Consider the following 57,671-nt stretch of genomic DNA (forward strand, 5'->3'; position numbering starts at 1 on the left):
TTCCGTTGGGGGCAAAACTGGGATGCTCGTCTTGGCTACCCGGCGACACCGGCGTGTACTGGTTGGTCGCCCGGTCAAGGATCGCGATACGATACACGTTTCCGCTGCCCTGCACCATTGCAAGCTTGATGCCTTTGGCGTCGACGACGCTCGGGCTCGCGTTGTACTGACCCTCGAAGGTCACCCGCGTCGGCTCGCCGCCGCTCGGCGGGACCTGGTAGATCTGCGGCTTGCCCGAGCGATCCGAGGTGAAATACAGGCTCTGCCCGTCCGGCGCCCAGCGCGCTTCGGTGTCGATCGCGAAGTGCTTGGTGACCTGCGTGAGCTGGCGGCTGCCCAGGTCCATCACGTAGATGTCCGGATTGCCGCCCTTGGACAGGCTGACTGCAAGGCGATTGCCATCCGGCGAGAACGCCGGCGCGCTGTTGATGCCCTTGCTGTTCGAGACGATCTGACGCGAACCGGTGCCGAGGTCCTGCACGTAGATCGACGAATTGCCGCTCTCGAACGAGACGTAGGCCAGCTTCCTTCCATCCGGCGACCACGTCGGCGACATCAGCGACTCGCGCGAGCGCACCACGACCTGCGGGTTGTAGCCGTCTGAATCGGCGACCATCAGCGCGTACTGGTAGTTCGGCGCCGCACCGGTCGCGGTGATGTAGGCGATGCGCGTCCAGAAGGCGCCGCGCACGCCGAGGATCTTCTCGTAAACCGCGTCCGCGATCTGGTGCGCGATGTCGCGCAGGCCGGTGCGCTGGCCGCCAATCGCACCGTTGCCGATCTGCTGCTGCTTGGCGACATCGAACAGTTCCCACTCGACGCGCAGGGCGCCGTCGCCACTCTCGGCCATGCGGCCGACCACGAGATAGTCCTGCTTCAGCAGGCGCCAGGTCGCGAACTTGACCTCGCTCTGGCGCGTCGGGAATTCGACAATGTCCGCCTTCGGCAGCGTGCGGAACTGGCCCGAGCGCGCGAGGTCGGCGCGCACGATCTCGCCGGGATTGGTCTCCGGCGGCACGCTGCTGCCCTCGAAGCCGAACGGCACAACCGCAATCGGCAGCGCGGATGCGCTGCCATTGATGATGTCGATGTCGAGCTTCTGCGCCTGTGCCAAGGCCGCATGGCCGACTAGCAGCCCGGCCAGCAACACCATCACGCGCCTCAAGATTCCTCTATGGATCATCATCGGCCTCATCCGTCGTATCTGAAATTCAATTTAACTGCGCGTTGGAAGACTTTTTCGTAGCCTTGGTACGGTAGAGGAGCAGCTTTCATAACTGCTTGTTCGATGGAATTGCGCGTCGGCTGATCCGCATTGCAGGGTGAACCCACCGTTACCGAAATCACGTCGCCACCCGGGATCTGCACAATGTTTAGGCTGCAGCGCAGCCCCGCCGTCGCGCTATCTGGCCGGTTCCAGTTCTGCGTGACCGCGGCCTGGATCGCCGCCGCATAACGCGCCGCGAGGTCATTGTCCTGGCCACCGGCGCCGGTCTGCACCTGTGGGGCCTCGTGCTCGGCCTCCGGCTGCGCCTGCGCCTCGGCCTTGCGCTGATTACGGTCTTCGAGCTGGGCCAATCGGTCCTTCTCCAGTTTCAGCTTCTTCTCGGCGGCCTCACGCTGCTTGCGGATGTCGGCGAGCTGCTTCTGTTGTTCTTCCTTGAGCTTGCGCTCCTTCTGTTCCTGTTCGAGCAGCACCTGTTGCTGGCGGTGCTTCTCTTCCTGTTCCTTCTTTTCCTGTTCCGCCTTCTGTTCGGCGATCGCGGCGATCTTCTCGCGCTCGATCTGGTCCTGACGCTGCACCTCGGCCGGCGTCTGCTTCTCCGGCTTCGGCGCCGGTGGCTCCGGGCTCGGCGCCGGCTTGGGCGGCTCGGGCTTCGGTGGCTCCGGTGCCGGCTTGGGCGGCGTCGGCGTGGGTTTCGCCGCACCCGAGCGCGCCTTCGGCGGCGCTGCCGTCGGCCCGATCAACGTCGCCTCGATGACCGGCCCCGGCATGCTCACCGGGCGCGTCTCGCTCGTCCACCACAGCCCAGCCAGCAAGGCCAGGATGCAGAGCACGTGCAACCCCACCGCAAGGCCGAACGCGCGCAGCTTGTCGCCAAAGGTCTCGACCCGGTTCACGCGTTCCATCCGGCTAGCGCGCTCCGCTCGCCTGCAAAGGCTGGCTCATCAGGCCGACCTTGGGCACGCCCGCCGACTGCAACAGCACCATCGCCTGGTAGATCTTTCCGTAGTCCGCACGCTGGTCGCCGGCGACCAGCACGGGAACCTGCGGATTCTCGCGGACGAAAGCTGAAACTTTCTTGACCAAGGCTTCGGAGTCGATCGGGTCGCGCTTGGCGGCGCCGAGGGTCAGGAAATACGCGCCTTCCTGGTCGACGCTGATCACGACCGGCTCCTTGTCGTTCTGGATCGACTTCGCGGCCGACTGCGGCAGCTGGATGTCGACACCGAGATTGAGCAGCGGTGCGGTCACCATGAAGATGATCAGCAGCACGAGCATCACGTCGATGTACGGCACGACGTTGATCTCGGCCTTGAGCTTGCGGCGCTTGCGGGTTCTCAGGTTCTGCATGCGGGAAATTCCAACGCGGTCGCAACCGGGGCGGGGTTCAGACGCCTTCTTCCACGTGCGCCTGGCGCGCGAGGATCGAGGAGAACTCCTCGACGAAGGTGTCGTAGCGCAGGCTGATGCGCTCGAGCTTGGTCGAATAGCGGTTGTAGGCCCACACCGCCGGGATCGCCGCGAACAGGCCCATCGCGGTCGCGATCAGCGCTTCGGAAATGCCCGGCGCGACCATCGCGATGGTCGCCTCCTTGACGTTGGCGAGCCCCTGGAACGCGATCATGATGCCCCACACCGTACCGAACAGGCCGACGTAAGGGCTGATCGAGCCGACGTTGGCGAGGAATTCCAGGCTCTGTTCGAGGCGGTCGACCTCGCGTGTCGCGGACACGCGCATCGCGCGCTGTGCGCCTTCCAGCAGCGCGCGCGAATCGACGCCGCGGCGCTGGCGCAGGCGCGCGAATTCGCGGAACCCGGCCTCGAAGATCGCACCGCTACCGGTCACGCGATCACCTGCGCCGGTGATGTCCTTGAACAGGCCGGCGAGATCGGCGCCGGACCAGAAGCGCTCCTCGAACTCGTCCGCGCTCGCGTTCGCGCGGTCGATCAGCGCCTTCTTGCGGAAGATGATGAACCAGGACGCGATCGAGAAGCCGATCAGGATGCCGAGCACCAGCTTGACCGGCAGGCTCGCGTTGAGGATCAGGGCGAGGACGTTGAGTTCTGAGTTCATGATTTCGCAATCTCTTGAAGCAGATGATCCGGAATGGGGCGTGGGCGGAAGCGGTCCGCGTCGAGACAGGCGATGCGCACACGCGCTTCGACCAGCGCTTTCGCCCCGGGTTCGCGACACAGGTTCTGGCGCACGACGAAACTCGCGCTGCGCCGTTCAACGGGCTCGACGGTTGCAGTCAGCAAGTCGTCGAGTCGGGCCGGCGCGTTGAACGCGAGCTCCATGTGGTGCACGACGAACACGATGCCGGCCTGCTCGCGCAACTGCTGCTGGCCGTGGCCGCTGGCGCGCAACCACTCGCTGCGCGCGCGCTCGAGGAAATGCAGATAGCGCGCATGATAGACGACTCCGCCGGCGTCGGTGTCTTCCCAGTAGACGCGGATCGGCCAGGCGAAAATGGGGGCAGAGTGATTTTTCACCGGAACATGGCCCGCCGATGATGTGATGAGAACGGCGGAAAAATCACTCTGACCCCAGTTTACCGGCATCGAACAGGTCATCGGCCACACCGCGCCGCGGCGGCGCCAGCCCGAAATGCCGGAATCCCTTGCCGGTGACCATGCGCCCGCGTGCGGTGCGCACCAGGAAACCCTGCTGGATCAGGAACGGCTCCAGTACGTCCTCGATGGTGCCGCGCTCCTCGCTGAGCGCCGCGGCGAGTGACTCCACGCCGACCGGGCCACCGTCGAAGTTCTCGATGATCGTGGTCAGCAGGCGCCGGTCCAGTGCATCGAAGCCTTCCGCATCGACCTTGAGCATGTCCAGAGCCGCCGCCGCGACCGACGCGGTAATCGTGCCGCCGGCCCTGACCTCCGCGTAGTCGCGCACGCGCCGCAACAGCCGGTTCGCGATGCGCGGTGTGCCGCGCGCGCGCTTGGCGATCTCGACGGCGCCCTCCGCCTCGCAGGCGATGCCGAGGATCTTCGCCGCGCGGCGCACGATCGCAGTGAGTTCGAGCGCGCTGTAGAACTCGAGCCGCTGCACGATGCCGAAGCGGTCGCGCAGCGGCGCGGTCAGCAGCCCTGCGCGCGTGGTCGCGCCGATCAGCGTGAACGGCGGCAGGTCGAGCTTGATCGAGCGCGCGGCCGGCCCCTCGCCGATCATGATGTCGATCTGGAAGTCCTCCAGCGCCGGATACAGCACTTCCTCGACGATCGGCGACAGCCGGTGGATCTCGTCGACGAACAGCACGTCGCGCGGCTGCAGGTTGGTGAGCAGCGCGGCGAGATCGCCGGGACGCTCCAGTACCGGGCCCGAGGTCGAGCGCAGGTTCACGCCGAGCTCATTCGCGATCACGTGCGAGAGCGTGGTCTTGCCCAGCCCGGGCGGCCCGAAGATCAGCACGTGGTCGAGCGCTTCGCCGCGCCGCTTCGCCGCCTCGATGTAGATGCCGAGCTGCTCCTTCACCACCGGCTGGCCGAGGTATTCGGCGAGACGCTGCGGGCGGATCGTCGCCTCGACGAGATCGTCGTCGCGAATCGCGCTGGCGGACGTGAGGCGGTCGGTCATCGAAGAGCCGGGAATGGGGAATGGGGAATGGATGCGGCAAGGATTATCGTCTGCCAGCATCAGGCAGGATAGCGTTCAGCTCGCCAGCGCGCAGGAACCGTTCATCCTCGGTGCGACATCGCTTTGACGATTCCCCATTCCCGATTCTCCATTCCCCGCCCCTCAAATCTCCACCTGCGTCCCCAGTTCGACCAGGCGATTGCCCGGAATCCGGAAGAACGCGGTGGCCGGAATTGCGTTGCGCTGCAGGAATGCAAACAGCTTGTCCCGCCACAGCGCCATGCCGGGCCGATCCGTCGCGACGATGCTCTCGCGGCTGAGGAAGAACGTGGTGTCCATCAGATCGAATGGCAGGCCGCACTGCTTGATCATCGCCAGCGTATCCGGCACGTCCGGATCCTCCGCGAAACCGAAGCGCAGAATCAGCTTGTAGAAACTGCCGCCGAGCGATTCGACCGAGAAACGCTCGGCCGCTTCGGCCATCGGCGTCTCCACAGTCTCGACCGTGAGGATCACGTTGCGCTCGTGCAGCACCTTGTTGTGCTTGAGGTTGTGCAGCAGCGCGTGCGGCACGCCGGCCTGGTTCGCGGTCAGGAAGACCGCGGAGCCCGGCACGCGCAGCGGCGGATGCGCGGCGATCGACGCGATGAACGGCTCCAGCGCGAGGCCACCCTGCTTGACCTCGCGGATGACCAGCTCGCGGCCGCGCCGCCAGGTCGCGAGTATGGTGAACACGACGACGCCGAGGACCAGCGGGAACCAGCCGCCGTGCTCGATCTTGACCGCGTTGGCGGCGAAGAACGACGCGTCGATGGTCAGGAACACGGCCCCCGTCAGGGCGACCGCAAGCCGGCTCCAGCCCCAGATCCGGCGCGCCACGATCAGCGCCAGCGCGGTGGTGATGACCATCGTGCCGGTCACTGCGATACCGTAGGCCGCGCCCAGGTTGTCTGACGAGCGGAAACCGATCACCGCGGCGATCACCAGCACCAGCAGCAGGCGGTTGATCCACGGCAGGAAGATCTGTCCGCTCACCTCGCGCGAGGTGTGGACGATCTTCATGCGCGGCGCATAACCGAGCTGGATCGCCTCGCGCGTCATCGAGAACGCGCCGGAGATCACCGCCTGCGAGGCGATCACCGTGGCCACGGCCGCCAGCACGATCGCCGGATACAGCAGCATGGGCGGTACCAGCAGGTAGAACGGGTTTTCGATCGCCTTCGGATTGGTCAGCAGCAGCGCGCCCTGTCCGAAGTAGTTCAGCACCAGTGCCGGCGAGACGAACCCGAACCAGGCGAGCCGGATCGGTTGCTTGCCGAAATGCCCCATGTCCGCGTACAGCGCTTCCGCGCCGGTCAGCGCGAGCACGACGCCGCCCAGAGCGAGGAACGCATGGATACGGTGTTGCGCGAAGAACTCGAAGCCGTACCACGGATTCAACGCCAGCAGCACCTGCGGCTGCTGCACGATCATGCGCACGCCGAGCAGCGCAATGCAGATGAACCAGATCACCATCACCGGCCCGAACATCGCACCGACCCTGGCCGTGCCATACCGCTGCAACGCAAACAACGCGATGATGATGAGCACTGTCACGGGCACGATGTAGGGCTGCAGTGCCGGCGCGGCGACCTCGATGCCCTCCATTGCCGACAGCACCGAAATCGCCGGCGTGATCACGCCATCGCCATAGAACAGCGACGCGCCGAACAGGCCGAACATCACGATCCACCAGCGCGCACGCGGGCTGGTGCGCGCGCTGCGCTGAGCCAGCGCCATCAGCGCCATCATGCCGCCCTCGCCCTTGTTGTCCGCGCGCATGATGAACACGACGTATTTCAGCGACACGGTCAATACCAGCGCCCAGAAGATCAGCGACAGCATGCCGAAGATGGTTTGCGGGCTGAGCTCCACGCCGGGCGTGTTGAAGACCTCCTTGACCGTGTACAGCGGGCTGGTGCCGATGTCGCCGAACACGACGCCGATCGCGCCCAGCGCCAGCGCGGACAACCGGGTCGAGGTGACGTGCTGCTGGGTATCGTCGTTCATCGCGGATGTCCGTTCTGGGCAACAGGCGGAACCGCGCATTTCATCGCGATCCGCAAACCCGTGGTCGCAATGGAGCCGCGAAGACGCAGCCCTATGCCGTCGCGGCGGTGCAAGCCGGTCTTCGATGGATGGTTCAACGCAATGCTGCCTTCAGTGCCTTGCGGATGATGTCCTCGGCGCCATCGCCCGGCGCGGCCGCGCCGCGCACCAGGCGCGTGACCTCGGCCGGCTTGTAGCCGAGCGTCTGCAGCGCAACGCTCGCCTCGGCGACCGGATCGGCCAGTACCGCACCACCGATCGGTGACGGCAAGCCGCCACCGATGCCGTCGACGCGGTCGCGCAGCTCCACCACCATGCGCTCGGCGGTCTTCTTGCCGATGCCGGGAATCCGTGTCAGCGCGGTGATGTCGCTGGTCTGCACCAGCCGCGCGAACTCGTCGACGCTGACGCCGGACAGCACAGCGAGCGAGATCTTCGCCCCAACGCCGCTGACCTTTTGCAGTGCGCGGAACAGGCTGCGCTCGGACTCGCGCAGGAAGCCGTAAAGGGCCACCGTGTCTTCCTTCGCCGCGTAGTGCGTGCAAAGGTTCACCGTAGCGCCGAGTTCAGGCAAGTCAAAAAACGTGGACATCGGCGCCTCGAGTTCGTAGCCGACCCCGCCGACGTCGACCACGATCCACGGCGGCTGCTTCGCGACGAGGACGCCCTTGAGCCGGCCGATCATCGCCTGCGCCTCCAGGCACTGCGTGGAATGCCGATGCGCTGGATGCTTGCGCGCGTATGCGCATGCGCCAGCGCGATCGCGAGCGCGTCCGCCGCATCGGCCTGCAGGCGCCCGGGGAGATTGAGGAGGATACCGACCATGTGCTGCACCTGAGTCTTGTCGCCGGCCCCGGTGCCGACCACCGCCTGCTTGACCTCGCGCGCCGCGTACTCGGTCACGCCGACGCCGCAGTGCACGACCGCGCAGATCGCGGCGCCACGCGCCTGCCCGAGCTTGAGGGCCGAATCCGGATTGCGCGCCATGAACACGCGCTCGATCGCGGCCTCCTGCGGCGCGTACTCGGCGATGATCGCGCCGAGCCCGTCGAAGATCTGCTTGAGGCGCGCGGCGAAATCGTCGTTGCCAAGTAGGTTCAACGCCGTGTGGAACACGTGCCGCGCCTTGCCGCTTGCATCGACGTCGATGATGCCGACGCCGGTACGCTGGCTGCCGGGATCGATGCCGAGGATGCGAACCGCGGTGGCCGTCGACTGGATTGCGGTAATCGGCACGATTCTGGGTGCTGGCCTGTGTGTGCGCGGCGCGGAGTCTAACGCACGCGTGCAACGTTCAACGCCGCACCGGCGCGAAACGGCCAGCGCGCAGGAAACCAACGGTGAGATCGGCCACCTCGGCGGAGAACAGCAGACCGGTGTGCGAAGCGGCGACCGTGCAATGGTCAGAGATGCCGGGGAGCAGGGTTTCCTCGACCGACACGGTGCCGTCATGCGGCGAAGTCAGCGCACCGATCGCGATGCCGAGCCCGAGCGGCAGGCGACCTGCGATCACGCCGACCTGGCGCGATCCGGTCCACGCATCGAGGCCATCGACCAGCGCACCGGCACTGTGCCCGAGCAACCAGCGCCCGCCGGGAACACTGGCAAGCCCGCGTGCGACCGCACTGCCACGCAGCGGCGGCCCGAGACAGACGGTGCGGCCGCGCGGCAGCTTGCGCACACCGCGCGTCGCTTCCAGAGCGACGACCCCGCCGAGGCTGTGGCCCACCAGGTGCACGACCTCGGCATCGACCGCGCGCATGCGCTCACGCAGGCGGGCGATCGCCGGCTCGATGCCACCAAACACGCTCGCATAATCCAGCGTCTCGACCGTATAGCCGGCCACGCGCAGGCGCCGCGCAAGCGACTGCAGCGTGAACGCTCGCATCCAGATGCCATGCAGGAGAATGACGTGTTCGGTCATGGTGGCTGCGTATCCTTCCGAGCTCGTCATTCCGGTGAAGCCGGGATGACGGACTTGTCGGTACCTGCCGATTCTAGGCCTTGGGATCCCGTTCAACCACGCGCACGTGCAGCTCGGTGAGCTGCGCGACCGGCACCGGCGACGGCGCCGCGGTCATCAGGCACTGTGCGCTGGTCGTCTTCGGGAACGCGATCACGTCACGGATCGACTCGGTGCCGGCGATCAGCGCGGCGATGCGGTCGATGCCGAAGGCGATGCCGCCGTGCGGCGGCGCGCCGAACTTCAAGGCCTCCAGCAGGAAACCGAACTTCGCCTGCGCCTCGTCGGCGCTGATGCCGAGCAGATCGAACACCGCGCTCTGCATCTCCGGGCGATGGATGCGGATCGAACCGCCGCCGATCTCGTTGCCGTTGAGGACCATGTCGTAGCCGCGTGACACCGCGATCTTCGCGTTGGCTTTGAGGTCGGCGACGTCATCGACCTTCGGCGCGGTGAATGGATGATGCAGCGCGACGTAGCGACCGGCTTCCGCATCGTATTCGAACATCGGGAAGTCGACGACCCAGAGAGGCTTCCACGCGTTTTCGACCAGGCCGCGGTCGCGTCCGACCTTGAGGCGCAGCGCGCCCATGAAGTCGGAGACCGTCTTGTACTCGCCGGCACCGAAGAAAACCATGTCGCCGGTCTGCGCCCCGACCTTGTCGAGCAGCGCGGTCAGTGTCGCGTCGTCGAGGAACTTGGCGATCGGCGAATTGAGGCCTTCGCGGCCCTTGGCGCGGTCATCGACGCGGATCCAGGCGAGACCCTTCGCGCCGTGCTTCGCGACATGCGCACCGAGCTCGTCGATCTGCTTGCGGGTGAGATCGGCGCCCCCCGGCAGGCGCAACGCCGCCACACGACCGTCCGGATCGCTGGCGGCCTCGGCGAAGACCTTGAACTCGACCTGCTTCACCTGCTCGGCGACGTCGACGAGTTCGAGCGCGATGCGCAGGTCCGGCTTGTCCGAACCGTAGCGGCGCACCGCCTCCTCGTAGGTCATGCGCGGGAATGCGGCAGCGAGCTCGACGTCCGCGATCTCCTTGAAGATAGCGCGGATCATGTCTTCGACCGCATCCTGCACGTCGCGCTCCTCGACGAACGCGAACTCCATGTCGAGCTGGGTGAATTCGGGCTGGCGGTCCGCGCGCAGGTCCTCGTCGCGGAAGCAGCGCGCGATCTGATAGTAGCGGTCGAAGCCGGCCATCATCAGCAACTGCTTGAACAGCTGCGGCGACTGCGGCAGCGCGTAGAACTCGCCCGCGTGCACGCGGCTTGGCACGAGGTAGTCGCGCGCGCCTTCCGGCGTGGCCTTGGTCAGGATCGGTGTCTCGATGTCCTGGAAGCCGCGTGCGTCGAGATGGCGGCGCAGCGCGGACACGAGCCTGGTGCGCATGCGCATCGCACGCTGCATGTCCGGCCGGCGCAGGTCGAGATAGCGGTACTTGAGCTTGAGATCCTCGTTCGTCGTCTCATGCAGCACGAACGGCAGGTCGCGCGCGGCGTTCAGCACCTCGATGCGCTCGGCGAGCACCTCGACATGGCCGGTCTTCACGCGCTCGTTGGCGCTGACGCGACGGCGCACGGTGCCGGTGACACGCAGGCAGTATTCGTAGCCGACCGCGCTCGCGGTCTTGAACGCAGCTGCATTGTCCGGATCGACGACGACCTGCACGACGCCTTCGTGGTCGCGCAGGTCGATGAAGATCACGCCGCCATGGTCACGGCGCGTGTCGACCCAGCCGCAGAGGGCGACCGGGTGGTCGATCAAGGTCTCGTCGACGAGACCGCAATAATGTGTGCGCATGGATTCGTTCGCATCGCGCCGTGCGGCGCAGGAAGGCGCGAAATCCTACGGAGGAAGTTGCTGCACTGCAATGTCGGCGCGCGCCAAGCCGAGAACTCATCGGTAGCGGGCCCGAAAAAAGACGCCCGCCGAAGGGCGGGCGTCCTTGACGGCATGGACAATCGCGCGGTCAGCGCCAGCGGCGCTCCACGATGAAGATCCCGCCGCAGCCCTGGTCGACCCAGATGCCGGCACGATTCCAGCCCCAATTGCGACCTTCGACGCAGCGCGTGTCCGAGGTCTGCCGCTGCAGGTAGACGCGGCTGCCGCGGCCGGTGTCGACCTGGCACATCGCGTACTTGTATTGCGGGCTGCCGCAGCTCACCGTGATGTCCTGGTCCCAGCCTGCACCTGGCTGCCAGCCGGGTCCCGGACCTGGGCCCGGACCCGTCGCCCAGCGCCGCTGTACGCGGAACACGCCTTCGCAACCCTGGTCGACCCAGATGCCGGCACGGTTCCAGCCCCAGTTGCGGCCTTCGACGCAGCGCGTATTGGAGATCTGGCGCACGATCGCGACGCGACTGCCCTGGCCGGTATCGACCTGGCACATGTTGTAGGCATAACCCCTGCTGCCGCAGCGTACGTCGATGTCGCGATCCCAGCCCGGACCCGGCTGCCAGTCGCCGCCATATTGCGCGGCCGCCGCGGCATCGATCGCCGTGGCCAGCTGGACCGGCGCCTGGGCCGAGGCCACGGCCGCGCAGAAGGACAACACCAAGGTTGCAACCCCGCAAACAGGCTTGAGCATGGCCGTACTCCCCAGTTGTTGTGGACGAATGACGCCGCGCCAGTCTAGACGAAGCGCATGAACGGATCGCGAAGTAGGCGCCGCATCAGGTACCCGCGGCGCTCTCGGTACCCGATTTGGCAGCCGGCGCCGCCGCGGGGGCGCTGTCGGCCTTGGCCTTGGATTCGCTCTTGCCATCCGGCTTCGCGTCCGCCTTCGGCGAGTCGTCCTTGCCGGCAAGATTGCGCTTGGTGTCGCCGTCCTTCTTGAAGTCGGTCTCGTACCAGCCGCTACCGGCGAGCCGGAACGCCGGCGCGCTCAGGCGCCGCTTCACGCGTGACTGTCCGCACTCGGGGCAGTCCGCTGGATCGGGATCCGACAATTTCTGCAGTCGATCGAACACGGCGGCGCAGGCTGTGCATTCGAATTCATAAATCGGCATCGTGAAACTCCTGGGCGGCCAACGTCACGTGATTCCTCAGCGGGCCGCACACAGTGTGGCGCGGCGGCGGTAATTTCAAGCCCGGAACCGCTCGAAACGGCGGTCGCTCCTGTGCTATGGTCCAAAGCGGTGTGAACTTTTCCACTTTGGCATCAGGGGATCCAATGAAACGCATATGGCTTGTCGCACTCGCTCTGGCCATGTCTACAGGCGCGGCCGGTGTCGGCGCAGCGAACCTGCTCGTCAATCCGGATTTCAACACTGATCTCGGCGGATGGGGCACGACCAACGCATCGCAGGGAACAACCACGTTCGACGGCACGGCCGGATCGCCGGCAGCGGGTTCGGTCCTGTTGTCGGGCGTCGCCTGCTGCACGGTCCAAGTGAGTCAGTGCGTGCCGGTAACCGCCGGCCAGAGTTACGACTTCGGCGCCAACCTGATCGAGGGACCGACCGCGCCCGGCCAGTCCGGCGACGGCACCGGCGTCGACTTGCACTGGTATACCGACGCCGCCTGCGCGACTGCGTACATCAGCCAGAATGTCCTGCAACCGGCGATCAGCAGCACATGGGCGCGCTACGGCCAAGGCTCGGTCGTCGCCCCGGCGGGCGCGCAGAGCGTGTGGTTCCGGATCTACCAGTACAATTTCAAGGGCCTCGCCAACTTGACCTCGCACGCGGACCACGCATTCTTCGGCCCGAGCGGCACGGTACCGGTCGAGTTGCAGTCGTTCTCGATCGACTGAACGCTGCGTAGCGGACCTCAGGCCGCCTCGAAACCGACTGTGCTGTGGCTGCCGTCGCAATACGGCTTGTTCTTCGAGTGGCCGCAGCGGCACAACCAGGTCTTCGTGACGCGATTGATGGTGTGACCGGTACCGCTGACGATTTCGAGATTGCCGATGACCTTGAGCGGGCCGTTGTGCTGTGGCTCGATCAGCAGCGCACCGTCGCGCGCCGCGAGCGGCTGCGATTGGGCAATCGCCGGCTCGCCGGTCGCCGTGAATCCAATCTCGGCGTGACTGCCGTCACACCACGGCTTGTTCTTCGAGGCGCCGCAGCGACACAAGGTCGCGCGCAGGCCATCGGCCTTGCCTCGGATCGAGAGCGGTGCGTTGAACGCGAGCGGGCCGTTCTCGCGCACGCGCACCGTGTTGACGACCGGCGGCGCTTCCTGCGCACCGCCATCGTGGCGCTCGCACTGGATCGCGCCGGACGGGCAGTTCTTCGCGATGCGCATGACCTCGTCGGCGCTCGCGGCGTCCGGATGGATCCACTCACCCTCGACGTTCGGTACGAATACGTCGGGATGATCGAGCACGCAGTTGCGCGAGTGCACGCAGCGCTGGCCGTCGAAATGGATCGTAACGGCCTTGCCTTTGACGGTTTCGATGGCCACTGTGCTGTCCTCCACGCTCACTTGCTGACAGATTCGTACTTTGCCGACTGGCGCGCAATCCCGGCGCGCAACGCACAGTTGCTATGGTAGGAGCGGCTTCAGCCGCGATGCTTTGGTGAGTGCAATTCGTGGCGGGAAAGCATCGCGGCTGAAGCCGCTCCTACCAAGAGCCAACCGTCTCAAGCCTTCTGGAACGCAAGCTTGCCGCCCACCGCGTCGACCGCCACCGTGTCGCCCGGCTGGAAGCGGCCCTCGAGGATCTCCCTCGCGAGCGGATTCTCGAGCTGCTGCTGGATCGCGCGCTTCAGCGGCCGCGCACCGTAGACCGGATCGAAACCGATGTTGCCGAGCAGGTCGAGCGCCTTGTCCGAGAGTTCCAGTTTCAGCTGGCGCTCGGCGAGGCGTTTCTCCAGGTAAGCGATCTGGATGCGCGCGATCGCGCGGATCTGCGTCTTGTCGAGCGCCCGGAACACGACGATCTCGTCGAGGCGGTTGATGAACTCGGGCCGGAAGTGCGCCTGCACGACGCCCATCACCGACGCCTTCATCTGCGTGTACTGCTCCTCGCTGTCGCCGCCGCTTTGATCGGACATGTCTTGGATGTATTGCGAACCGAGGTTCGAGGTCATCACGATCACCGTGTTGCGGAAATCGACCGTGCGGCCCTGACCATCGGTCAGGCGGCCATCGTCGAGCACCTGCAGCAGGATGTTGAACACATCGTGATGCGCCTTCTCGACCTCGTCGAGCAGGATCACGCTGTACGGCCTGCGCCGCACCGCTTCGGTCAGGTAGCCACCTTCCTCGTAGCCGACATAGCCCGGCGGCGCGCCGATCAAACGGCTGACCGAGTGCTTCTCCATGAACTCGCTCATGTCGATGCGCACCATCGCATCGGTCGAGTCGAACAGGAAACCGGCCAGCGCCTTGCACAGCTCGGTCTTGCCGACGCCGGTGGGGCCGAGGAACAGGAACGAGCCGTTCGGCCGGTTCGGATCGGACAGGCCGGCGCGCGCGCGCCGGATCGCGTCGCTGACCGCGCGCACTGCCTCGTCCTGGCCGACCACGCGCTTGTGCAGCTCATCTTCCATCCTGAGCAACTTCTCGCGCTCGCCCTCGAGCATCTTGCTGACCGGAATGCCGGTCCAGCGCGCGACGACTTCGGCGATCTCCTCGGCGGTGACCTTGTCCTGCAGCAAGGTGAAGCCTTTCTTCTCGGCTTCCTGAGCCGCTTTCAGCTGCTTCTCCAGCTCCGGGATTTTCCCGTACTGGATCTCGCTCATCTTCGCGTAGTCCTGGCGACGCTGCGCGGCTTCGAGATCGAGACGCGCCGCCTCGATCTGCTCCTTGATCTTCGTCGCGCCCTGCAGGGTCGCCTTCTCGGATTTCCAGACTTCCTCCAGATCCGAATAGTCGCGCTCGAGCACGCCGATTTCCTTTTCGAGGTCGGCCAGGCGCTGCTTCGATTCCTTGTCCTTCTCCTTCTTCAGCGCCTCGCGCTGGATCTTGAGCTGGATCAGGCGACGCTCCTTGCGATCCAATTCCTCGGGCTTGGAGTCAATCTCCATGCGGATGCGCGAGGCGGCCTCGTCCATCAGATCGATCGCCTTGTCCGGCAATTGCCGATCCGGGATATAGCGATTCGACAGGGTCGCCGCCGCGACGATCGCCGGATCGGTGATCTCGACACCGTGGTGCACCGCGTACTTCTCCTTGAGCCCGCGCAGGATCGCGATCGTGTCCTCGACGCTCGGCTCGCCGACGAGCACCTTCTGGAAGCGGCGCTCGAGCGCCGCGTCCTTCTCGATGTACTTGCGGTACTCGTCGAGCGTGGTCGCGCCGATGCAATGCAGCTCGCCGCGTGCGAGCGCGGGCTTCAGCATGTTGCCGGCGTCCATCGCACCTTCCGCTTTTCCTGCGCCGACCATCGTGTGCAGCTCGTCAATGAACAGGATGATCTGGCCTTCCTGCTTGGCGAGGTCGTTGAGCACGCCCTTGAGGCGCTCCTCGAATTCGCCGCGGAACTTCGCGCCGGCGATCAATGCGCCCATGTCCAGCGACAGCACGCGCTTGCCGCGCAGGCCCTCGGGCACCTCGTCGTTGATGATGCGCTGGGCCAGCCCCTCGACGATCGCGGTCTTGCCGACGCCGGGCTCGCCGATCAGCACCGGGTTGTTCTTGGTGCGCCGTTGCAGCACCTGGATCACGCGCCGGATCTCTTCATCGCGGCCGATCACCGGATCCAGCTTGCCCTTCTCCGAACGCGCGGTCAGGTCGATCGTGTATTTCTCCAGTGCCTGGCGCTGCTCTTCGGCACTCTCCGATTGCACCTTCTCGCCGCCGCGCATCTTCTCGATCGCCGCCGCGATGTTCGCCTTCGTCGCACCGGCCGCCTTCAAGGCGCCGCCGACCTCGCCCTTGTCGTCGAGCGCGGCGAGCGCGAACAGCTCCGAAGCGATGAACTGGTCCCCGCGCTGCTGGGCGAGCTTGTCGGCGACATTGAGCAGGCGACTGAGGTCATTGGAGACGTTGATGTTGCCTTCCTGTCCGGCCACCTTGGGCAGACGGTCGAGGATCTGCCCGACGCGCGTGCGCAACGCCGGCACGTTGACCCCGGCCTGCGCCAGCAGCGGCACGGTCGAACCGCCCTGCTGGTCGAGCAGCGCGGCCATCAGGTGCGCCGGCTCCATCATGTTGTTGTCGCGGCCGATCGCGAGCGATTGCGCGTCGGCGAGCGCCTGTTGGAAGCGCGAAGTCAGTTTGTCCATGCGCATGGCGTTCGGTCCCCTGAGGCACGTTAGGATGCGCGGAAAATGCGGCTCTCGACCGGCGATTCAAGCAAAGCGCGCGTTCGCGGCTGCATTGCGGGGGACGGACCTTGTCCGGCGCGCCGCGCCCGCCTGTTTCATGCCTGGCATGGAAGTGTCGGGGAGGTTGACCCTCGGTGGCCGCCCGGATAGGGTTGCAACGGGGATGTAATGAAACGATTGCGGTCGGTGAAACACCGATCTTCGGGACATGGGGTTTCAGGGCTTGCCTGTTCGCCGGTGACTTTCACTGGCTGTCACCCGCGTCGCTTCCGTCTTGGGGAACTTGACGACCGACTCGGTCGCACATCGCGACCACCCAATCCATTGCCTCCCCGGTGACCGGCTGCGGCGGTCGCCACAGCCCGATTTCATCCAGCGTCCGGACGCAGCGGGCGCTCCATCATCTGGGGAAAGCAGACCATGGGTTCTCACTTCGACACGATTGACCGGCGCCTGTTGCGCCGTACCGCGCTGGCCATCGCTTGCGCCTGCGCCGTCGGCCCTGCCATGCCGGCGTTCGCCGCCGAAACGCCGTCGGAATCCAGCGAGGCATAAAAGCTCGAGAGCATCACCGTCGTCGGCAGCCGCATCAAGCGCACGGAACTCGAGACGTCGCAGCCGGTGTTCACCATCGACCGCGCCCAGATCGAGAAGCAAGGCTTCGCGACCGTCGAGGACATCATCAACCACCTGAGCTCCGCCGGCACCGCCAGCGTCAACCGTTCGACCGTGCTGGTCTCCAACACCTACGGCGGCGGCTCGTTCGTGGACATGCGCAATCTCGGCGTGGTGCGCACGCTGGTGCTGGTCGATGGCCGGCGCTGGGGCACCGACGTCAATGGCCGCACCGACCTCGCCACCATTCCGGTCTCGATCATCGAGCGCGTGGAAGTGCTGAAGGATGGCGCCTCGGCGCTGTATGGCTCCGACGCGATCGCAGGCGTGGTCAACATCGTCACCCGCAAGCAGTTCGACGGCTTGCAGGCCAGCGGCTACGTGGGCCAGTACGACCAGGGTGACGGCACCACCCAGAGCTACGACCTGACGCTGGGCAACACCACCGAGAAGTCGATGCTGGTGTTCGACGCCTCCTACCAGAAGGTCGATCCGGTGTGGGCGCGCGATCGCGACTTCAGCAAGTACCCGTTCGGCCCCAACCATATGAACGTCGGAACCAGCCCGGTCGGCCCCGGCGGCGTGCTCGTCAACGGCCCGACCGGCGGCGGCGGCTCGAGCGGACGCCAGTGGAAGCTCAATCCGGGCGCCGATCCGACCAACTTCGCCAACTATCACCCGCTCAGCGAGGGCGACTACTACAACACCAACGTGCAGCAGATGCTGGCGATCGGTTCCGAGCGCAAGGCGATCTTCGCCAAGGGCCGCTACGATTTCCTGCCCGGCCTCGCATTCCGCGCCGACGCGCTGTATGACGAGCGCGTGTCGAACACGCAGGTCGCCGGTTACCCGCTGCAGGGCAACTCGTTCGGCATCGTCATCGACAAGGACAGCTACTACAACCCGCTCGGCAGCCAGCACGGCTACGCGACGCCGCAGAGCCTGCAGTTCACGCGCCGCATCACCGATGTACCGCGCGTCACCGACAACAATCTGAAGACGTACCACTTCGCCACCGGACTCGAGGGCTATTTCGAGCTGATCGGCCATACCTACAACTGGGACGTCAATTACCTCTACAACAAGATCGACGGCGTCAAGCACCTGACCGGCAACCTCAACTTGATCAACGTCAAGCAAGCACTCGGCCCGTTCCTCGACACAGACGGCAAGGTCAAGTGCGGCAAGCCGGGAGCGGTGATCGCCGGCTGCGTGCCGTGGAACGTGCTCGCCGGCCAGGGCCAGTACGGCGCGGACGCGCTGAACTACGTCCTCGCCGACATCCAGGACACCTACAGCGCGACGACCAAGGATTACAGCGCCAACATCACCGGCGACCTGTTCGAACTGCCCGCCGGCGCGCTCGCGTTCGCGGCCGGCTACGAGTCGCGCCATGAATCGGGCTATTTCCGTCCCGATGCGCTGTCCTCCACCGGCAACACCACCAACAACGCCGCCCAGCCGACCAACGGCAAGTACTCGGTCGACGAGTTCTACGTCGAATTGTCGGTGCCGGTGCTGAAGGACCTGCCATTCGCGAAGAGCCTGGACCTCAGCGTCGCCGGCCGCCACTCCGACTACGGCAACTTCGGCACCACCACCAACGGCAAGTTCGGCCTGACCTGGCGTCCGATCGAGGACCTGCTCGCCCGCGGCAGCTACAGCGAAGGCTTCCGCGCGCCGACGATCAACGACCTGTTCGGCGGCACCTCGCAGACCTTCGACCAGTACCTCGACCCCTGCGATGCCAAGTACGGCCTCGCCGCGACCGATGCCGCGACCGCGGCGGCGTGCGGACGAGCCGGTCTCGCCTCCACCTTCCGCCAGACCGATGCCGCCGGCAACCCGATCAAGAGTGGCGGCGGCGCGCAGTCGACGACGGCGTTCCTGTCCGGCTCGAACCGGAACCTCAAGCCGGAAACCTCGACCAGCAAGACGCTGGGCTTGGTCTACAGCCCAAGCTACCTGCCTGGCTTCGACATCAGCCTCGACTGGTACCGCATCCGCATCCAGAACCTGGTCAGCGGCGTCAGTGCCAACACGATTCTGAAGGACTGCTACCAGGGCGGCGATGCATCCGCGTGCTCTCGCTTCCAGCGCAACCCGACCACCGGCCAGGTCATCAACCTGAACCGCTCGCTCGGCAACACCGGCTGGGAAGAGACGGATGGCTACGACCTGGCGATGAACTACCGCCTGCCGGAAACAGTGTTCGGCCTGTTCAAGCTGTCGATGGACGCCAACTACATCTCCAGCTTCAGCCACCAGACCAACCCGTCCGCCAAGGTGATCCAGGACAATGGCTGGTACCCGGTCTGGCGCATCCGCGCCAACACCGGCGTCGACTGGACGTACGGCGACTGGGGCGCGACCTGGGGCCTGCGCTACTACTCCTCGTTCAAGGATGCCTGCCGCTTCGACCAGAGCGGCGGCCCCGAGTGCAGCATGCCGAACTACGTCTCGCCAGGCACCGGAAAACAGCCGGCGACGCGCATCGGTTCGGTCTCCTTCAACGACCTCCAGGTCCACTACAACCTGCCGTGGAAGGGTGTGGTCGCCGTCGGCGCGAACAATGTGTTCGACCGCGTCGGTCCGATGGTGTACGGCGCCAATGGCAATCTCAGCCAGTACTCCTACCACCCGTCGTACGACATCGGCCGGCTCTGGTACGTCAAGTACTCGCAGAAGTTCTGATCGAGAGGGCCGTACAGGCCAGCGATTCCAACGTCATGTTTGCGGCCCCGGCGGGACCCGGGGCCGTTTTTTACGTGGATTCGCATGAAAGCAGCGTTTCAGCTCTCCCTTGCGCGCCAGATCAGGCTGGCGAAGCGCCCGGTTTCGCGGTTGCGCCGGTAGGAATAGAAACGCGTGTCGGTGAACGTGTCGAAGCCGCCGCCGTGGACCCGCGCGATGCCGGCCGCAGCGAGCCGCAGCCGCGCCAGCGCGTACAGATCGCACTGCCAGTGGCCGCCGCGGGTCGGCACGAATGCGGCCGCAGCGTGCGCACTGCGGTCGACAAACGCGGCGCGCACTTCGTCGCCGACTTCATAGGAGTCTGCACCGATGGCAGGTCCGAGCCACGCCAGCAGGCGAGAAGCAGGAACACCGAGCCGCGCGATCGTCGCCTCGATCACGCCGGCGGCCAGGCCGCGCCATCCCGCATGCGCAGCAGCGATCGCGGAGCCGTCGTCCGTGCAGAGCAGCACCGGCAGGCAGTCGGCGGTCAGGATCGCAAGCACGGTGCCGCTGGCGCGCGTGACCGCGGCATCGGCTGCGGGCTCGTCGTCATCCGCACTCCGCGCGTCGGCATCGAAAACGCGGGTGCCGTGCACCTGGCGCAGCCAGCGCGGCGATGCCGGCAGACCGAGCGTCTGCACCAGATCCGCACGGTTCGCAGCGACGGCGGCTGGCGCATCACCGCAACGCGAGCCGAGGTTGCAGGCATCGAACGGCGGCAGCGAATGCCCGGCCATGCACCGCGTGGTCACCACCGCACGGATCGTCGGTGGCGCCGGCCAGTCCGGATGGAGGCGATCATCCAATGTCACCCGCAGCCACCCATGGCGGCGTCCGCGATATTTCCTCCAGAGCATCGCGGCTGCCGACGCTCCCACGGGAATGAATCAAGACTCACGCCGCATGCTCGCGCGTGTCGACACGCAGCGCCGCAAGCAACGCCTGCATGTCCGGCGGCAGCGCAGCCTCGAACGCGACCGTCTCGCCGCTCGCCGGGTGCAGGAATTCGAGCCGCTCCGCATGCAGCGCCTGGCGGCGGAAGCCGCGCAGCGCGGCAACGAGTTCGGGGCCCGCGCCCTTGGGCAGTTTCAACAGGCCGCCGTACTGCGAATCACCGACCAGCGGATGGCGCACATGCGCCATGTGCACGCGGATCTGATGCGTCCTTCCGGTCTCGAGCCGGCACTCGACCAGGGTCATCGTGCGGAAGCGCTCGCGCACGCGGTAGTGCGTGACCGCCTCGCGGCCGTCCTCGCGCACGGCCTGCTTGAGGCGGTCGTGAGGATGGCGGCCGAGTGGCGCATCGACGCGGCCGCCGGCGACCATCGCGCCATACACGATCGCCGCGTATTGGCGATGCACGTCGCGCGCGGACAGCTGCTCGACCAGCGAGGTATGCGCGCGCATGCTGCGTGCAATCACCATCAGGCCCGAGGTGTCCTTGTCGAGCCGGTGCACGATGCCGCCGCGCGGGATTTCGGCGAGTTTCGGATCGTGATGCAGGAGTGCGTTCTGCAGGGTGCCGGCCGGATTGCCGGCGCCTGGATGCACGACCAAGCCAGGCGGCTTGTTGACCACGATCACGTCGGCGTCCTCGTGCACGATGTCGAGCGCGATCGCCTCCGGCTCGGCGCCGATCTCGCGTTCCATGCGCACGCTGAGCGCAACCGCCTCGCCGCCGTGCACGATGCGGCGCGGCGCGACGCTCTCGCCATCGAGCAGGGCCGCGCCGTCCTTGATCCACGCAGTCAGCCGCGACCGTGAATAGTCCGGAAACAGCTCGGCCAAGGCCTGGTCGAAGCGACGCCCGGCCAGCTCGACGGGCACAGTGGCATTCAGGCGGGATTCCGGTTCGGTCATGCTCAAATCCTGTGCACGGCTGCGTTTCCAGCGCGGGCAACGTTCGGGTTATGATCAGTGGTCAGGGTGCGGCGCAACGATGCGCCGGCTCCCCGATCGGACGGTCGCGCCAGACCAGCTCACGCAACCGGGCCGGCCCGGTGCAGCGCAAGTCTCCGGCTTTCCATCCATCCCATCCATCATCGCAGAGCCTGCCCCCCGCATGCGAGTTTCCCCAGCTTTCCCGTTTCTCGTACGCAACGTAGCCTTGCGCACCCTCCTGCTCGTGCTCGTCGTCGCGCTGGCCGGCTGCTCCCTTTTCCATCGCGGCAAGAAGGGCGATCCGATGGATACGCTGCCGGTCGAGCAGCTGTACCAGAACGGCGTCGCGGCACTCGACGGCGGCAACAACGACCTCGCCTCGCGCACGTTCACTCGCCTGATCGCGCGCTTTCCGTTCGGTCCGTACACCGAGCAGTCGCAGCTCAACCTGGCCTACGCCCAGTACAAGGACGACAAGCCGGATGACGCCTATTCGACGATCAACCGCTTCATCAAGACCTATCCGACGCATCGCCACGTCGATTACGCGTACTACCTGCGCGGCCTGATCAACTTCGATCGCGCCGGCGGCTTCCTCGAGCAGTACGTCGGACTGGACATGACCCAGCGCGACCAGGCCAACCTGCGCCAGTCGTTCGACGACTTCGGCGCGCTGGTCAGCCGCTATCCGCAGAGTGCATACGCGGCCGACGGCCGCCAGCGCATGATCTACCTGCGCAACATGATGGCGCAGGCCGATCTCAACATCGCGCTGTTCTACCTGAAGCGCAATGCCTACGTCGCCGCATCGAACCGCGCGAAGTCGATCATCGAGGCCTACCCGCAGACACCGCAGGCCGGCGACGCGCTGGCGATCATGGTCGCCAGCTACAAGAAGCTCGGCCAGGACAAGCTCGCCGACGATGCCGAGCGCGTGCTGAAGCTCAACTACCCCGATCACCCATCCCTGCACGGTGACTGGCCGAAGTACCGTTCGAACTGGTGGAAGCTGATCCCCCTGCAAAACCGGGGGTGAGCCTGCGCGCCTATGCGATGCCCTCAGGCATCGCATGCGCCGGCGAACGCCCGAGGCAGGAGCCGAGGGCCGGGTTGCTTGGCAAGCGCAGGACGCGCGAGCCTAGCAATGGCTCGCGAGGCGAAGCCGAGCGATCTCCGATCACTTCGCAGCCTCAGCGCCACCCCGACGTAATCGGATAGCGCCTTTCACGCCCGAACGCGCGCCGCGAGACCTTCGGGCCCGGCGCGGCCTGCTGGCGCTTCCATTCGCTGATGCGTACCAGCCGCAGTACGTGATCGACAACCTCGCCGGCAAAACCCGCTCGCACGATCTCATCGCGCGACTGCTCTTTATCGACGTGGCGGAACAGGATGGCATCGAGAACGTCGTACGGCGGCAATGAATCCTGGTCGGTCTGGTTGTCGCGCAATTCCGCCGACGGCGCGCGCTCGATCACCGCAGGCGGAATCACCGGCGCACCGCCGATCGAGTTGCGCCAGTTCGCCAACGCATAGACCTCGGTCTTGTACAGGTCCTTGATCGGCGCGTAGCCGCCGCACATATCGCCGTAGATCGTCGCGTAGCCGACGGCGTACTCGCTCTTGTTGCCGGTCGTCAGCACGAGGCCGCCGAACTTGTTGGCCAGCGCCATCAGGATCGCGCCTCGACAGCGCGATTGCATATTCTCCTCGGCCGCGTCCGCGGCATGGCCCGCGAACTCCGGCGCGAGCGCCTCCCTGAAGCCCTTGAACGGCGCCTCGATCGGAATGGTCAGTATCTTCACACCGAGCGCACGGGCCTGTTCGTCGGCGAGATCGTTGCTGAGACCGGACGTATAGCGCGACGGCAGGCGCACGCCGGTCACGTTGTCCGCGCCGAGCGCGTCGACGGCGATGCTCAACACGAGCGCCGAGTCGATGCCGCCGGAGAGGCCGATCCAGGCCTTGCCGAATCCGTTCTTCGCGCAGTAGTCGCGCGTGCCGCGCACGATGGCGCGCCAAGCCAGTGCATCGCGACTTTCGTCGCCCTCGACCGGCCATGCGACCGGCACGAACTTGCGCGTGGCCGCTTCGTAGTCGGCGACCAGCCAGTGCTCCTCGAACGCGCGCGCGGCCGGATGAATCGTGCCGTCGCCGTCGGCGAGCACCGAGGCGCCGTCGAACACCAGCGCGTCCTGACCGCCGACGAGATTGAGGTAGGCGACCGCGAGACCGGTTTCGGCGACGCGCGACGCGAGCAATGCATCGCGCTGCGCGTGCTTGTCGCGCTCGAACGGCGAGGCGTTCGGCACCAGCAGCAGCTCGGCGCCGGCATGTGCGGTAGCGGCGACCGGTTCGGCAAACCAGACATCCTCGCAGATGACCACGCCGACGCGCACGCCTGCCACTTCAAACACGCAGGAGCCACCGTCTGGATCGACCTCGAAATAGCGGCGCTCGTCGAACACCGCGTAGTTCGGCAGCTCGCGTTTGCGGTAGGTCGTCCGTATGCCGCCATCGCGCAAAACACTGGCCGCGTTGTAGACGACCGCGCCGGCCGCCTCGGGCCAACCGACCACGGCGACGATGCCGTGCACGCCAGCGGCGATGCGCCGGATCGCCGCTGCACATTCGGCGAGAAAGCCGGGCCGCAGCAACAGGTCTTCCGGCGGATAACCGCTGAGCGCGAGCTCCGGGAACAGCACGACGTCGGCGCGATGCACATCGCGCGCCTCCGCGATCAGCGCGGCGATGCGTGCCTCGTTGCGCGCGACGGCGCCGACGGGGAAATCGAACTGGGCGAGGGCAATGCGGACTGAACTCATGGACACGCAACACGAGGAAGGGACCGGCATGATAGCCGCGCCCGGTGCGTTTGCCGCCGCTACGGCGCCCACGCCGCCCGACGGCCAGTGCCCAACGCCGCGCGTTCAGAGCGGCCGCAGCAGCAACAGCAGGCACAACGCCATCATGAATGCCACCATCAGCGCATCGAGCACGCGCCACGCGCGCGGATTGCGGAATACCGGCAGCAGCAGGCGCGCGCCGTAGCCGAGCGTCGAGAACCACAGCACGCTGGCGCAGCAGGCACCCACGGCAAATGCCCAACGTGCCATGCCCGAATAGCGCGTGGACAGGCTGCCGAGCAGCACCATCGTGTCGAGATAGACGTGCGGATTGAGGAAGGTGAACGCAAGGCAGGCGGGCAGCGCACGACGCCAATTCGCCTCATCTCCGGCCGTCGGCGTCAATGCGCCGGAGCCGCGCCATGCTCGCTGCGCCGCCATCAGGCCATAGGCGCCGAGGAAGGCCGCGCCACCGAAGCGCAGCAGCTGCAACAGCGCGGGCCATTCGCGCACCAATACACCGATGCCGGCGACGCCGCAGACAATCAGCGCGATGTCGCCGAGCATGCAGATCGCAACGACGAGGCCGACATGCTGGCGCAGCAGGCCCTGACGCAGAACGAAGGCATTCTGCGCGCCGATGGCGATGATGAGGCCGGCGCCGGCAGCAAAGCCGGCGGATGCTGCAGCGAGGAACATGGCGAAATCCAAAACGACGGAATGCCCAGCCTGCCGCGCCGCCATGCTTAAGGCGAGCTACTTTTTCTATAGACTATGAAGCAAATCTAATGTGAAGCCGTCGCCCGTGGACCTCATCCATCCACAACTCGCCGCGTTCGCCGCCGTGCTCGAGGAAGGCAGCTTCGATGTGGCTGCACGCCGCCTCTCGGTCACGCCATCGGCTGTGTCGCAGCGGATCAAGGCGCTCGAAGATCGCCTCGGCCAGGTGCTCGTCGTGCGCCAGGCGCCGTGCCGGCCGACGCCGGCCGGCGAGCAACTGCTGCGCCGCGTGCGGCCGATGCAGGCGCTCGAGGCCGAGGCACTGGCCGATTTCCTGCCGGAGGAAAGCGCAGCGGCATCCGCGCGCTCGATCGCGATCGCGGTCAACGACGACTCGCTCGAGACGTGGTTCGTCGTCGCGCTGTCGCAGCTGCATCGGCAGTACGGCTACCTGTTCGATGTGCGCGTGGACGACCAGGACCATACGCTCGACCTGCTGCGCGACGGCTCCGTGCTCGGCGCGGTCACTGCCGAAGCGACGCCGCTGCAGGGCTGCAACGTGCACGCGCTCGGCACGATGCGCTACCGCGCGATCGCCTCTCCTGAGTTCGCCGCGCGCTACTTCGCAGCAGGCGTCGAGGCCGCCGCGTTTGCGCGCGCGCCGATGATCGTGTTCAACCGCAAGGACGCGCTGCAATGGCGCTTCGTGCGCCGCATCACGCGCGCTCGACTCGCGCCGCCCGTGCATTATCTGCCCACGTCCTCCGGTTTCGTCGAGGCCGCTGCGCGCGGCCTCGGCTGGTGCCTCGCACCGGAGTCGCTGATCGCACCGGCACTGCAGTCGAAGACGATCGTGATTCTCGATCCGAAACGTTGGCTCGACGTGCCGCTGTATTGGCAGCACGCGGCAGTGCGCTCAAGCACCCTGCAGCAGATCAGCCAGACGCTGCGCGAGGCGGCCGCGAGCGCCTTGCGCGCATGAAAAAAGCCGCGGCACGGGGCCGCGGCTTTTTTCATCGACAACGTAGAGTGCGAGACCTACTTCATCTTCGCCGCGAGCGTCTTGCCGAGATCGGCAGGCGACTTCACGGTGGTCACACCGGCCTTTTCCAGTGCGGCGAACTTCGCGGCGGCGGTGCCCTTTCCGCCGGAGATGATCGCCCCGGCGTGGCCCATGCGCTTTCCCGCGGGCGCGCTGGCGCCGGCGATGAACGCGACGACCGGCTTGGTCACGAATTCCTCGATGAACTCGGCCGCTTCTTCCTCGGCGCTGCCGCCGATCTCGCCGACCATGATGATGCCCTCGGTCTGCGGATCGTCCTGGAACAGCTTCAGGCAGTCGATGAAGTTCAGGCCATTGATCGGGTCGCCGCCGATGCCGATGCAGGTCGACTGGCCGAGGCCGACGTTGGTGGTCTGGAACACCGCCTCGTATGTCAGCGTGCCCGAGCGCGACACGATACCGACCTTGCCCGGCTTGTGGATGTGACCCGGCATGATGCCGATCTTGCATTCGCCCGGCGTGATGATGCCCGGGCAGTTCGGCCCGATCAGCACGGTGTCCGGGTACTGCCGGAGCACGTTCTTGACGCGCAGCATGTCGAGCACCGGAATGCCTTCGGTGATGGTCACGATGACCTTCACGCCCGCGTCGGCCGCCTCAAGGATCGCGTCGGCCGCGTACGGCGGCGGCACGAAGATCATCGACGCGTCGGCGCCGGTGTCGTTCACCGCGTCGAGCACGGTGTTGTAGACCGGCAGGCCGATATGCGTGCTGCCGCCCTTGCCCGGGGTCACGCCGCCGACCAGCTTGGTGCCGTAGTCGACCGCCTGTTCGGAGTGGAACGTACCCTGCTGGCCGGTGAAGCCCTGGGTGATGACCTTGGTGTTCTTGTTGACCAAAACGCTCATGGATGGGTCCTTCGATAACTTTGCCTTTCGCCGTTGGCGCAAGGCCGTCAATTTCCAATCCGTTCGCCCTGAGGTATCGAAGGGTGAACGGACGTCGCGCCGTTCGTGCTTCGATACCTCAGCACGAACGGTGGGAGTTCGTCAGGCTTTGGCCTTGACCGACGCGACCGCTTTCTGCGCTGCGTCGTTGAGGTCGTCGGCCGGGGTGATCGCGAGGCCGGAATTGGCGAGCAGCTCGCGGCCCTTCTCCACGTTGGTGCCCTGCAGGCGCACGATCACCGGAATCTTCAGGCCGACTTCCTTCACCGCGGCGATGATGCCCTCGGCGATCAGGTCGCAGCGCACGATGCCGCCGAAGATGTTGACCAGGATCGCCTGCACCTTGTCGGACGAAAGAATCAGCTTGAAGGCTTCCGTCACGCGCTCCTTGGTCGCGCCGCCGCCGACGTCGAGGAAGTTGGCCGGCTCGCCGCCGGCCAGCTTGATCACGTCCATCGTCGCCATTGCGAGGCCGGCGCCGTTGACCATGCAGCCGATGTTGCCGTCCATCGTCACGTAGTTGAGGTTGTGCTGGACCGCAGCGGCTTCGGCCGCGTCTTCCTGGGTCAGGTCGCGCATCACGGCGAGCTTCGGATGGCGGAACTCGGCGTTGTCGTCGGAATTGACCTTGCCATCGAGCGCCGCGAGATTGCCGTCGGCGAGAATCGCGAGCGGGTTCAGCTCGACCAACGCGAGATCCTGCTCATTGAACAGCTTGTACAGGCCGAGCATGATCTTGGTCAGCTGGCTGGCCTGCTTCGCGGTCAGGCCCATGTCGAACGCGAGTTTTCGGCACTGGTACGGCTGCAGACCCTCGACGAAGTTGACCTCGATCGTATGGATGTCCTCAGGCGTCTCGCGTGCGACCTGCTCGATGTCGACGCCGCCCTGCGCCGAGGCGATGAACGAAACCGCCTTGCTGTCGCGGTCGACGAGGATCGACAGATACAGTTCCTTGGCGATGTCGGTCGCGTCGGTGACCAGCACCAGATTGACCGGCAGCGCGCGGCCGCCGGACTGGTAGGTTTCCATCTTCGTGCCGAGCATGCCGGCCGCGGCCGCCTTGACCGCATCGAACGACTTGCAGAACTTGACGCCGCCGGCCTTGCCGCGGCCGCCGGCGTGGATCTGCGCCTTGACCATCCATTGCTCGCCACCGAGCGCCTTGGCGACTTCGACCGCCTGCTCCGGCGACGATGCGACCTTGCCCGGCGGTACCGGGATGCCGTACTCGGCGAACAATTCCTTGGCTTGGTATTCGTGAAAATTCATGCGGGCACCTTGACGAAGGGACGCGCGGGGGCGGCGCAGGCAGCACGCCGCAAAAGCGCAGTCCAGAGGGCGGCGGCGCGATGCCGGCCGCGTAACGGGGCGCCTATTCTCGGGGAACGTGGGGGTGAAATCAAAAAGCAGGGGCGCAGAGCGCCCGTCTGCCACTCCCGCGTGACAGTGCCGCCGCCTGCGCGGCAGCGCCGGCAGACGCGATGCGGTTGGCACTTGCCGCCGCCGCTCCCTCCTATCATCGCTATACTGCCGGCGCATGGAGTCATCGTGACCGCGGAACCCCGAGTGCACAGCGCCACCACCTCACCGGGAGACATCACCCGGCGCGAGCTTTATTTCTTCAATCTCTACCGCTGCCTCGAGGCCGCGGTCTACGCCGGTCTCACGTTCAGCCCGTACGCCGGCGAGTGGGTCAAGGTCGCGCACCCGCTGCTCGGGCAGATCACCGCGATCGCGTACCTGATCATCACGGTCGGGCTGCTGCTCGGCACCGACCGCCTGCGCAGGCGCCTGACCGAGGGCATCAGCGCGGCTCTGTTCATCGACATTCTCGCCGCGTCGCTGATCCTGGTCGCGCTGGCCGGGCACAGCATTGTGCCGATGATGGCGCTGGTGAACGTCGGCATCGCCGCGCTGCTTCTGCCGCACCGCGCCTACATGTTCGCGGGGATCGCCTCGCTCGGCGTGCTCGCGCCGTACGCCTACGCGCGGCTGACCGATGCCGCGGCGGAAGTGCCTAACGCTGAAACCGCCGCGATCGTGGTCGCCTACTTCGTCGTCGCCGCGCTGCTGCGCTATCTGGGCGGGCACATGCGCGCGACCGAGGATCTCGCCGCGCAGCGCGGCGTGGATCTTCTCAATCTCGAACAGATCAACGACCTGATCATCCAGCGCATGAAGACCGGCGTGCTGCTGGTCGACGCGGCGAACCGCGTGCTGCGCATCAACGAATCGGCCTGGCACCTGATCGGCAATCCTTCGCCGAGCCAGCGCGAGCTCGGCACCATCGCGGCGGAGCTGTCGCGGCGGCTTTACCACTGGCGCCATTCCGGCAAGACCGACCAGACCGCGGTCGCGCTCGCGGCCGACGTGCCCGAGGTGATTCCGCGCTTCACGCGCCTCGCGCCGAACGACGACACCAACGTATTGATCTTCCTTGACGACACTTCGCTGCTGTCGCGGCGCGCCGAGGAACTCACGCTGTCCTCGCTCGGCCGGCTGTCGGCGTCGATCGCACACGAGATCCGCAACCCGCTCGCGGCGATCCGCTATTCGGCGCAGTTGCTCGCCGAGTCCAAGCTGAACGCGGAGGACAAGCGCCTCGTCGACATCATCAACAACCACTGCACGCGCGCGAACGACGTCGTCGAGAACATCCTGCAGCTGTCGCGGCGCGAACGCTCGCGGCCGGAGAGCATCGACCTCAATGCCTGGGTGCTCGCGTTCGTCGAGGACTACAAGCAGTCCAACGACCTCGGCGGCGACCACCTGCGCGCAGTCACGCAGAACCGGACGATCGAGGCGATGGTCGACCCGCAGCACCTGCAGCAGGTAGTCTGGAACCTCGTGCAGAACGCGCTCCGCTACGGCCGCCAGCCGAACCAGCCGGCGCGCGTCAGCGTGGTCGCGCGGCTCGCCGCGGAAAAGGGTCCGCCGCTGATCGAGATCATCGACCGCGGCCCCGGCATCCCGCCTAAGGTCGCCGCGCAGATCTTCGAGCCGTTCTACACGACCCATGAATACGGCACCGGCCTCGGCCTGTACCTGGCCAAGCAGATGAGCGAGGCGAGCCAGGCCTCGCTCGAATACGTGCCGGTCGCCGGCGGTGGCGCCTGCTTCCGCATCACGCTGACGCCGGCCGGCTCGCTGCTGGCGTCGCGGATCGCGGCGCAGCCGGGCTGATCGGCATCCCGCGACGCGACGCCGTGGCGCGCCACCCGACAATCCGAATCCTTTACCATGACGCGCATCACGTTCTACCCTTGAAGCTGCGACACGCAGGCCACCGGCCCCGACGGTAATGAGCAAGCAATACGCCCTGGTCATCGATGATGAGCGCGACATCCGCGAGCTGCTGACGCTGACGCTCGGCCGCATGGACCTGCTCGTCGAGACGGCAGCCACCGTCGCCGAAGCGCGCGAGCGTCTCGCCGGACGCCGCTACGCATTGTGCTTCACCGACATGCGCCTGCCCGACGGCTCCGGCCAGGAGGTCATCGCGCTGATCGCCGCGCAGTATCCGGAAACGCCGGTCGCGATGATCACCGCCTACGGCAACGTCGATGCGGCGGTGGATGCGCTCAAGGCCGGCGCGTTCGACTTCGTCTCCAAGCCCGTCGACATCAGCGTGCTGCGCCGCCTGGTGCAGACCGCGCTGAAATTGTCCGAGGAAAAGCGCAGCGAGCAGACCACCAGCGCCGGCAAGCTGATCGGCGATTCGGTGCCGATGAACGAACTGCGCGCCACGATTGCCAAAGTCGCGCGCAGCCAGGCGCCGGTCTACATCGCCGGCGAGTCCGGTGTCGGCAAGGAGCTGGTCGCGCGGCTGATCCACGAACTGGGGCCCCGCTCCGGCGCGCCGTTCGTGCCGGTCAACTGCGGCGCGATCCCGTCGGAACTCATGGAAAGCGAGTTCTTCGGTCACAAGAAAGGCAGCTTCACCGGCGCGGGCGCCGACAAGGACGGCCTGTTCCACGCCGCACAAGGCGGCACGCTGTTCCTCGACGAGGTCGCGGAACTGCCGATGCACATGCAGGTGAAACTGCTGCGCGTGATCCAGGAAAAGGCGGTGCGCCCGATCGGTGCGCGCGCCGAGATCGGCGTCGACGTGCGCATCCTCTCGGCCACGCACAAGAACCTCGCGCGCCTGGTCGAACTCGGCTCGTTCCGCCAGGACCTCTTCTACCGCATCAACGTGATCGAGCTGCGCGTGCCGCCGCTGCGCGACCGCCGCGAGGACATCCCGAAACTCGCCTCGCGCGTGCTCGAGCGCCTCGGCAAGGACAATGGCACGCCGCCCGCGCGGATCGAGCCGGACGCGCTGAAGGCGCTCTTGTCCTACGACTTCCCCGGCAACGTGCGCGAACTCGAGAACGTGCTGGAGCGCTCGGTCGCGCTCTGCGAGAACAACAGCATCGGCCTCGACGACCTGCGCCTCGCGCCGCGCGAACGCACCGCCAGCGCGGCCGCCGAGATCTGGGCCAACACGCCGACCGATTTCGGCGCGCCGCCGCCCCCGGTCACGACGCGGGCGACGCCGCCACAGGCGCGCGACGCCGACGACGACGAGGACGACGACTTCCCGAGCGACCTCGCCGCCGCTGTCGCCGAGACCGAACGCGCCGCGATCATGAAGGCGCTCGAAGCTACGCGCTGGAACCGCACCGCAGCCGCTAAGCAGCTCGGGCTGACCCTGCGGCAGTTGCGCTATCGGCTGGAGAAGCTCGGTATCGAGTGAGTCGCTGCCTGCCCGGCAGCATCGCCGCTGCCGCAGCTCCCACCAAGCCACACCTTTCTTTGTGGGGGCGCCGAAGGCGCCTCCCGAGAGCATTGCTGCGGATGCTGGAATCTCTGAATGCTGCATCCCGCTGGCGCGATTGGGTATATTCGCGCGCGCCGCAAATGACTTGGGTGCCGCATGTCTCGCTGGAAAGCCGCCGCAATCCATCTCTCGATCAGCGCAGTCATCGGCCTGGTCTCGGCCGCATTGATCTTCGGCGTCTGGTATCCGCCGCCCTACAGCCATGCCGCGGGCGCGGATCAACTGATTCTGCTGCTGCTAGGCGTGGATGTCGTGCTCGGCCCGTTGCTGACCTTCGTCGTGTTCCGCACCGGCAAGAGAGGGCTGCGTTTCGATCTTGCCGTAATCGCGTTGGCGCAGATCTGCGCGTTCACCTATGGCATGTCGGTCGTCGTGCGCGCGCGACCGGCGTTCATCGTGGGTGCCATCGATCGCTTCTCGCTGGTGACAGCCAATGACCTGACCGCGGTTGATCTCTCCAAGGCCAGCAAGCCCGAGTTCCGCTCGCCGCCATGGAGCGGCCCTCGTATTGTCGGCGCCGAACCGCCGACCGACATCGCGGCGCGCAACGATCTTACGTTCAGCGCAGCCGGCGGCAAGGACATTGACAAGTATCCGCAGTACTACGTCGACTATTCCACGGTCACTGCGCAACTACTGGCGCATGCAAAGCTATTGGATGGACTACGGCAGAAGCATCCTGATTCGATCCAGCAGCTCGACACCTGGCTACACGATCATCGACGCGACGCGGCCAGCGTGGTCTGGGTACCGATCAACGCGCGACGCGCGGCACTGACGATGCTGCTCGATCGCAGCACCGGCCAGACGCTGGATGCGTTGCCGATCGACCCCTGGTGACGAACCCATACAGCAGGAACGGCGAATGCAGGAGTATGCGTGAACGCGACGAAACGGCAGAACTGCCGTTTTACACAACGAAACTGCTCGGAAGGCAAAGCGCAGTGATGTGCTGAGTGCACTTGGTCCGAAGGGAGCGCGCCAGGCAAGATGGCGCGATTCGAGATGCCGCGCTTCTGATCTCTTCCTAAGCTCCATCCAGAAGCATCGCGGTCGCATCTGCTCCTGCACAAACAAAAGGCGACCGCAGCTTTCGGCTGTCATGGGCGCGCCAGAAGGTCCGATCTCTCCAGACTTCAACCGATAAGCACCGCGGCTGCCGCCGCTCCGATTGGACAAAACCCGGCGCTCGCCCAACAGCCCAAAGCTGTCACACCCTGACAATTTGCGCACGGCCTGATTTTCGACCTGAGAACCCCGTCTCAACCTCGAACACCCACTTCCAAAAACCCGCCACCCATCGGCTATTCTCGGCTTGGCACGGAAGCTGCTGTTGTAGACCCGCGAGCCGTCGATTGCCGGGAGCAGAATGCGATCGCGGAAGCGGGCCCGCCTGGCAAGGTTGGCGGCTCTAGGGGCAAACCGTTTCACCCATTACCAGAGGAATCATCATGAACAAGATTCAGAAGGGCTTCACGCTTATCGAGTTGATGATCGTCGTTGCTATCATCGCGATCCTGGCCGCGATCGCGCTGCCGGCCTACCAGGACTACATGGTCCGCGCCAAGCTGAGCGAAGTCTTCGTCGCCGGCGACGCTTGCAAGAATTCGGTCGTCGAGTTCTACGAGGGCCAGGGCCATCTGCCGCCGAACCTTTCGAGCGCCGGCTGCAACAACAACACGACCAAATACATCGCGTCCACGACCATGCCGGCCGCTGGCCAGATTATCGTCACGACTACCGCCGCCACCGACCTTTACGGCGCCGCCAGCCTTGCATACGGCCTGCTCCCGACGCCGGTCCCGGCGAACCCAGACGTGCTCCAGTGGACCTGCAACACTGCAGCCGGCACCACCTTCCCGGCGAAGTATGTGCCATCGCTCTGCCGCTGATCGACACTGCACTTGTTTGAACGGACGCCGCCTTCGGGCGGCGTCTTTTTTTTCCGCCCGCGCCGCTATCATCGTGCAACGCCCGCACCATCTCGGAATTCCACGATGAGCACGCTTTCGAGCCACCCGATCGACAGCCGCTGGTGGCTACTGGTCATTGGCGTTGTCTGCGTCCTCATCTATCTACCCGGACTAGACGGCAACTTCTTGTTCGACGACTTCCCGAATATCGTCTGGAATCCGGCAATACAGGCGATCCAGAAGGGTACCCCTGACTGGCTGGCAGTTGCTTTCCTGACTGGCGAGGGTCTGATGCGCCGCCCGATCAGCATGCTGTCGTTCGGCCTCAACGTGCGCGAATTCGGCATGAATCCGTTCGCGTTCAAGCTCGTGAACCTCATCATCCACCTGATGAACGGCACCTTGCTTTACGCGCTGAGCCGCCGCATCGCAGACCGGTTGGCCGCGCCGCAATGCAGCGGACCATCGAACGCGAGGGCGCTGGCCCTAATCGTCACCGGCCTATGGCTGCTGCACCCGCTGCTGGTGAGCAGCGTGCTCTACATCGTCCAGCGCATGAATCTCCTCGCGACCCTTTTCATTCTGATGGGTCTGCTCTGCTATGCCGATGGCAGGTTGCGCATGCTACGTGGCGAACGGAGCCTGCCGATGGCCATTGCGGGAATCTTCGTCTTCGGCCTGCTAGCAACGTTATGCAAGGAGAACGGTGCGTTGATCGTTGCATACGCGCTGGTGATTGAGTTTCTCTGCTTTCGTTTCGAAGCCCCTCCCCACGCGCGCCGGGTGATCTGCGGATTTTTCTGGTTGAGCGTCGCAATGCCGCTTGCGCTATTCGCTGCGTATCTGGCGCTGCATCCGGAATCGCTGATCTATATGCGCAACGGTTTCACGCTCTACACGCGCCTGCTGTCCGAAGCTCGAGTCGTGTGCGACTACCTCATCTGGATATTCGTCCCACTGCCCTCGTTCATGGGCATGTACCACGATGACATCTTGGTCTCGAGCGGCTTGTTCGCCCCGATCACGACCGCGATATCGATTGCGTTCCTGCTCGGACTCGCAGCGATCGCATGGCGCCTTCGCATGCACGTTCCCGCGCTCGCATTCGGTGTCGCCTGGTTCCTGATCGGCCATTCCATGGAGTCCACGATCTTTCCGCTCGAGCTCGTCTTCGAGCATCGCAACTACCTGCCGATGGCCGGCCTGCTGCTCGGCACTGTCTGCGCGCTGGCATCCGCGAGCGCGTCGCGATGGCCATCACCGCGGGTGTTCGCGGCGGTTAGCAGTGCAGCGGTCGTCGTCCTCGCGGGGATCACGGCGACGCGTGCGGACAGTTGGCGCAGCGCGCTATCTCTCGCCATGAGCGATGCGGTACATCACCCGATGTCATCGCGATCCCAGTATGAAGCCGGTCGTGCAATCGCGCTCGAAGGAGCGAACAATGGCAATCTTGAGACGGTCGCGCCGCATGCAGCGTCCTACTTGAAGCGGGCGGCGGAACTTGACCGCAATCAGGTGTTTCCCGCCGTGTCACTCATTCTACTCCGCGGCACCTCGAGCCCTGCGCCGCTTGTGGAAATTACTGACCTGGCGGACCGCCTCAAGAACGCGGCATCGAACGAACAAGCGAATCCGTTCCTCGATATGCTCGTCACAGCCTCGGAAGGCAAACTTTCGTTGACGGCCTCCGACATGTCGACATTGATCGAGGCGGCGCTGGCCAATCCGCGATGGCGCCCACAAGTGCGCGCTATGATGTTTAATGACTATGGTGCGTACATGTTCAACATCGCGCACAATCAACAGGCAGCAATTAGCCTTACCAATGCTGCGGCAGCGGCGGATCCGCGCAACCCTTACTTTGAACTCAATCTAGCCAAAATCGCATTAGCTGTCGGCCGCAAAGATATGGCGGTCGAGCACCTCGAGTCCGCTCGTCGTTTGAACAATGCTGCTCTTTATGACAGAGACATCGATGTTCTGCAGCAACAGATCGACCGCTGACGTCGGGGGCGGCCCAATGCAAGCGGATGCCGATTCTGTCGCTTCATTCGGCCCCGCTGAGATGTGGTGAAGCCCGCCAGTAACAGCCTGCAATGGCGCATGCACTGGACGAGCAATTGAAGTCGATTCGTGCAACGGGGCAGATGTTGTCTGGCATGCTAGGGCAACTCGCAGATTCATCGGACTGTCACCATGGCCACCACTTCCCACCAACTGCCCTTTCTCGTCTTCGGAGCTCCGGAAATCGGCGCTGATGAAATCCGCGAAGTCGAAGACTGCTTGCGTTCCGGCTGGCTGGGTACTGGACCTCGCGTAGCCCAATTCGAGCGCGACTTCGCCACCTACGCGGGTGTCGCCGCGAACCGCGTCGCGGCGCTCAACTCCTGCACTGCTGCATTGCATGTGGCCATGGTGGCCGCTTCACTGCCTCCGGGTAGCGAAGTCATCACTACGCCCCTCACGTTCTGCGCGACAGTTAACGCGATCCTGCATGCAGGGTTGACTCCTGTACTGGCGGACGTCGATCCATTGACTCAAAACATCGATCCTAACGAGATCGAAGCTGCTATCACGCCGCATACCCGAGCGATCCTGCCGGTGCACTTCGCCGGCCGACCGTGCGCTATGGATAAGATCATGGCCATCGCCGAAAAGCACGACCTCGTCGTAATCGAGGACTGCGCACATGCGATCGAAACAGAGTTCCATGGTCGCAAGGCCGGAACCTTCGGTGATTTCGGCTGCTTCAGCTTCTATGTAACCAAGAATGTGGTCACCGGTGAAGGTGGCATGATTCTCGGCCGCGACGAAAGCCTGGTCGCTCGGGCCAAGGTGCTGGCGCTGCACGGCATGAGCAAGGATGCTTGGCACCGCTTCGGCGATGCCGGCTACAAGCACTATCAGGTCGTTGAGTGCGGCTTCAAATACAACATGATGGATCTGCAAGCCGCTATCGGCATTCATCAATTGGCGCGCGTCGGAGCGAACTGGCATCGACGCAGGGCGATCTGGTCCCGCTACCAGGCCGCTTTTGCCAATCTGCCCATCGAATTGCCGGCCGAACCGGAAGCTGATACCCGCCACGCCTACCATCTCTACACGATCAAGGTCGACCGTGAGCGCTGCGGCATCGGGCGCGATGCGTTTCTCGATGGAATGACCGCGGCGCGAATCGGCGTGGGCGTCCACTATCTGTCCGTTCCTGAACATCCCTACTATCAGCAGCGTTTTGGCTGTCAGCCGCAAGGCTGGCCAAATGCGATGCAGATCGGACGACAAACGGTGAGTTTGCCCATATCGCCAAAACTCTGCGATGGAGATGTAGACCGAGTGATCGACGCAGTGCGCAGTTTGTGTCCGCAATGAAGCCTGCGATTGCGATGGTCGTTGTCCACGCGCCGTCGACCCATGGCGTCTGATGCATTCGTCGGCATGCGGGGCTTGGTTGCGCGACTGTGCTCGACCGGTACGCGTTGGCCCTGGTTGCGATCGGTGCTCAACGTGCTTCTGGTCGTCGTGGGGCTGCTTTTCGTGGCGTACGCCCTGCGCGGACAGGTCAACGAGCTCGCTTCGGAAGCAATCGCGATGCCGACCTGGATCTATCCTGTTGTCATACTGCTGGCAACTGCCACAGTTGTCCTGACAGCGGCGTTGCACTCCGTCGTCGTTTCGACCATTGCTACGCCCCCCCCCCCTCCTGCTCGCGTGCGGTATGCCTACGCTGCGAGCCAAGTCGCACGCTACGTGCCGGGGAAGGTGTTCGGCGTGATCCTGGAAACGCAATTGCTCGCGCCAGCGTTGGATCTTCGGCAGGTGATCTCAGCAACACTGGTGCAGACGCTATTGACCTACGCATGGGCAGGAATCGGCGCAACGATTGTGTTGTGTGCGCTGGCCACTCACTCGACCTGGATGCTCACTCTGATGGCTCCTGTGCTGGCATTGCTGTGGCTGACCCAGCGACGCCGGTGGCTGGAGCGCATCCTGAGTTCCTTGATGCCGAGATTGGGTTCCATCGACAAGCCGGTTGTTTCGATCGCTGTCGATCGACACCAGGCGTGGCGAGGCACCACGTTGTTGGCCGTCCAGTGGGTTCCGTTCTTCGCCATGTGGGTGCTCCTCTCCGATCCGGGGCACGGCATGTCTGCAGCGTGCTGGCTCGGAGCGAGCTACCTGCTCGCATCAATCGGTGGCTCGCTGCTGGTGCTGATACCGTCTGGACTGGTCGTGCGCGAAGCCGCCTTTTTGTGGCTCGGCGGACTTTATGGGCTGCCCGCTGCCTCACTCATGACTTGGGCCATTGTCGTCCGCCTCGCCCTGACGATTGCAGATGTACTGACGCTGCCGCTGCTATGGGCTGCTGCACAGAGACGGCCGCGCGAATGAGCCAATCCAAGAAAGAAGGAACCAGTCACGAATTTGACGCGGAATCGCACCTGAGATCGGATTGGGCCGCGCGACAGCACGCGCTCGGCAACGTGCCTCAAGCCGTGCTGCTGAGAAATCTGCCGCCTCGCCTCAATCTGCTGATCGACACCTGGCACCGATCGCTGCTGCGATGGTCGCTCGCTCCGCTTGAGCGTACGCGATCGACGTGGATCGCCGATCTGGGTTGCGGCTATGGCCGCGTGGTGAACGAGGTCAAGGCCATGGGTTTCGAGAACATCATCGGGTTGGACTACGAGGCCGGCTTCTGCCGCCAATACCAGTTAGATCACGGGCACGCGGTTCAGGGGTCAATTGCGCAACCTCCATTCGCGGCGGGCAGCCTGTCAGGTGCATACGCGATCACTGCATTTATGTATGTCGGGCTCGAGCGCGCGATTGACGGCATCGGGATGCTCGATGCAAGCCTGTCGCCCGGCGCGCGCATCCTAATATTGGAAGCCGGCGCAGAATTCAACGGCTTATCGAGATATATCTTTCGCCAAAAGCGAACTCAGTCGCTCGCGGTCAACGGATTCAGCCGCTCGGAACTCGGCAAAACGCTACTGCCTGACGGATGGCGAAAGATCGCCTCCGGAAGCAACGCCGGAATGACCATGCTGCTGCCCTTGCTGATGACCTTCCATCGATGGCCGCGTGTGTTCAACGCACTAGCAAAGGCGGCCATGCACCTTGACCGACCACGAGTTGGATTTCGTGACCGCGGAGTGCGGAGCTTTGGCCTTCACCGTTGGGTGCTGTGCGAGAAACCGTTCAACTCAGCACCGGCGAGATAAGGGCTTCCCAGGTGATTTCCAGAGCAGCCAGATGTAACCGGGAAACGCCCAATAGGCAGTACGTTGGATGAAGCGCGCCAGGGCAAGTTTGCGGACGGAAAACAGATATTCGGCTTCATATCTTGCGGGCTCATCAAGCACCCGGCTGGTGATGTCCTCAATCTCGAAACGCGCCACGAGGCGACGCAGTTGCAAGAACGTCATGTGCCGTTCGTAGTAATAATCGCCACGACCGAGCATGCGCAGGTAACGATGCGCCCAACTGACCGGAATCATCGAAAGCAGCGGCAACTTGTAATGCTGCTCGATCGGATTCAGCCGGTTCGTCGCCGCGAAGTAGCAAGCGCCACCTGGTTTGAGCACGCGCTCAATCTCGCTCATCAGCCGCATCGGGTCAGGCACATGCTCGTACACCTGCGCGCAGAGGACGATGTCGAAGCTGGCATCGGGGGCATCGATATTCATCGCGTCACCGACTTTGAAGACCAGATTGGATGCGACGTGGTTGCGCTGCGCGAACTGGACCGCCTTGGTGTCAATATCGATCCCGGTCAGCGAACCCACGTACGGTGCAAGCTCCGCGTCGATGATGCCGGTTGAGCATCCGACGTTGAGCACGCTGCTGCGGCTGAGCCTCTCGCCGAATGCTTCGGTCAGGATCAATCGCGTGGTAGTGGCCTTGCGCACGCGCCCTTCATCCGAATACATCTCGGCATGACTTTCGGCGAAGTCATGCTGGTAGCCGCGCTTGCTGTCAGACATCACACTGGTCCTGCTGGCGGTCGGGCAACAACCGCAGAATTTCTGGAACAACTACGGTGTTCATATCGAACCGTGACTCCATTCTGGACAACGCCTGCGAACAATGACATGGCGCTCTGTCCAAAGCGCCCCTCATGGCACGAGCAAATGCATCCGCGGTCACGTCGGAAGCCATGTGACCTATTCCGTGATCGATGATCAATCCGGGCAAGTCTCCCACAGGCATCGAAACCACAGGCAACTGCATCTTCATTGCATCGGAGAACACAACCGGAATGCTCTCGATGCGCGATGGCAGCAGTAGATAGTCCGCATCCGCCAGCGCGGCGGTCGCGTGCACGCGATCCAGGAATCCGCTCAGACGAACCGGGCGTTGTGCAGCCTCAAGCGCCTGTACGCGCTCACGAACGAGTGTTTCCATGGGGCCACCACCAGCAATGCGCACTTCAGAGATGCGCGTCCAATCATGGTCGTCCAGCAGCGCCAGCGCGTCGAGCAGCAGATCGATTCCCTTGTTCTGGTGCCAACGCCCGAGGAACAGAAATCGATACGGCGGAGTCGATGCCAGCGGTCGGGTGCGTTGCCCCTCGAGTCTCCGCGTGCTGGGAAGGAATGTGAATGGCCGTCCGCCAATACGAGTGGCGTCCTGGCCCAACTCCAAACCATCCGCGAACCGATTCGCTGCTCCGCGAATCACGCTGCGCAGCACCGTGCGCACGCCCGGAATCTTCCCAAGCGACCAGATATCGCTGCCCAGCGCCCAAACAGAATACGGCACACCGCTGGCGCGCGCCGCACTGCGGGCCCAATATCCGGATGGAAGTACCCACAAAGCGAAGATATGTGCTGTTGGGCCGGCTTCCACCGCTCGCCGGGTTGCCTGCGCTCCTTCGCGTAACACACGGATGGTTTCGCACGCCTCCAAGGGGCGCCATGGCTTGAGTGTCGACAGCGGCTTGGCAGGCGATGCGTAACGGAATACTTCGAAGCCCGGCGCCCATTCTTCACGAACCGATTGCTGCCCAGGGGCAACAACACGGATTGGCACGTGTTGCGCCAGATCTTCGGCCAGATCGCTGACAAATGATCCTGCCGCCTCGCTGCCGTCGCCATGGATCGGGAATGAGGTCGTCACTAGTACCAACGCAGGACGCAGACTCATGACTTGGTCGCAGCGAGCTGATAGCCAGCAGTTATGGCGTCCCACGATGGCAGGAGCCGCCCGGCCAACCAGGCGATCAAGTTCACCAAGGGGATCGCCACAATCACAAACGGCACAAGAAGCATACTAGGACTGCGCTGCTGGAAGGCTCGCAATGACATGCCGCCTAGTGCGAGACAGGCGATCAGGCCCGCACTTTCCGCTGAACCTTGCATCGGTGTCAGCGCGTCGACGCGCAGGCCGACTGCATTAATATCGCGGGTCAAGCCGTGAATGGTCAGCCGCTGGTAGTCGTGCGGAGCATCGTGGATCGGATAGAGAAAGGGCATGGACAACAGCAGACGGCCATTGGGTCGCAGGACGCGAGCGATTTCCTGCAGCGCCTCATGCGGCCGACGCAGGTGTTCCATGACTTCTAGAATCACGACCGTATCGACTGATGCATCCGCCAGTGGCAGCTGGCTAGCATCAGCGAACAGATCCGGCCGGGCACCATACATGTGCTTGCCCGTGGCAAGGTAGTCCAGGCCGATATAGTCGCTTCCTTGCGGCAGCTGTTGCTCGATCCAGCGATCGGCGCAGCCAATGTCCAGGATACGGCCATGCGCGACTTGAGCGACCCAGCGGCCGGTGACTTCATTGCCGCCGAGCAGCCATTGCGGGTGCAGAGGCGTCCGGCGCAGATAGTTGGCGATTCGCCGGATGGCCTCGGCTCGCATGCTCAGTTCTGGCCGCTCTTGCTATAGACCAGAGCCGTGATCTGCTCGGAAATCAACCCGATCAGGAACACGATCACCGCCGCACTGAATAGCAGCGTGCTCATGTTGGTGAAACGGTGATCGGTGATGAAGGTGTAGATGTAGTGTCCGAGCCCGAGCAGGAAGAATACGGCGCTGGTCGGCACGAACAACTTCAGTGGCGAATACAGCGTCGCGATCTTGAAGATGATCAGGAAGAATCGGATGCCGTCGCGCAATGGACGGATATGACTCTTGCCGACACGTTTTGCCACCGGTATCGGCTCGTAGGCGACCGCATAGGCGCTGCGGAAGAACGCCATCGTGATCGTGGTCGGGTACGAAAAGCCGTTCGGCAGCAAGTGCAGGAACTCGCGGAACTTGTCGGCGCGCACGGCACGGAAGCCCGAGGTCAGGTCGCGCACCGGGAAGTTCGTCATGCGGCTCGCCAGCCAGTTGTAGAGCGCGTTGGCGACGCCGCGGCTCACGCCGGCCTGGCCCGACCAGTCTCGCGCGCCAACGACCATGTCGAACCCTTCATCCAGGCGTTGCAGCAGCCGCTCGATCAGGCCCGGATCGTGCTGGCCATCCGCGTCCATGAAGACGAGCACATCACCGGTCGCCGCGCGCGCGCCGCGCTTGATCGCCGCGCCGTTGCCCATCGAATAGGGTTGGCGCACGACTTGCACCGAATTGCGTGTGCACAATGCCACGCTGTCGTCGGAGGAGCCGTCGTCGACGACGATGATCTCGGCGTCGGGCTGGGCCTGCCGAAGTCTGGGAAGCAGACCGGCCAAGGCCGCCGCCTCGTTCCTGGCCGGCAAGATGATGCTGAGCATGGCTACCCTGGCAGTAAAAGATTCTGTGTACTGGCTCCCTATACTGCCCGCAGGGAGTACATTCGGCAACGTATTTAGGGTAGATTCAGTCCTATTTACGAGGGGTTACACAGTATTCCTATGGCGACGCAGATGAATACGCCTCCGTTGGCGGGGCTTTCCGGCATCGCACGACGCCTCGTCGCGGATGGGGCATTGGCCGAAGCCGAGGCGCGCAAGGCGGCCGATGATGCGGCGCGGCAGAAAATCCCGATCGGAGCATGGCTAGTCGAGAACAGCCTCGTATCGAGCGGCCAGGTCGCGATGGCCGCGTCCGCCGAGTTCGGCATGCCGCTGCTCGACATCAACGCGCTGGACTTCAACCAGCTGCCGATGAAGCTGGTCCGCGAGGATCTGGTCACCAAGCACAAGGCGCTCCCGCTGTTCAAGCGCGGCAACCGGCTGTTCGTTGGCATCGCCGATCCGACCAATCTGCGCGCACTGGACGAGATCAAGTTCCAGTCGAACCATCTGATCGAGCCGATCCTGATTGACGAGGGCCAGCTCGATCGCGCGATCGAACTTGCGCTCAACGCGAGCGGGCCATCGATCACCGGGCTCGACGATGCGGAGGGCCTGGAGAACCTCGATCTCGGCGCGATCGACGACGACGGCGATTCTACCGGCGTTGATGCAAGCGGGACCGACGACGCGCCAGTCGTCAAGTTCGTCAACAAGGTGTTGGTCGATGCGATCAAGCGTGGCGCATCGGATATCCATTTCGAGCCCTACGAAACCGCGTATCGCGTGCGCTTCCGCATGGACGGCATGCTGCGCGCGGTCGCCGCACCGCCGCCGAAGCTGAATCCGCGTATTTCCTCGCGTCTGAAGGTGATGAGCGGCCTCGACATCGCTGAGAAGCGCGTGCCACAGGACGGCCGCATCAAGCTGAATCTGTCCAAGACCAAGTCGATCGACTTTCGCGTCAGCACCTGTCCGACCCTGTTCGGCGAGAAGATCGTGTTGCGTATCCTCGACGCCTCGGCAGCGAAGATGGGCATCGAGAAGCTTGGCTACGAGGACGACCAGAAGCAGCTGTTCCTGAGCGCCATCGAGAAACCGTACGGCATGGTGCTCGTGACCGGTCCGACCGGTTCGGGCAAGACCGTGTCGCTGTACACGGCGCTGAACATCCTCAACACCGAAGGGCGCAACATCTCGACGGTCGAGGATCCGGTCGAAATCCGGCTACCCGGCGTGAACCAGGTGCAGCAGAACGTGAAGCGCGGCATGACCTTTGCCGCTGCATTGCGCTCGTTCCTGCGCCAGGATCCGGATGTGATCATGGTCGGTGAGATCCGTGACCTCGAGACCGCCGAGATCGCGATCAAGGCCGCGCAGACCGGCCACATGGTGCTGTCGACGCTGCACACGAACGATGCCTCGCAGACCATCGCACGTCTGATGAACATGGGCATCGCGCCGTACAACATCACCTCGTCGGTCACCCTGGTGATCGCGCAGCGGCTCGCACGCCGCCTGCACGATTGCAAGAAACCGCTGCAACTGCCACCAGCCGCGCTGCTGGCTGAAGGGTTCACGCAGGCCGACATCGACGCCGGCATGCAGATCTTCGACGCAGTCGGCTGTTCCGGCTGCAACGATGGGTATAAAGGACGCACGGGCATTTATCAGGTCATGCCGATGAACGAGGCTATCCAGAAGATCGTCCTCGACGGCGGCAGCGCAATGAAGATCGCCGAGCAGGCCAAGCTGGACGGCGTCCGCGATCTGCGTGCGTCCGCCCTGCTCAAGGTCAAGCAGGGCGTCCTGAGCCTCGCCGAAATCAACCGTGTCACCAAGGACTAAGCCATGGCCACCGCAACCGCCGCCCTGAAGGCGAAAGCCGCGACGACCGAACTCGGCAAGCAGCGCGCCAAGATCAGCGAGATGCAGACCTTCGTCTGGGTCGGTATCGACAAGCGCGGCGTCAAGCTCAAGGGCGAGCAGGTCAGCAAGAATGCAGGCCTTGTCAAGGCGGATCTGCGCAAACAGGGCATCAACCCGCAAGCCGTAACGCTCAAGGCAAAACCGCTGTTTGGCAAGGCCGGCAAGAAGGTTTCCGGGCGCGACATCGCCGTGTTCAGCCGCCAGCTGGCGACCATGATGGCCGCCGGCGTGCCGATGGTTCAGGGCTTCGAAATTGTCGCGGGCGGCCAGAGCAATCCGCGCATGAAGGACATGCTGACGGACATCAAGACCGAGATCGAGGGCGGTTCGTCGCTGAACGAGGCGCTCGGGAAGTATCCTGTCCAGTTCGACGAACTGTTCCGCAACCTCGTGCGCGCCGGCGAGAGCGCGGGTGTGCTCGACACCGTGCTCGACACAATTGCGACCTACAAGGAAAACATCGAGAACATCAAGGGCAAGATCAAGAAGGCGATGTTCTATCCAGCAGCGGTGCTTTCAGTTGCAGTCATCGTCTCCTGCGTCCTGCTGATTTTCGTAATTCCTCAGTTCGAAACTGTGTTCAAGGGTCTCGGAGCAGACCTTCCCGCGTTTACGCAAATGCTGATCAACTTGTCGCGCTTCATGGTCTCTTACTGGTGGATGATGCTGCTGATCTTGGGTGGCACGTTCTTCAGTATCATAACGTTGTATAAACGCTCGGACCGTTTCGCGCATTTCATCGGACGCTCGCTGCTCAAGATTCCAGTCATCGGGCAGATCCTGCGCCAGTCAGCGATTGCGCGCTTTGCGCGCACGCTGGGTGTGACCTTCCGTGCCGGCGTGCCGCTGGTCGAGGCGCTGGACTCTGTCGCGAACGCGACCGGCAGCGTGGTCTATAACGACGGGGTCAAGCGCATCCGTGAGGATGTCGCGGTCGGCCACCAGCTGCAGCTTGCAATGCGCCAGACTAATCTGTTCCCGAATATGGTCGTGCAGATGGTCGCGATCGGCGAGGAGGCTGGTGCACTCGACAAAATGCTGTTCAAGATAGCTGAGTTCTACGAGACCGAGGTCAACAATGCAGTGGATGCACTGTCAAGCCTGCTCGAACCGATGATCATGGTCGTTATCGGCGTGATCGTCGGCAGCATGGTCATCGGCATGTACCTGCCGATCTTCAAGCTCGGTTCGGTTGTCGGCTGATCGGGCAGAGCACTATCGGGAGCGCCTGGAAGGCGCGTTGCGCTCCGCTCACAGTCCAGCGGAGGCATCACGTTTTCTTGGTGTTGTCCCGTTCCCGCAAATCCACGCCGAAGCGCTTTGCCGATGCCTGATCTCACTTGGCTGCATGAGCCCGCCCTGCTGATCCCGTTGACCGCACTGCTCGGCCTGCTGGTCGGCAGCTTCCTCAACGTCGTCATCCTGCGCCTGCCACGACGGCTAGAGCATGACTGGCGCAGCCAGGCGCGCGAGCTGCTCGGCGATGCGGTGATCAACGAACCGCTGCCGGACGCCGCGCCGCCAGACTTGGTCTTCACCGGCTCGCATTGCCCGCACTGCAAGCACGCGCTTTCCGCGTTCGACAACATCCCGCTTGTGAGCTGGCTCGCGTTGCGTGGGCGCTGCCGCTACTGCAAGGCGTCGATTTCTTGGCAGTACCCGCTGGTCGAGCTGTTGACAGCACTCGCTTCGGCGACGCTTTCGTGGAAGTTCGGCTTCGGTTGGCCGCTCGCGGCCGGGCTCGCGCTTACCTGGGTCCTGATCGCCGCATCCGGCATCGACGCCCGTACGCAACTGCTGCCGGACCAGCTCACCCTGCCCCTGCTCTGGCTTGGCCTGCTGCTCACACTGGTACCAGTGTTCGTCGCACCGTCGGCTGCAATCATCGGCGCCGCGATCGGCTATCTCAGCCTCTGGTCCGTGTTCTGGCTGTTCAAGCTGCTGACCGGCAAGGAAGGCATGGGCTATGGTGACTTCAAGCTACTCGCCGCGCTCGGTGCCTGGATGGGCGCGACAAGCCTGCTCCCGATCGTCCTGCTGTCGTCGCTGATCGGCGCCGTTGTCGGCGGCGCCGCGCTCGCACTGCGCGGCCAGGACCGCAGCACGCCGATTCCGTTCGGTCCGTTCATCGCCGCAGCCGGTTGGGTCTGGTTCGTGTTCGGCGACCGGCTCGGCGGGTTCTATGCCGGGCTGTTTGGGCTGCAATAGCGCTGCACGCTCTGTGGCCTGCCTCGGAAGACGCACATGCCGCAACATGAATCGGTTTTCACGGTCGCGCTGACCGGCGGCATAGCCAGTGGCAAGTCCGCGGTCGCGGCACGTTTCGCGGCGCTCGGCGCGGATGTGATCGACGCAGACGTGGTCGCGCGTGAATTGGTTGCTCCGGGAAGTCCGGCACTCGCGGAGATCGTGACAGCATTCGGCGCCGGTGTGCTCGATGCGCAAGGCGCACTCGATCGACGTGCGATGCGCGAGCGCGTGTTCGCGAATCCCGGCGCACGTCTGCGACTCGAGGCGATCCTGCACCCGCGCGTTCGCGCCGCGCTGCGCGGACGTGCCGCCGCAACCCGCGGGCCCTACGCGCTGCTGGTGATTCCCCTGCTGGTCGAGAGCGGCCACTACGACTGGGTCGATCGCGTGCTCGTGGTTGACGCGCCGCGCGAGGTGCAGCGCGCACGCCTGCTCGCACGCGACGGAGTCACGCCGCAACTCGCGGATGCGATGCTCGATGCGCAGGTATCACGCGGGCAGCGCTTGGCGCTGGCGGACGACGTGATCGGGAACGACGGCACGCTGGCTGACCTCGATGCGCAGGTCCACGCGCTGCATGCGCGCTATATCGAGCTCGCGCGATCGCACCGCGGCGGCGCCTAGACCGGAGCGCTATTCTCCGCGCCCCAGAACGCGCGGATCGCCGCGATCCCCTGTGCGCCAGACATCCGCGCTGCATCGATATCGTCGGTTTCCAGGCCGCCAAGCGCGAATACCGGCAGCGCGACCTCGGCGACCAGTTCGGCGAATCGCTCCCAGCCGAGCGGCGACGCTTCTGGATGGCCTGGCGTTTCGTAGACCGGGGACAGCGTGACGAAGTCCGCACCGATGCGCGCCGCCTGCGCGAGTTCGGCTGCGTCATGGCAGGACACCGCAACCCATCGGTCAACCGGCAGCGGGCGCTGCACCAGCGTCGCCGCAGCGCGCGCCGGCAGGTGTACGCCGTCGAGGCCGAGGACCGCCGCGAGTTTCCAGTCGGCATGCAACAGCAGGCGTGCGCCATGGTCCCGGCAGAGATTGCGTACGCGGCGCGCGAGTCCCGCGATGCGCTCGCTGGACCAGCCCGGCAGGCGCAGCTGGATCAGGCGGACCCCGTTGCGGCAGGCGCGCTCGATGCCACGCATCAGGGTGTCGTCCTCGCCCGGCGCCAACGCGGGCGTGATCAGGTAGCGATCGGGCAGACGCAACGCGGTGACAGCTGGACGGTCCGCGGGCGGCATGTCGACGCCATCGAGTGCGTCCGGCTCGACCCAGGCCAGGCGCTGGCTTTCGCGTGACAGCGGGATGCCGGAAAAAGCCGAAACCTGCCACACGTCGAGCAGGATGGACTTGTCCGGATAGCGAAACGGCACGCCGATCAGCGGGTGCGCCGACTCGACGACGATACCGATCTCCTCGCGCAACTCACGCGCGAGCGCGTCGACCGGTGCTTCGCCGTCCTCACACTTGCCGCCGGGGAATTCCCAGAGTCCGGCGAGGTGGGTGCCGGGAGGCCGTTGCGCGAGCAGAACACGACCCTGCGCGTCGCGCAGTACACCGGCAACGACGTGGATCGGGCCAGACGTCATCGATTCTGCGTCAAGCGAACCCATCCCGACGCGATTTCGCCATCCCGGCGCACGCCTGACTGCGGAGGCAGGAAGCCGGAGCGAACGGCGAAGCCGGGCCGCGGATGCGGCGCGTCATCCATCGTTCTTTTCATACGAAGATCAAACGGGATCCCCTGCTTTCGCCGGGATGACGGCGGATCGTTCGCACGCAGCAAGCTTACGCGAGCTTGCCGTGGCACTGCTTGTATTTCTTGCCGGAGCCACACGGGCAGGGATCGTTGCGGCCGACCTTCGGTGCGTCGCGATGCACAGGCGTCTGAACAAGCGGTAGCTGCGCACCGGCTTCCGCATCAGGATCGACAGGCAGCTCCCCAGCCGCGAAGCCAGCCGCTTCGGCGTGCTGGAACTGCATCGCGCGCGCCTGTGCCTCGGCCTGGCGGCGCTGCTGCTGTTCCATCGCCTCGACCTCGTCCTCGCTGCGGATGCGCACGCGCGCGAGCAGCTGGACGATCTCGTGCTTGATGCGACCGAGCATGCCCTCGAACAGCTCGAACGCCTCGCGCTTGAACTCCTGCTTCGGCTGCTTCTGCGCATAGCCGCGCAGATAGATGCCCTGGCGCAGGTAATCCATGCTGGACAGGTGCTCCTTCCAGCCGTTGTCGAGCACCGAGAGCATCACGTGCTTCTCGAGACCGCGCATAACCTCGGACCCGAGCATCGCTTCCTTCTCGCGGAACAGGCGGTCGGCGCCGGCGAGCACGTGTTCGAGCACGTCGTTCGCATCAGCCTCGTTCTGCTCCTCGAGCCACTGCTTGAGGTTCATCTGCAGGCCGAATTCGGAGTTGAGCTCGGACTCGAGGCCGGCGATGTTCCACTGCTCGTCGACCGAATCGTGCGGCACGTGGCGGCGCACGAGATCGGTGACCACATCCTGGCGGATGCTGGTGATCGTCTCGCCGACGCTGTCGCTGTCGAGCAGCTCGTTGCGCTGCTGGTAGATCACCTTGCGCTGGTCGTTGGCGGTGTCGTCGAACTCGAGCAGGTGCTTGCGGATGTCGAAGTTGTGCGCCTCGACCTTGCGCTGCGCCTTCTCGATCTGGCGGCTGACCATCTTGTCCTGGATCGCGTCGTCTTCCTTCATGCCGAACATGCGCATCAGGCGCGCAACGCCCTCGCCCATGAAGATGCGTATCAGGTTGTCTTCCAGCGAAAGGTAGAAGCGACTCGAACCGGGGTCACCCTGGCGGCCGGAGCGGCCGCGCAACTGGTTGTCGATGCGGCGCGATTCGTGACGTTCGGTGCCGACGATGCGCAGGCCGCCGAGGCCGATCACTTCGTTGTGGCGCTGCTGCCATTCGGCCTTGATGCGCTCGCGCTCGCCCGATGGCGCGTCTTCCGGCAACGTCTGCAGTTCGGCTTCGAGACTGCCGCCAAGCACGATGTCAGTGCCGCGACCAGCCATGTTGGTCGCGATCGTGATCGCGTTCGGCCGGCCAGCCTGGGCCACGATGTGCGCCTCGCGCTCGTGCTGCTTCGCGTTCAGCACCTCGTGCGGAACACCCTGCTTCTTGAGCAGGTCCGAAATCAACTCGGACATTTCGATCGAGGCGGTGCCGACCAGCACGGGCTGGCCGCGCTGGTGACTGTCCTTGATGTCCTCGACGATCGCGTCGTACTTCGGCTTCACCTTCAGGAACACGACGTCGGCCTCGTCCTTGCGCACCATCGGCCGGTGCGTCGGGATAACCACGACCTCGAGCCCGTAGATCGACTGGAATTCGTAGGCTTCGGTATCCGCCGTGCCGGTCATGCCGGACAGCTTCTTGTACATGCGGAACAGGTTCTGGAACGTGATCGAGGCGAGCGTCTGGTTTTCGCGCTGGATCGGCACGCCTTCCTTCGCCTCGACCGCCTGGTGCAGGCCGTCCGACCAGCGCCGGCCCTGCAGCGTGCGGCCGGTGAACTCGTCGACGATGATGACCTCGCCGTCGCGCACGATGTAGTCGACGTCGCGCTGGTAGATCGCGTTCGCGCGCAACGCGGCGTTGAGGTGATGCACGACCGCGATGTGCTGCGAGTCGTAGAGGCCCTCGTCCTCGCCGATGATGCCCTCGGCGCGCAGCAGATCCTCGGCGTGCTGCATGCCCTCTTCGGACATGTGCACCTGCTTCTGCTTCTCGTCGACCCAGTAGTCGCCTGGCGCGGGCGGTTCGCCCGGTTTGTCCTCGGTCGCCTGGCGCGTCATGCGCGGCACGATGCGGTTGACCTTGACGTAGAGCTGCGGCGACTCGTCGGACGGTCCGGAGATGATCAGCGGCGTGCGTGCCTCGTCGATCAGGATCGAGTCGACCTCGTCGACGATCGCGTAGTGCAGGCCGCGCTGGTAGCGCTGCTCTTTCGACAGCGCCATGTTGTCGCGCAGGTAGTCGAAGCCGAATTCGTTGTTGGTGCCGTAGGTGATGTCGGCTGCATAGGCGGCGCGCTTGTCGCCGTGATCCATACCCGGCCAGACCACGCCGACGCTCATGCCGAGGAAGTTGTAGACCTTGCCCATCCAAGCCGAGTCGCGCTTGGCGAGGTAGTCGTTCACGGTGACGACATGGACGCCTTTGCCTTCCAGCGCGTTCAGGTACACCGGCAGCGTCGCAACCAGCGTCTTGCCCTCGCCGGTACGCATCTCGGCGATCTTGCCCGAGTGCAGCACCATGCCGCCGATCAGCTGCACGTCATAGTGGCGCAGGCCGAGCACGCGGCGCGCGGCCTCGCGCACGGTCGCGAACGCTTCCGGCAGCAGGCTGTCGAGCGTTGCGCCGGCGGCGAGCCGCTGGCGGAACTCATCCGTCTTGGCGCGCAGCTCGTCGTCCGGCAGCGTCTGGAGCTTCGGCTCCAGCGCATTGATCTGGGCCACGGACTTGCCGAGCTGGCGCAGCACGCGTTCATTGCGGCTGCCGAAAATGCGCGTCAGGACACTGTTGAGCATGGGTAGTCTTGGATGGGATAACTGAGGAGTAGGCCGTTCTGAAGAGTCCGGCCTGGACGGCCGGTCTGTTCTTTCGTGGCACGGAGGCCGCGTGAAGCAAACCGCCGCGAAAAGCACAGCCGCCGATGATACGGCGGCCCCGGCGCAATAAAAACCAGTTTGTGCTTCAGGTGGCCGCTTTCAAGGATGCGGCCTCGCCGGATCGAGGGACGAAAGCTCCCAAGCGCCCCTTCCGGGCAGCCTATCCGCGGCTGGCGCGCGTCGACTTCACGTACGCCATTGGGTTCACCGCACGGCCGTTCAGCCAGACCTCGAAATGGCAGTGCGGGCCGGTCGAGCGACCAGTCGAGCCGACCTTCGCGATCGTGTCGCCCGCGTGCACGCGTGCCCCGACCTTGGCCACGAACGCCGAATTGTGCGCATAGCGCGTCATGTAGCCGTTGCCGTGGTCGACCTCGACGACGTTGCCGTAGCCGCTGCGCTCGCCCGCGAACGTGACCACGCCGTCGGCGACCGCCAGCACCGAACTGCCGATCGGCGCATCGAAGTCGACGCCCATATGCCTGCCGGCATGGCCGTCGATCGGATCCGTGCGCGCGCCGTAGCCGGACGAAACATAGCCCTGCGCGACCGGCATGCCGCTCGGCAGCAGCGCGTTGTCGATCTTGCGGTCACGCAGCAGGTTCTCGAGCACGTCGAGCTGCGCTTCCTGGCGGTCGAACTCGGCACGCAGGTTTTCGATGTCACCATGCAGCGGCACGGCGCCGGCCGGGCCGGCAACGGGGTCTTCGGGGCCGCCCAAGGCCGGCTCGGACGAGAAATCGAACTCGCCATCGTCGAGCTTGCCGACCTGGGTCAGGCGATCGCCCAGCGCATTGAGCCGGGTCGCCTGTGCCTGCAGCTGGCCGAGCTGCAGCGCCAGCGCATCCAGGTTGCGGTGCGAGTCGCGATCGATCGAGGTCAGCTGCTCGCGCTGAGTGGCGATGGTCGCGCGCAGGGCGGCAACCTCGGGCAGGTCATGGCTGCGCGGATTGGCAATCAGCAGCGTGGCCGCCGCGCCGATCGCGACGAAGAACAAAGCGCACCCGGTGAGAGCCGATACCGCCAGCATCCGGCCGCGGCGACCGGCGAGGTCGATGCGTCTCGGCAGGAAATGCGCATTGCGGAGGATAATGATGTTCATGCTGTAAAAGCGCCGGGTTCGTGTTCGTCATGTCGCCAAATCGCAATCCGCTCCATGAATCCGCCAAGGGCTTGAAGCCCGTCGCGGACTGCATCGCACTCGGCGCGCTCGCGGATCGCGCGCGCGCGCTGGATGCGCTGGATGAAAGACTGCGCCATCTCTTGCCCGCCGCAGTCGCACGCGAGACTCGGCTCGCGGACGTCCGCAACGGACGGATTGTCTTTCTGGCGTCGAGTCCGACCTGGGCCAGCCGCATCAGGCTTTATCAAGCTGCCTTGCTGGCTGAGGCCCGCGCCGCCCTCGGCGGTGCTGTCGAACGTTTCGCCGTGAAAGTGGCGCCCTTGCCGACCGTTCCCCCGGAACCGACAAAGCCGAAACCTCTTTCCGCCGCTACCGCCCGCCATTTGCGAGCGACAGCGAAAGCCCTCTCAGACCCGGAACTCCGGGCCCTTTATCTACACCTGGCGTCCATCGCCGCTGATGATCCCGAATAGGAGCCGGGGCGGCTCCTGTTCCCCTGCAACGGGACTTCCTGGCGGAAGCCCGATCTTCTTCTTATTCGCCTGGCCTGGCATCGTGCCGGGGCCGGCGTGGGCAGACGAAGAGCGAATGACCGCCTTGCGTCTGCTGCGGCCGGCAACTTCACCGGCCGAATCGGCATTGTCCACAACCGATTTCTTTCTTCCGTGATGCGCCGCGCCTTTGGCTCAGCGCACCCCGAAATACCGCACGGAAGCGAGTACGGGCGTGTACCGGACTCGCTGAGTTGAGAAAGGGCAGGACAGCCCTTTCTCAACATCTGGCTAGACCGCCTGCGCCGGATGGGCGTAGGAGATCGGCGCCTCTTTTTCGTCCTCGAAGCTGACTTCTTCCCAGGCCGTCGCGTCCGCGAGCAGCGTGCGCAACAGCTTGTTGTTCAGCTCGTGACCCGACTTGTAGCCATAGAACGCGCCGATCAGGCTGTGTCCGAGCAGGTACAGGTCGCCGATCGCGTCGAGGATCTTGTGCTTGACGAACTCGTCCTCGTAGCGCAGGCCGTCCTCGTTCAGCACGCGATAGTCGTCGAGCACGATCGCGTTGTCCATCGAGCCACCCAGCGCGAGGTTCTTCTCACGCAGCATCTCGATGTCGCGCATGAAGCCGAACGTACGCGCGCGGCTGACTTCCTTGACGAACGAGGTCGTCGAGAAGTCGATCTCGCTGGTCGAGGTGCGCTTGGTGAACATCGGATGGTTGAAGTCGATCGAGAAGCCGACCTTGAAGCCGTCGAACGGCTCGAAGCGGGCCCACTTGTCGCCGTCGCGGACGGTGACCGACTTCTTGATGCGGATGAACCGCTTGGCCTTGGCCTGTTCCTCGATCCCCGCCGACTGCAGCAGGAACACGAACGGGCCGGCGCTGCCGTCCATGATCGGCACCTCGGGTGCCGACAGGTCGACATAGGCATTGTCGATGCCGAGTCCGGCCATCGCCGAGAGCAGGTGCTCGATCGTCGCGATGCGGACATCACCCTTGACGAGCGTGGTGGAGAGGCGGGTATCGCCTACATTTTCGCAACAGGAGCGGATATCCACCGGGTTGGGCAGGTCGACGCGGCGGAACACGATGCCGGTGTCGACAGCTGCCGGTCGCAAGGTCATGTACACCTTGTCGCCCGTGTGGAGACCCACGCCCGTCGCCCTGATGACGTTCTTGAGCGTGCGCTGTCTGATCATTTTTATGGTTTGACCCCTGGGGCAGGAGCTGACAAAACGTCGGCGAGGTTAGCACAGCGAGTTTGTGGAGAAAAGTTAAGCGATGTATAGACCCCACACCTTGTTGTGTTTTTGCAACAAGCACAGGCTGTCCACCTGCCGGATTCGTCCATTGATCTTGCCCATGGAATCGGCCGCCCGTGCGCGGCGCAATGCGTCACGCGGGCAGCAGCGTCCGCAGGATACGAACGCGTGCTGGATAGTGGGGCGTTGCGGATCATTGAGTAGTGACGCCGACAGTGCCCGCCACCATGGCGCCGCATGGTGGCGGTCTGTCGTCGGTCGGCGTGTTCGAAGCGCCGCCGGCGTTGCCGCAAGCGTTCGCCGCAACGGGCGAACGCAGGGCCGATCAGGATGGGACGCTCGGTGGACTAGTCGGCCTGCCGGCGCAGAAACGCCGGGATATCGAGATAGTCACCGGATGCCTCGACAGCCGGAGCGACCGCGTGATCGAGCGCGGCCGCGCGCATCGGCTGGCCCGGGATGCCGAGGTAGTCGACCTCGCCGGTGGTCGCGTTGCGCACCACGCGCATCGGCGGCCGCGGCGTGGCGGCCATCTCGCGCTCGCGATGCTCGCGCAACGGCTGCCGCGCGACCGCGCGGTTGAGGCCGGTCGCGACCACGGTGACGCGCACTTCGTCCTTGAGTTCCGGGTCCAGCGCGGTGCCGACCACGACCGTCGCATCCTCGCTGGCGAACTCGTGGATGACCTGGCCAATGTCGTCGAACTCACGCATCGTGAGGTTGGTGCCGGCGGTGACGTTGACCAGGATGCCGCAGGCGCCGGCGAGGTTGACGTCGTCGAGCAGCGGGTTGTTGATCGCCGCCTCGGCGGCCGCGACCGCGCGGTCATCGCCCTTCGCGGTGCCCGATCCCATCATCGCCATACCCATCTCGCTCATCACCGTGCGCACGTCGGCGAAATCGACGTTGATCAGGCCCGGACGGGTGATCAGGTCGGCGATGCCCTGCACCGCGCCGAGCAGCACGTCGTTGGCCTGCTTGAACGCCGAGAGCAGGGTCACGTCGCGGCCGAGCACGGTCAGCAGCTTCTCGTTCGGCACCGTGATCAGCGAATCGCAGTACTGGCCGAGGTCCTCGATGCCCTTCAGCGCCACTTGCATGCGCCGGCGGCCTTCGAACGGGAACGGCTTGGTCACGACCGCGACGGTCAGGATGCCCATTTCCTTGGCCAGCTGCGCCACGACCGGCGCTGCGCCGGTGCCGGTGCCGCCGCCCATGCCGCAGGTGATGAACGCCATGTCGGCGCCTGTCAGCAGTTCCACGATGCGCTCGCGATCCTCGAGCGCGGCCTGACGGCCGACTTCGGGATTCGCGCCCGCGCCAAGACCCTTGGTCACGTTCGCGCCCAGTTGCAGCGTGAACTTCGCGCCGCTGCTCTTCAATGCCTGCGCGTCGGTATTCGCACAGACGAAATCGACGCCTTCGACGCCGGCCTGGACCATGTGGCTGACCGCGTTGCCGCCGCCACCGCCCACACCGACCACCTTGATCACCGCATTGGGTGCCATTCTTTCGACGAATTCGAACATTTCCCATCCTCCGCAAAGAGTTACTGCCTGATTTCTTGTCGTTCCCGGGTCCGTGACCTTCCCGGTCCAGCCCGTCCGGCAGCAGCTGGCGCGCCACTGCCCCCGCGACCGTTTCGGTCGCTCCGCGGCGCTCCCTGCGCCGCGGTGTTGCTTTTTTTGTTCGTCATTCCGGCGAAAGCCGGAATCCAGTTTCAACTCGAAGAGCTGGATCCCGGCCTCCGCCGGGATGACGGCTTCCTCAAAACTCGCCCTTGAACCAGGTCGAAACCCGGTTCCACAAACCACCGACCGCCGACGTACCGCCGCTCGGCGCCATGCGCGCACCGTCGCGGCGGCTGCCATAGATAAGGAGACCCACACCGGTCGCCTGCATCGGATTGGCGACCACATCGGCGAGGCCGATCACGTGCTGTGGCGTGCCGAGTCGCACCGGCATGTGGAACAGCTCCTCGGCCAGATCGAGCGCGCCTTCCATGCGCGCGGCGCCGCCGGTCAGCACAATGCCGGCGCGCACCAACTCCTCGCGCCCGCTGCGACGCAGGTCGGCCTGCACCATCTCGAAGATTTCCTCGTAGCGTGGCTGCACCGCTTCGGCGAGGTTCTGCCGCGCGAGCCGGCGCGGCGGGCGGTCGCCGACGCTCGGCACCTGGATCGTTTCCTCGGCGTGCGCGAGCTGGGCCAGCGCGCAGGCGTAGCGGACCTTCAATTCCTCCGCATGTGCGGTCGGCGTGCGCATCAAGTGTGCGATGTCGCTGGTCACCTGGTCGCCTCCGATCGCGAGCGAGGTGGTGTGGCGCAGCGCGCCGCCGGTGTAGATCGCGATGTCGGTCGTGCCGGCGCCGATGTCGACCATGCACACCCCGAGTTCGCGTTCGTCCTCGGTCAGCACCGCCCGCGCCGAAGCGACCGCAGCCGGCAGGAGTTCATCGACCTGCAGGCCGCATCGGTTGATGCACTTGGTGATGTTCTGGATCGCGCTGGCCGCGCCGGTGACCAGGTGCACGTTCGCCTCGAGGCGCACACCGGACATGCCGACCGGGTGGCGGATGCCTTCCTGGCCATCGATCAGATATTCCTGCGGCTCGCGGTAGAGCACGCTGCGGTCGGCCGGGATCGCGATCGCGCAGGCCGAGTTCAGCACCGCGTCGAGATCGCCGGCACTCACCTCGCGGTCGCGGATCGGCGCGGTGCCGTGCGAGTTCTCGTCCTTGATGTGGCTGCCGGCGATCGACGCGTAGACCGAGCGGATCTGGCAACCCGCCATCAGCTCGGCCTCCTCGACCGCACGCTGGATCGAGTGCACGGTCGAATCGATGTCGACGACCACGCCGCGCTTGAGCCCGTGCGCCGGATGCGAGCCGATGCCGATGATCTCGACCGCTTCGCCGGGCGTGTGCTCGCCGACGATCGCGACGATCTTCGAGGTGCCGACATCGAGGCCGACGATCAGGTTCTTTTCGCTCTTGCGGTTCATGTGTGGCCCGGGTGTGTCGTGGACATCGAGGCGAGATGTCGCGACGCGTCGATGGAGAAGGTGGTGACCTGTGACTTGGACGGCCCCTTCCCGGGAGCATTCGCCGGTGGCGCAGCCAGTGCTGTGTCCTGCCAGCGCATCGCAAAGCCGTTCTCGTAGCGCAGGTCGACATAGGTCGGCGGCGCTGGATGCGAGGAGGCCAGGCGCGGCCAGACATCGAGGAAGCGCCGCAGGCGCTGCTGTGCATCCGCGCGGCCGATCTCGATGACCGCGCCGGAGGCGAGGTCGAGCTTCCAACCACCGCGCGATGACAGCGTGACCGCATCGATCACCAGGCCGCTGCCCGAGAAATCCTTGACGCAATCCGCATAGAACTGCAGCACCTCGGCGAGACGATCGTCCGGCCCGGCGAGGCGCGGCAGTCCCTGCAGGTTGCTGTTGCCGGCGACGCTGAAGATGTGCCCCTGACGGTTGATCAGGCGGTTCTCGCCCCAGCGCGCGTAAGGTTGCTGCTCGTAGATCACGAGGTCGATCGTGTCCGGCCAGCGCTTGCGTGCCTCGGCATGCTCGACCCAGGGCAGCTTCGCCACCGCATCGCGAATCGCATCCAGCCGGATTGCGAAGAAACCCTCACCGAGCAACGGTTGCGCCGCGGCACGGATCTGCTCGGCGCTGACATGATCGAACTC

The 57,671-nt window shown here is 64.9% G+C and carries 50 protein-coding genes (2 of these 50 running past the window's edge); 17 read left to right on the forward strand and 33 right to left on the reverse strand.

Annotated features, from left to right (window positions below; all coding sequences use genetic code 11):
* From tolB to ABD002_RS08975, 13 genes are all read right to left on the reverse strand, one after another.
* Positions 1–1,183 carry the 5' portion of a Tol-Pal system beta propeller repeat protein TolB gene (gene tolB / locus ABD002_RS08915; RefSeq protein WP_379988890.1) on the reverse strand. 140 nt of this gene lie to the left of the window's left edge, so only the first 1,183 of its 1,323 coding nucleotides appear in the window; the start codon lies at positions 1,181–1,183; its stop codon lies off the left edge, out of view.
* 8 nt (positions 1,184–1,191) lie between these two features.
* Entirely contained in the window at positions 1,192–2,121 is a 930-nt protein-coding gene (tolA, locus tag ABD002_RS08920; RefSeq protein ID WP_343789734.1) for a cell envelope integrity protein TolA, read from the reverse strand.
* A 13-nt stretch (positions 2,122–2,134) separates the two neighbouring features.
* A complete protein-coding gene (gene tolR / locus ABD002_RS08925; RefSeq protein WP_343789737.1) occupies positions 2,135–2,575 on the reverse strand; it encodes a protein TolR in 441 nt (146 codons plus the stop codon).
* Positions 2,576–2,612: 37 nt separating this feature from the next.
* The gene (gene tolQ, locus ABD002_RS08930; RefSeq protein WP_343789740.1) at positions 2,613–3,299 is read right to left on the reverse strand and encodes a protein TolQ; all 687 of its coding nucleotides are present in this window, start codon (positions 3,297–3,299) and stop codon (positions 2,613–2,615) included.
* Entirely contained in the window at positions 3,296–3,718 is a 423-nt protein-coding gene (gene ybgC, locus ABD002_RS08935) for a tol-pal system-associated acyl-CoA thioesterase (RefSeq protein WP_343789743.1), read from the reverse strand. Before ybgC ends, tolQ begins: the two co-directional genes overlap by 4 nt.
* Positions 3,719–3,761: 43 nt before the next feature.
* Positions 3,762–4,808, reverse strand: a complete 1,047-nt coding sequence (gene ruvB, locus ABD002_RS08940; protein WP_343789746.1) for a Holliday junction branch migration DNA helicase RuvB — start codon at positions 4,806–4,808, stop codon at positions 3,762–3,764.
* Between the two features lie 162 nt (positions 4,809–4,970).
* On the reverse strand, positions 4,971–6,857 hold the full coding sequence (locus ABD002_RS08945; protein ID WP_343789749.1) for a potassium transporter Kup: 1,887 nt from the start codon (positions 6,855–6,857) through the stop codon (positions 4,971–4,973).
* Positions 6,858–6,990: 133 nt separating this feature from the next.
* On the reverse strand, positions 6,991–7,581 hold the full coding sequence (gene ruvA, locus ABD002_RS08950) for a Holliday junction branch migration protein RuvA (protein WP_343789752.1): 591 nt from the start codon (positions 7,579–7,581) through the stop codon (positions 6,991–6,993).
* Positions 7,578–8,132 (reverse strand): crossover junction endodeoxyribonuclease RuvC, encoded by a 555-nt coding sequence (gene ruvC / locus ABD002_RS08955; RefSeq protein ID WP_343789755.1) that lies wholly within the window; start codon positions 8,130–8,132, stop codon positions 7,578–7,580. Before ruvC ends, ruvA begins: the two co-directional genes overlap by 4 nt.
* A 58-nt stretch (positions 8,133–8,190) precedes the next feature.
* Positions 8,191–8,820 (reverse strand): esterase/lipase family protein, encoded by a 630-nt coding sequence (locus ABD002_RS08960; RefSeq protein WP_343789758.1) that lies wholly within the window; start codon positions 8,818–8,820, stop codon positions 8,191–8,193.
* 73 nt (positions 8,821–8,893) lie between these two features.
* Positions 8,894–10,663, reverse strand: coding sequence for an aspartate--tRNA ligase (gene aspS, locus ABD002_RS08965; RefSeq protein WP_343789761.1), 1,770 nt, complete (start codon positions 10,661–10,663; stop codon positions 8,894–8,896).
* Between the two features lie 169 nt (positions 10,664–10,832).
* A complete protein-coding gene (locus ABD002_RS08970) occupies positions 10,833–11,450 on the reverse strand; it encodes a DUF3011 domain-containing protein (protein WP_343789765.1) in 618 nt (205 codons plus the stop codon).
* An 85-nt stretch (positions 11,451–11,535) separates the two neighbouring features.
* Positions 11,536–11,871: an FmdB family zinc ribbon protein gene (locus ABD002_RS08975; RefSeq protein WP_343789767.1), complete on the reverse strand. Its 336-nt coding sequence runs from the start codon at positions 11,869–11,871 to the stop codon at positions 11,536–11,538.
* 164 nt (positions 11,872–12,035) lie between these two features.
* Between ABD002_RS08975 and ABD002_RS08980 the strand changes: the two genes are divergently transcribed.
* The gene (locus ABD002_RS08980; protein WP_343789770.1) at positions 12,036–12,617 is read left to right on the forward strand and encodes a hypothetical protein; all 582 of its coding nucleotides are present in this window, start codon (positions 12,036–12,038) and stop codon (positions 12,615–12,617) included.
* A 17-nt stretch (positions 12,618–12,634) separates the two neighbouring features.
* Here the strand turns inward: ABD002_RS08980 and ABD002_RS08985 are convergent, their stop codons facing one another.
* The 3 genes from ABD002_RS08985 to ABD002_RS08995 form a co-directional block, all read right to left on the reverse strand.
* Positions 12,635–13,270: a CDGSH iron-sulfur domain-containing protein gene (locus tag ABD002_RS08985; RefSeq protein WP_343789773.1), complete on the reverse strand. Its 636-nt coding sequence runs from the start codon at positions 13,268–13,270 to the stop codon at positions 12,635–12,637.
* A gap of 179 nt (positions 13,271–13,449) precedes the next feature.
* The gene (gene clpB / locus ABD002_RS08990) at positions 13,450–16,044 is read right to left on the reverse strand and encodes an ATP-dependent chaperone ClpB (protein WP_343789775.1); all 2,595 of its coding nucleotides are present in this window, start codon (positions 16,042–16,044) and stop codon (positions 13,450–13,452) included.
* Between the two features lie 464 nt (positions 16,045–16,508).
* Positions 16,509–16,712, reverse strand: coding sequence for a hypothetical protein (locus tag ABD002_RS08995; protein WP_343789778.1), 204 nt, complete (start codon positions 16,710–16,712; stop codon positions 16,509–16,511).
* On the opposite strand from ABD002_RS08995, the gene ABD002_RS09000 reads away from it, so the two are divergent.
* Complete coding sequence (locus ABD002_RS09000) at positions 16,702–19,389, forward strand: TonB-dependent receptor domain-containing protein (protein ID WP_343789783.1); 2,688 nt, start codon at positions 16,702–16,704, stop codon at positions 19,387–19,389. The genes ABD002_RS08995 and ABD002_RS09000 overlap by 11 nt on opposite strands.
* A gap of 98 nt (positions 19,390–19,487) precedes the next feature.
* Here ABD002_RS09000 and pgeF read toward each other — a convergent pair whose 3' ends face one another.
* Both pgeF and rluD read right to left on the reverse strand, forming a co-directional pair.
* The gene (gene pgeF, locus ABD002_RS09005) at positions 19,488–20,237 is read right to left on the reverse strand and encodes a peptidoglycan editing factor PgeF (protein ID WP_343789786.1); all 750 of its coding nucleotides are present in this window, start codon (positions 20,235–20,237) and stop codon (positions 19,488–19,490) included.
* A gap of 88 nt (positions 20,238–20,325) precedes the next feature.
* Positions 20,326–21,297 (reverse strand): 23S rRNA pseudouridine(1911/1915/1917) synthase RluD, encoded by a 972-nt coding sequence (gene rluD / locus ABD002_RS09010; RefSeq protein ID WP_379988844.1) that lies wholly within the window; start codon positions 21,295–21,297, stop codon positions 20,326–20,328.
* Between the two features lie 241 nt (positions 21,298–21,538).
* On the opposite strand from rluD, the gene ABD002_RS09015 reads away from it, so the two are divergent.
* The gene (locus tag ABD002_RS09015; protein WP_343789792.1) at positions 21,539–22,348 is read left to right on the forward strand and encodes an outer membrane protein assembly factor BamD; all 810 of its coding nucleotides are present in this window, start codon (positions 21,539–21,541) and stop codon (positions 22,346–22,348) included.
* 154 nt (positions 22,349–22,502) lie between these two features.
* Here the strand turns inward: ABD002_RS09015 and ABD002_RS09020 are convergent, their stop codons facing one another.
* Positions 22,503–24,134 (reverse strand): NAD+ synthase, encoded by a 1,632-nt coding sequence (locus ABD002_RS09020; protein WP_343789795.1) that lies wholly within the window; start codon positions 24,132–24,134, stop codon positions 22,503–22,505.
* A 105-nt stretch (positions 24,135–24,239) separates the two neighbouring features.
* Entirely contained in the window at positions 24,240–24,854 is a 615-nt protein-coding gene (locus ABD002_RS09025) for a LysE/ArgO family amino acid transporter (protein WP_343789798.1), read from the reverse strand.
* 106 nt (positions 24,855–24,960) lie between these two features.
* Here ABD002_RS09025 and ABD002_RS09030 point away from each other — a divergent pair, with 106 nt between their 5' ends.
* Entirely contained in the window at positions 24,961–25,857 is an 897-nt protein-coding gene (locus ABD002_RS09030) for a LysR family transcriptional regulator ArgP (RefSeq protein WP_343790188.1), read from the forward strand.
* Positions 25,858–25,913: 56 nt separating this feature from the next.
* Here the strand turns inward: ABD002_RS09030 and sucD are convergent, their stop codons facing one another.
* Together sucD and sucC are read right to left on the reverse strand one after the other, a co-directional pair.
* Positions 25,914–26,786, reverse strand: coding sequence for a succinate--CoA ligase subunit alpha (sucD, locus tag ABD002_RS09035; protein ID WP_343789801.1), 873 nt, complete (start codon positions 26,784–26,786; stop codon positions 25,914–25,916).
* A gap of 141 nt (positions 26,787–26,927) precedes the next feature.
* Positions 26,928–28,097 (reverse strand): ADP-forming succinate--CoA ligase subunit beta, encoded by a 1,170-nt coding sequence (sucC, locus tag ABD002_RS09040; protein ID WP_343789803.1) that lies wholly within the window; start codon positions 28,095–28,097, stop codon positions 26,928–26,930.
* 279 nt (positions 28,098–28,376) lie between these two features.
* Between sucC and ABD002_RS09045 the strand changes: the two genes are divergently transcribed.
* The 8 genes from ABD002_RS09045 (at position 28,377) to ABD002_RS09080 (ending at position 38,788) form a co-directional block, all read left to right on the forward strand.
* Positions 28,377–30,011, forward strand: coding sequence for a sensor histidine kinase (locus ABD002_RS09045; RefSeq protein ID WP_343789806.1), 1,635 nt, complete (start codon positions 28,377–28,379; stop codon positions 30,009–30,011).
* A 118-nt stretch (positions 30,012–30,129) separates the two neighbouring features.
* Complete coding sequence (locus ABD002_RS09050; protein WP_343789809.1) at positions 30,130–31,566, forward strand: sigma-54-dependent transcriptional regulator; 1,437 nt, start codon at positions 30,130–30,132, stop codon at positions 31,564–31,566.
* A 180-nt stretch (positions 31,567–31,746) separates the two neighbouring features.
* Positions 31,747–32,490, forward strand: coding sequence for a TfpX/TfpZ family type IV pilin accessory protein (tfpZ, locus tag ABD002_RS09055; RefSeq protein ID WP_343789811.1), 744 nt, complete (start codon positions 31,747–31,749; stop codon positions 32,488–32,490).
* Positions 32,491–33,101: 611 nt separating this feature from the next.
* Complete coding sequence (locus ABD002_RS09060) at positions 33,102–33,542, forward strand: pilin (RefSeq protein ID WP_343789813.1); 441 nt, start codon at positions 33,102–33,104, stop codon at positions 33,540–33,542.
* Between the two features lie 105 nt (positions 33,543–33,647).
* Positions 33,648–35,567: a DUF6056 family protein gene (locus tag ABD002_RS09065; RefSeq protein WP_343789816.1), complete on the forward strand. Its 1,920-nt coding sequence runs from the start codon at positions 33,648–33,650 to the stop codon at positions 35,565–35,567.
* 192 nt (positions 35,568–35,759) lie between these two features.
* On the forward strand, positions 35,760–36,932 hold the full coding sequence (locus tag ABD002_RS09070; RefSeq protein ID WP_343789818.1) for a DegT/DnrJ/EryC1/StrS family aminotransferase: 1,173 nt from the start codon (positions 35,760–35,762) through the stop codon (positions 36,930–36,932).
* Between the two features lie 42 nt (positions 36,933–36,974).
* Positions 36,975–37,952: a hypothetical protein gene (locus ABD002_RS09075; protein ID WP_343789821.1), complete on the forward strand. Its 978-nt coding sequence runs from the start codon at positions 36,975–36,977 to the stop codon at positions 37,950–37,952.
* Entirely contained in the window at positions 37,949–38,788 is an 840-nt protein-coding gene (locus ABD002_RS09080; RefSeq protein ID WP_343789824.1) for a class I SAM-dependent methyltransferase, read from the forward strand. Before ABD002_RS09075 ends, ABD002_RS09080 begins: the two co-directional genes overlap by 4 nt.
* Here the strand turns inward: ABD002_RS09080 and ABD002_RS09085 are convergent.
* Genes ABD002_RS09085 through ABD002_RS09100 form a run of 4 tightly spaced genes read right to left on the reverse strand, consistent with a single transcriptional unit; the run spans position 38,771 to position 42,288 of the window.
* Positions 38,771–39,550 carry a class I SAM-dependent methyltransferase gene (locus ABD002_RS09085; RefSeq protein WP_343789827.1) on the reverse strand — a complete coding sequence of 260 codons (780 nt, stop codon included), beginning with the start codon at positions 39,548–39,550 and terminating at the stop codon, positions 38,771–38,773. The two genes, ABD002_RS09080 and ABD002_RS09085, sit on opposite strands and share 18 nt — an antisense overlap.
* Complete coding sequence (locus ABD002_RS09090; RefSeq protein ID WP_343789830.1) at positions 39,543–40,712, reverse strand: glycosyltransferase; 1,170 nt, start codon at positions 40,710–40,712, stop codon at positions 39,543–39,545. Before ABD002_RS09090 ends, ABD002_RS09085 begins: the two co-directional genes overlap by 8 nt.
* On the reverse strand, positions 40,709–41,431 hold the full coding sequence (locus tag ABD002_RS09095) for a class I SAM-dependent methyltransferase (protein ID WP_343789833.1): 723 nt from the start codon (positions 41,429–41,431) through the stop codon (positions 40,709–40,711). Before ABD002_RS09095 ends, ABD002_RS09090 begins: the two co-directional genes overlap by 4 nt.
* 2 nt (positions 41,432–41,433) lie before the next feature.
* Entirely contained in the window at positions 41,434–42,288 is an 855-nt protein-coding gene (locus ABD002_RS09100) for a glycosyltransferase family 2 protein (RefSeq protein ID WP_343789836.1), read from the reverse strand.
* 132 nt (positions 42,289–42,420) lie between these two features.
* Between ABD002_RS09100 and pilB the strand changes: the two genes are divergently transcribed.
* From pilB to coaE, 4 genes are all read left to right on the forward strand, one after another.
* The gene (gene pilB / locus ABD002_RS09105) at positions 42,421–44,136 is read left to right on the forward strand and encodes a type IV-A pilus assembly ATPase PilB (protein ID WP_343789839.1); all 1,716 of its coding nucleotides are present in this window, start codon (positions 42,421–42,423) and stop codon (positions 44,134–44,136) included.
* A gap of 3 nt (positions 44,137–44,139) precedes the next feature.
* Positions 44,140–45,420, forward strand: a complete 1,281-nt coding sequence (locus ABD002_RS09110; RefSeq protein WP_343789842.1) for a type II secretion system F family protein — start codon at positions 44,140–44,142, stop codon at positions 45,418–45,420.
* Between the two features lie 123 nt (positions 45,421–45,543).
* Positions 45,544–46,425 (forward strand): prepilin peptidase, encoded by an 882-nt coding sequence (locus ABD002_RS09115; protein ID WP_343789845.1) that lies wholly within the window; start codon positions 45,544–45,546, stop codon positions 46,423–46,425.
* A gap of 36 nt (positions 46,426–46,461) precedes the next feature.
* Entirely contained in the window at positions 46,462–47,091 is a 630-nt protein-coding gene (gene coaE / locus ABD002_RS09120; RefSeq protein WP_343789848.1) for a dephospho-CoA kinase, read from the forward strand.
* On the opposite strand, the gene ABD002_RS09125 is transcribed toward coaE, so the two are convergent.
* The 3 genes from ABD002_RS09125 to ABD002_RS09135 all read right to left on the reverse strand — a co-directional run bounded on the left by ABD002_RS09125 (position 47,088) and on the right by ABD002_RS09135 (position 52,201).
* Complete coding sequence (locus ABD002_RS09125) at positions 47,088–48,056, reverse strand: Nudix family hydrolase (protein ID WP_343789851.1); 969 nt, start codon at positions 48,054–48,056, stop codon at positions 47,088–47,090. The two genes, coaE and ABD002_RS09125, sit on opposite strands and share 4 nt — an antisense overlap.
* A 199-nt stretch (positions 48,057–48,255) precedes the next feature.
* The gene (gene secA / locus ABD002_RS09130) at positions 48,256–51,018 is read right to left on the reverse strand and encodes a preprotein translocase subunit SecA (protein WP_343789854.1); all 2,763 of its coding nucleotides are present in this window, start codon (positions 51,016–51,018) and stop codon (positions 48,256–48,258) included.
* Between the two features lie 241 nt (positions 51,019–51,259).
* A complete protein-coding gene (locus ABD002_RS09135) occupies positions 51,260–52,201 on the reverse strand; it encodes a peptidoglycan DD-metalloendopeptidase family protein (protein WP_343789857.1) in 942 nt (313 codons plus the stop codon).
* Positions 52,202–52,230: 29 nt separating this feature from the next.
* On the opposite strand from ABD002_RS09135, the gene ABD002_RS09140 reads away from it, so the two are divergent.
* A complete protein-coding gene (locus tag ABD002_RS09140; protein ID WP_343790190.1) occupies positions 52,231–52,695 on the forward strand; it encodes a DciA family protein in 465 nt (154 codons plus the stop codon).
* A gap of 309 nt (positions 52,696–53,004) precedes the next feature.
* Here the strand turns inward: ABD002_RS09140 and lpxC are convergent, their stop codons facing one another.
* The 4 genes from lpxC to ABD002_RS09160 all read right to left on the reverse strand — a co-directional run.
* Positions 53,005–53,916 (reverse strand): UDP-3-O-acyl-N-acetylglucosamine deacetylase, encoded by a 912-nt coding sequence (gene lpxC / locus ABD002_RS09145; RefSeq protein WP_343789860.1) that lies wholly within the window; start codon positions 53,914–53,916, stop codon positions 53,005–53,007.
* A 410-nt stretch (positions 53,917–54,326) separates the two neighbouring features.
* On the reverse strand, positions 54,327–55,508 hold the full coding sequence (gene ftsZ / locus ABD002_RS09150; protein ID WP_343789863.1) for a cell division protein FtsZ: 1,182 nt from the start codon (positions 55,506–55,508) through the stop codon (positions 54,327–54,329).
* 238 nt (positions 55,509–55,746) lie between these two features.
* Positions 55,747–56,982 (reverse strand): cell division protein FtsA, encoded by a 1,236-nt coding sequence (gene ftsA, locus ABD002_RS09155; protein ID WP_343789866.1) that lies wholly within the window; start codon positions 56,980–56,982, stop codon positions 55,747–55,749.
* A protein-coding gene (locus ABD002_RS09160) for a cell division protein FtsQ/DivIB (RefSeq protein ID WP_343789869.1) crosses the window boundary here: on the reverse strand, positions 56,979–57,671 show its 3' portion. 135 nt of this gene lie beyond the right edge of the window; only the last 693 of its 828 coding nucleotides appear in the window; its start codon lies off the right edge, out of view; its stop codon occupies positions 56,979–56,981. The genes ftsA and ABD002_RS09160 overlap by 4 nt, the downstream gene beginning before the upstream one ends.

This window comes from Dokdonella soli (assembly GCF_039523175.1).
GTDB lineage: Bacteria > Pseudomonadota > Gammaproteobacteria > Xanthomonadales > Rhodanobacteraceae > Dokdonella_A > Dokdonella_A soli.

What these genes read in the sequence shown, in the direction of transcription:
- tolR (WP_343789737.1), bottom strand. Translation starts at nt 2,575, where the DNA reads ATGCAGAACCTGAGAACCCGCAAGCGCCGCAAGCTCAAGGCCGAGATC.
- tolQ (WP_343789740.1), bottom strand. Translation starts at nt 3,299, where the DNA reads ATGAACTCAGAACTCAACGTCCTCGCCCTGATCCTCAACGCGAGCCTG.
- ruvB (WP_343789746.1), bottom strand. Translation starts at nt 4,808, where the DNA reads ATGACCGACCGCCTCACGTCCGCCAGCGCGATTCGCGACGACGATCTC.
- ABD002_RS08945 (WP_343789749.1), bottom strand. Translation starts at nt 6,857, where the DNA reads ATGAACGACGATACCCAGCAGCACGTCACCTCGACCCGGTTGTCCGCG.
- ruvA (WP_343789752.1), bottom strand. Translation starts at nt 7,581, where the DNA reads ATGATCGGCCGGCTCAAGGGCGTCCTCGTCGCGAAGCAGCCGCCGTGG.
- ABD002_RS08960 (WP_343789758.1), bottom strand. Translation starts at nt 8,820, where the DNA reads ATGACCGAACACGTCATTCTCCTGCATGGCATCTGGATGCGAGCGTTC.
- aspS (WP_343789761.1), bottom strand. Translation starts at nt 10,663, where the DNA reads ATGCGCACACATTATTGCGGTCTCGTCGACGAGACCTTGATCGACCAC.
- ABD002_RS08970 (WP_343789765.1), bottom strand. Translation starts at nt 11,450, where the DNA reads ATGCTCAAGCCTGTTTGCGGGGTTGCAACCTTGGTGTTGTCCTTCTGC.
- ABD002_RS08975 (WP_343789767.1), bottom strand. Translation starts at nt 11,871, where the DNA reads ATGCCGATTTATGAATTCGAATGCACAGCCTGCGCCGCCGTGTTCGAT.
- ABD002_RS08980 (WP_343789770.1), top strand. Translation starts at nt 12,036, where the DNA reads ATGAAACGCATATGGCTTGTCGCACTCGCTCTGGCCATGTCTACAGGC.
- clpB (WP_343789775.1), bottom strand. Translation starts at nt 16,044, where the DNA reads ATGCGCATGGACAAACTGACTTCGCGCTTCCAACAGGCGCTCGCCGAC.
- ABD002_RS08995 (WP_343789778.1), bottom strand. Translation starts at nt 16,712, where the DNA reads ATGGTGAACACCGGCTGCGACGTCTCGAGTTCCGTGCGCTTGATGCGG.
- ABD002_RS09020 (WP_343789795.1), bottom strand. Translation starts at nt 24,134, where the DNA reads ATGAGTTCAGTCCGCATTGCCCTCGCCCAGTTCGATTTCCCCGTCGGC.
- ABD002_RS09025 (WP_343789798.1), bottom strand. Translation starts at nt 24,854, where the DNA reads ATGTTCCTCGCTGCAGCATCCGCCGGCTTTGCTGCCGGCGCCGGCCTC.
- sucD (WP_343789801.1), bottom strand. Translation starts at nt 26,786, where the DNA reads ATGAGCGTTTTGGTCAACAAGAACACCAAGGTCATCACCCAGGGCTTC.
- sucC (WP_343789803.1), bottom strand. Translation starts at nt 28,097, where the DNA reads ATGAATTTTCACGAATACCAAGCCAAGGAATTGTTCGCCGAGTACGGC.
- ABD002_RS09050 (WP_343789809.1), top strand. Translation starts at nt 30,130, where the DNA reads ATGAGCAAGCAATACGCCCTGGTCATCGATGATGAGCGCGACATCCGC.
- tfpZ (WP_343789811.1), top strand. Translation starts at nt 31,747, where the DNA reads ATGTCTCGCTGGAAAGCCGCCGCAATCCATCTCTCGATCAGCGCAGTC.
- ABD002_RS09060 (WP_343789813.1), top strand. Translation starts at nt 33,102, where the DNA reads ATGAACAAGATTCAGAAGGGCTTCACGCTTATCGAGTTGATGATCGTC.
- ABD002_RS09065 (WP_343789816.1), top strand. Translation starts at nt 33,648, where the DNA reads ATGAGCACGCTTTCGAGCCACCCGATCGACAGCCGCTGGTGGCTACTG.
- ABD002_RS09070 (WP_343789818.1), top strand. Translation starts at nt 35,760, where the DNA reads ATGGCCACCACTTCCCACCAACTGCCCTTTCTCGTCTTCGGAGCTCCG.
- ABD002_RS09075 (WP_343789821.1), top strand. Translation starts at nt 36,975, where the DNA reads ATGGCGTCTGATGCATTCGTCGGCATGCGGGGCTTGGTTGCGCGACTG.
- ABD002_RS09080 (WP_343789824.1), top strand. Translation starts at nt 37,949, where the DNA reads ATGAGCCAATCCAAGAAAGAAGGAACCAGTCACGAATTTGACGCGGAA.
- ABD002_RS09085 (WP_343789827.1), bottom strand. Translation starts at nt 39,550, where the DNA reads ATGTCTGACAGCAAGCGCGGCTACCAGCATGACTTCGCCGAAAGTCAT.
- ABD002_RS09090 (WP_343789830.1), bottom strand. Translation starts at nt 40,712, where the DNA reads ATGAGTCTGCGTCCTGCGTTGGTACTAGTGACGACCTCATTCCCGATC.
- ABD002_RS09095 (WP_343789833.1), bottom strand. Translation starts at nt 41,431, where the DNA reads ATGCGAGCCGAGGCCATCCGGCGAATCGCCAACTATCTGCGCCGGACG.
- ABD002_RS09100 (WP_343789836.1), bottom strand. Translation starts at nt 42,288, where the DNA reads ATGCTCAGCATCATCTTGCCGGCCAGGAACGAGGCGGCGGCCTTGGCC.
- pilB (WP_343789839.1), top strand. Translation starts at nt 42,421, where the DNA reads ATGAATACGCCTCCGTTGGCGGGGCTTTCCGGCATCGCACGACGCCTC.
- ABD002_RS09110 (WP_343789842.1), top strand. Translation starts at nt 44,140, where the DNA reads ATGGCCACCGCAACCGCCGCCCTGAAGGCGAAAGCCGCGACGACCGAA.
- ABD002_RS09115 (WP_343789845.1), top strand. Translation starts at nt 45,544, where the DNA reads ATGCCTGATCTCACTTGGCTGCATGAGCCCGCCCTGCTGATCCCGTTG.
- coaE (WP_343789848.1), top strand. Translation starts at nt 46,462, where the DNA reads ATGCCGCAACATGAATCGGTTTTCACGGTCGCGCTGACCGGCGGCATA.
- ABD002_RS09125 (WP_343789851.1), bottom strand. Translation starts at nt 48,056, where the DNA reads ATGACGTCTGGCCCGATCCACGTCGTTGCCGGTGTACTGCGCGACGCG.
- secA (WP_343789854.1), bottom strand. Translation starts at nt 51,018, where the DNA reads ATGCTCAACAGTGTCCTGACGCGCATTTTCGGCAGCCGCAATGAACGC.
- ABD002_RS09135 (WP_343789857.1), bottom strand. Translation starts at nt 52,201, where the DNA reads ATGAACATCATTATCCTCCGCAATGCGCATTTCCTGCCGAGACGCATC.
- ABD002_RS09140 (WP_343790190.1), top strand. Translation starts at nt 52,231, where the DNA reads ATGTCGCCAAATCGCAATCCGCTCCATGAATCCGCCAAGGGCTTGAAG.
- lpxC (WP_343789860.1), bottom strand. Translation starts at nt 53,916, where the DNA reads ATGATCAGACAGCGCACGCTCAAGAACGTCATCAGGGCGACGGGCGTG.
- ftsZ (WP_343789863.1), bottom strand. Translation starts at nt 55,508, where the DNA reads ATGTTCGAATTCGTCGAAAGAATGGCACCCAATGCGGTGATCAAGGTG.
- ftsA (WP_343789866.1), bottom strand. Translation starts at nt 56,982, where the DNA reads ATGAACCGCAAGAGCGAAAAGAACCTGATCGTCGGCCTCGATGTCGGC.